At 68.5% G+C, this 54949-nt stretch carries 48 protein-coding genes and 14 pseudogenes (2 of these 62 running past the window's edge); 26 read left to right on the top strand and 36 right to left on the bottom strand.

Going from position 1 to position 54949, the window contains the following annotated elements:
* Window positions 1-284: the start of an alpha/beta hydrolase gene (locus ACZ7L0_RS29340; protein WP_471245519.1), read on the bottom strand. 691 nt of this gene lie to the left of the window's left edge; only the first 284 of its 975 coding nucleotides appear in the window; the start codon lies at window positions 282-284; the stop codon falls past the left edge of the window.
* A gap of 158 nt (window positions 285-442) precedes the next feature.
* Here ACZ7L0_RS29340 and ACZ7L0_RS29335 point away from each other — a divergent pair, with 158 nt between their 5' ends.
* The gene (locus tag ACZ7L0_RS29335) at window positions 443-862 is read left to right on the top strand and encodes a hypothetical protein (RefSeq protein ID WP_471245518.1); all 420 of its coding nucleotides are present in this window, start codon (window positions 443-445) and stop codon (window positions 860-862) included.
* A 351-nt stretch (window positions 863-1213) separates the two neighbouring features.
* Window positions 1214-1971 (top strand): annotated as a pseudogene (locus ACZ7L0_RS29330) (hypothetical protein).
* Between the two features lie 339 nt (window positions 1972-2310).
* Here the strand turns inward: ACZ7L0_RS29330 and ACZ7L0_RS29325 are convergent.
* Window positions 2311-3031 (bottom strand): annotated as a pseudogene (locus ACZ7L0_RS29325) (IS701 family transposase); the annotation flags it as partial.
* Between ACZ7L0_RS29325 and ACZ7L0_RS29320 the strand changes: the two are divergent.
* Window positions 2966-3361 (top strand): 1-acyl-sn-glycerol-3-phosphate acyltransferase, encoded by a 396-nt coding sequence (locus ACZ7L0_RS29320; RefSeq protein WP_471245567.1) that lies wholly within the window; start codon window positions 2966-2968, stop codon window positions 3359-3361. The pseudogene ACZ7L0_RS29325 and the gene ACZ7L0_RS29320 sit on opposite strands and share 66 nt — an antisense overlap.
* Here the strand turns inward: ACZ7L0_RS29320 and ACZ7L0_RS29315 are convergent.
* Complete coding sequence (locus ACZ7L0_RS29315) at window positions 3325-4224, bottom strand: NADP-dependent oxidoreductase (RefSeq protein ID WP_471245517.1); 900 nt, start codon at window positions 4222-4224, stop codon at window positions 3325-3327. The genes ACZ7L0_RS29320 and ACZ7L0_RS29315 overlap by 37 nt on opposite strands.
* Before the next feature lie 111 nt (window positions 4225-4335).
* A complete protein-coding gene (locus tag ACZ7L0_RS29310; protein WP_471245516.1) occupies window positions 4336-5214 on the bottom strand; it encodes an NmrA/HSCARG family protein in 879 nt (292 codons plus the stop codon).
* Window positions 5215-5353: 139 nt separating this feature from the next.
* Here ACZ7L0_RS29310 and ACZ7L0_RS29305 point away from each other — a divergent pair, with 139 nt between their 5' ends.
* Entirely contained in the window at window positions 5354-6139 is a 786-nt protein-coding gene (locus ACZ7L0_RS29305) for an AraC family transcriptional regulator (protein WP_123971228.1), read from the top strand.
* A 90-nt stretch (window positions 6140-6229) separates the two neighbouring features.
* Here ACZ7L0_RS29305 and ACZ7L0_RS29300 read toward each other — a convergent pair.
* From ACZ7L0_RS29300 to ACZ7L0_RS29290, 3 genes and pseudogenes are all read right to left on the bottom strand, one after another.
* Window positions 6230-7431, bottom strand: a pseudogene (locus tag ACZ7L0_RS29300) (IS110 family RNA-guided transposase).
* Window positions 7432-7750: 319 nt separating this feature from the next.
* The gene (locus ACZ7L0_RS29295) at window positions 7751-8701 is read right to left on the bottom strand and encodes a DNA-3-methyladenine glycosylase family protein (RefSeq protein WP_471245515.1); all 951 of its coding nucleotides are present in this window, start codon (window positions 8699-8701) and stop codon (window positions 7751-7753) included.
* A 2-nt stretch (window positions 8702-8703) separates the two neighbouring features.
* On the bottom strand, window positions 8704-9081 hold the full coding sequence (locus ACZ7L0_RS29290; protein WP_471245514.1) for a VOC family protein: 378 nt from the start codon (window positions 9079-9081) through the stop codon (window positions 8704-8706).
* Between the two features lie 84 nt (window positions 9082-9165).
* On the opposite strand from ACZ7L0_RS29290, the gene ACZ7L0_RS29285 reads away from it, so the two are divergent.
* From ACZ7L0_RS29285 to ACZ7L0_RS29275, 3 genes and pseudogenes are all read left to right on the top strand, one after another.
* The gene (locus ACZ7L0_RS29285; RefSeq protein ID WP_471245513.1) at window positions 9166-9636 is read left to right on the top strand and encodes a MarR family winged helix-turn-helix transcriptional regulator; all 471 of its coding nucleotides are present in this window, start codon (window positions 9166-9168) and stop codon (window positions 9634-9636) included.
* An 802-nt stretch (window positions 9637-10438) separates the two neighbouring features.
* On the top strand, window positions 10439-10582 hold the full coding sequence (locus ACZ7L0_RS29280; protein WP_471245574.1) for a hypothetical protein: 144 nt from the start codon (window positions 10439-10441) through the stop codon (window positions 10580-10582).
* Window positions 10558-11198, top strand: a pseudogene (locus ACZ7L0_RS29275) (IS5 family transposase); the annotation flags it as partial. The gene ACZ7L0_RS29280 and the pseudogene ACZ7L0_RS29275, both read left to right, overlap by 25 nt.
* On the opposite strand, the gene ACZ7L0_RS29270 reads toward ACZ7L0_RS29275, so the two are convergent.
* Both ACZ7L0_RS29270 and ACZ7L0_RS29265 read right to left on the bottom strand, forming a co-directional pair.
* Complete coding sequence (locus ACZ7L0_RS29270; RefSeq protein ID WP_471245512.1) at window positions 11195-12751, bottom strand: oxidoreductase; 1557 nt, start codon at window positions 12749-12751, stop codon at window positions 11195-11197. The pseudogene ACZ7L0_RS29275 and the gene ACZ7L0_RS29270 overlap by 4 nt on opposite strands.
* Before the next feature lie 125 nt (window positions 12752-12876).
* Window positions 12877-13353 (bottom strand): hypothetical protein, encoded by a 477-nt coding sequence (locus tag ACZ7L0_RS29265; RefSeq protein ID WP_471245511.1) that lies wholly within the window; start codon window positions 13351-13353, stop codon window positions 12877-12879.
* A gap of 35 nt (window positions 13354-13388) precedes the next feature.
* Between ACZ7L0_RS29265 and ACZ7L0_RS29260 the strand changes: the two are divergent.
* Window positions 13389-14164 (top strand): annotated as a pseudogene (locus tag ACZ7L0_RS29260) (transposase).
* On the opposite strand, the gene ACZ7L0_RS29255 reads toward ACZ7L0_RS29260, so the two are convergent.
* The 3 genes and pseudogenes from ACZ7L0_RS29255 to ACZ7L0_RS29245 all read right to left on the bottom strand — a co-directional run bounded on the left by ACZ7L0_RS29255 (window position 14135) and on the right by ACZ7L0_RS29245 (window position 15209).
* Window positions 14135-14476, bottom strand: a complete 342-nt coding sequence (locus tag ACZ7L0_RS29255) for a hypothetical protein (protein ID WP_471245510.1) — start codon at window positions 14474-14476, stop codon at window positions 14135-14137. The pseudogene ACZ7L0_RS29260 and the gene ACZ7L0_RS29255 sit on opposite strands and share 30 nt — an antisense overlap.
* A 131-nt stretch (window positions 14477-14607) precedes the next feature.
* Window positions 14608-14874, bottom strand: a pseudogene (locus ACZ7L0_RS29250) (DDE-type integrase/transposase/recombinase); the annotation flags it as partial.
* A complete protein-coding gene (locus ACZ7L0_RS29245) occupies window positions 14868-15209 on the bottom strand; it encodes a hypothetical protein (protein WP_471245509.1) in 342 nt (113 codons plus the stop codon). The gene ACZ7L0_RS29245 and the pseudogene ACZ7L0_RS29250, both read right to left, overlap by 7 nt.
* Window positions 15210-15432: 223 nt before the next feature.
* Here ACZ7L0_RS29245 and ACZ7L0_RS29240 point away from each other — a divergent pair, with 223 nt between their 5' ends.
* On the top strand, window positions 15433-15921 hold the full coding sequence (locus tag ACZ7L0_RS29240) for a DUF6262 family protein (protein ID WP_471245508.1): 489 nt from the start codon (window positions 15433-15435) through the stop codon (window positions 15919-15921).
* Between the two features lie 322 nt (window positions 15922-16243).
* On the opposite strand, the gene ACZ7L0_RS29235 is transcribed toward ACZ7L0_RS29240, so the two are convergent.
* From ACZ7L0_RS29235 to ACZ7L0_RS29220, 4 genes are all read right to left on the bottom strand, one after another.
* A complete protein-coding gene (locus ACZ7L0_RS29235) occupies window positions 16244-17122 on the bottom strand; it encodes a PLL family lectin (protein WP_471245507.1) in 879 nt (292 codons plus the stop codon).
* 263 nt (window positions 17123-17385) lie between these two features.
* Entirely contained in the window at window positions 17386-18336 is a 951-nt protein-coding gene (locus ACZ7L0_RS29230) for a hypothetical protein (RefSeq protein WP_471245506.1), read from the bottom strand.
* On the bottom strand, window positions 18333-19202 hold the full coding sequence (locus ACZ7L0_RS29225) for a hypothetical protein (RefSeq protein ID WP_471245505.1): 870 nt from the start codon (window positions 19200-19202) through the stop codon (window positions 18333-18335). Before ACZ7L0_RS29225 ends, ACZ7L0_RS29230 begins: the two co-directional genes overlap by 4 nt.
* Before the next feature lie 13 nt (window positions 19203-19215).
* Window positions 19216-19398 carry a hypothetical protein gene (locus ACZ7L0_RS29220; protein ID WP_471245504.1) on the bottom strand — a complete coding sequence of 61 codons (183 nt, stop codon included), beginning with the start codon at window positions 19396-19398 and terminating at the stop codon, window positions 19216-19218.
* Window positions 19399-19499: 101 nt separating this feature from the next.
* On the opposite strand from ACZ7L0_RS29220, the gene ACZ7L0_RS29215 reads away from it, so the two are divergent.
* A complete protein-coding gene (locus tag ACZ7L0_RS29215) occupies window positions 19500-22298 on the top strand; it encodes an ATP-binding protein (RefSeq protein ID WP_471245503.1) in 2799 nt (932 codons plus the stop codon).
* Window positions 22299-22422: 124 nt separating this feature from the next.
* Window positions 22423-22575, top strand: a complete 153-nt coding sequence (locus ACZ7L0_RS29210; RefSeq protein ID WP_471245502.1) for a hypothetical protein — start codon at window positions 22423-22425, stop codon at window positions 22573-22575.
* 288 nt (window positions 22576-22863) lie between these two features.
* Here the strand turns inward: ACZ7L0_RS29210 and ACZ7L0_RS29205 are convergent.
* Window positions 22864-23448, bottom strand: a pseudogene (locus tag ACZ7L0_RS29205) (transposase); the annotation flags it as partial.
* Window positions 23449-23474: 26 nt separating this feature from the next.
* Entirely contained in the window at window positions 23475-24527 is a 1053-nt protein-coding gene (locus ACZ7L0_RS29200; RefSeq protein ID WP_471245501.1) for a hypothetical protein, read from the bottom strand.
* Between the two features lie 1420 nt (window positions 24528-25947).
* On the opposite strand from ACZ7L0_RS29200, the gene ACZ7L0_RS29195 reads away from it, so the two are divergent.
* The 3 genes from ACZ7L0_RS29195 to ACZ7L0_RS29185 are packed head-to-tail and all read left to right on the top strand — an operon-like array spanning window position 25948 to window position 27739.
* On the top strand, window positions 25948-26199 hold the full coding sequence (locus ACZ7L0_RS29195; protein WP_471245500.1) for a hypothetical protein: 252 nt from the start codon (window positions 25948-25950) through the stop codon (window positions 26197-26199).
* Window positions 26163-27500, top strand: a complete 1338-nt coding sequence (gene mobF / locus ACZ7L0_RS29190; RefSeq protein ID WP_471245499.1) for a MobF family relaxase — start codon at window positions 26163-26165, stop codon at window positions 27498-27500. The genes ACZ7L0_RS29195 and mobF overlap by 37 nt, the downstream gene beginning before the upstream one ends.
* Window positions 27501-27535: 35 nt before the next feature.
* The gene (locus tag ACZ7L0_RS29185) at window positions 27536-27739 is read left to right on the top strand and encodes a hypothetical protein (protein WP_471245498.1); all 204 of its coding nucleotides are present in this window, start codon (window positions 27536-27538) and stop codon (window positions 27737-27739) included.
* Between the two features lie 68 nt (window positions 27740-27807).
* Here the strand turns inward: ACZ7L0_RS29185 and ACZ7L0_RS29180 are convergent, their stop codons facing one another.
* A complete protein-coding gene (locus ACZ7L0_RS29180) occupies window positions 27808-28314 on the bottom strand; it encodes an RICIN domain-containing protein (RefSeq protein WP_471245497.1) in 507 nt (168 codons plus the stop codon).
* Window positions 28315-28610: 296 nt separating this feature from the next.
* Between ACZ7L0_RS29180 and ACZ7L0_RS29175 the strand changes: the two are divergent.
* A pseudogene (locus tag ACZ7L0_RS29175) lies at window positions 28611-29259 on the top strand (L-threonylcarbamoyladenylate synthase).
* 27 nt (window positions 29260-29286) lie between these two features.
* Here ACZ7L0_RS29175 and ACZ7L0_RS29170 read toward each other — a convergent pair.
* Window positions 29287-29487, bottom strand: coding sequence for a hypothetical protein (locus ACZ7L0_RS29170; protein WP_471245496.1), 201 nt, complete (start codon window positions 29485-29487; stop codon window positions 29287-29289).
* Window positions 29488-29597: 110 nt separating this feature from the next.
* Window positions 29598-30239, bottom strand: a complete 642-nt coding sequence (locus tag ACZ7L0_RS29165; RefSeq protein ID WP_471245495.1) for a carbonic anhydrase — start codon at window positions 30237-30239, stop codon at window positions 29598-29600.
* A gap of 82 nt (window positions 30240-30321) precedes the next feature.
* Between ACZ7L0_RS29165 and ACZ7L0_RS29160 the strand changes: the two genes are divergently transcribed.
* The 5 genes and pseudogenes from ACZ7L0_RS29160 to ACZ7L0_RS29140 all read left to right on the top strand — a co-directional run bounded on the left by ACZ7L0_RS29160 (window position 30322) and on the right by ACZ7L0_RS29140 (window position 33109).
* Window positions 30322-30399, top strand: coding sequence for a hypothetical protein (locus ACZ7L0_RS29160; protein WP_471245566.1), 78 nt, complete (start codon window positions 30322-30324; stop codon window positions 30397-30399).
* A gap of 147 nt (window positions 30400-30546) precedes the next feature.
* Window positions 30547-31611 carry a YihY/virulence factor BrkB family protein gene (locus tag ACZ7L0_RS29155; protein ID WP_471245494.1) on the top strand — a complete coding sequence of 355 codons (1065 nt, stop codon included), beginning with the start codon at window positions 30547-30549 and terminating at the stop codon, window positions 31609-31611.
* 55 nt (window positions 31612-31666) lie between these two features.
* Window positions 31667-32218 carry a phosphatase PAP2 family protein gene (locus ACZ7L0_RS29150; RefSeq protein WP_471245493.1) on the top strand — a complete coding sequence of 184 codons (552 nt, stop codon included), beginning with the start codon at window positions 31667-31669 and terminating at the stop codon, window positions 32216-32218.
* Window positions 32217-32633, top strand: a pseudogene (locus ACZ7L0_RS29145) (NF041680 family putative transposase); the annotation flags it as partial. The gene ACZ7L0_RS29150 and the pseudogene ACZ7L0_RS29145, both read left to right, overlap by 2 nt.
* A gap of 188 nt (window positions 32634-32821) precedes the next feature.
* On the top strand, window positions 32822-33109 hold the full coding sequence (locus ACZ7L0_RS29140; RefSeq protein WP_362032382.1) for a hypothetical protein: 288 nt from the start codon (window positions 32822-32824) through the stop codon (window positions 33107-33109).
* A gap of 252 nt (window positions 33110-33361) precedes the next feature.
* Here ACZ7L0_RS29140 and ACZ7L0_RS29135 read toward each other — a convergent pair whose 3' ends face one another.
* Entirely contained in the window at window positions 33362-34357 is a 996-nt protein-coding gene (locus tag ACZ7L0_RS29135) for an IS481 family transposase (protein ID WP_471245492.1), read from the bottom strand.
* A complete protein-coding gene (locus ACZ7L0_RS29130; protein WP_471245491.1) occupies window positions 34354-34986 on the bottom strand; it encodes an NAD(P)-dependent oxidoreductase in 633 nt (210 codons plus the stop codon). Before ACZ7L0_RS29130 ends, ACZ7L0_RS29135 begins: the two co-directional genes overlap by 4 nt.
* Before the next feature lie 54 nt (window positions 34987-35040).
* Here ACZ7L0_RS29130 and ACZ7L0_RS29125 point away from each other — a divergent pair, with 54 nt between their 5' ends.
* The gene (locus tag ACZ7L0_RS29125; protein ID WP_471245490.1) at window positions 35041-35436 is read left to right on the top strand and encodes a winged helix-turn-helix transcriptional regulator; all 396 of its coding nucleotides are present in this window, start codon (window positions 35041-35043) and stop codon (window positions 35434-35436) included.
* Between the two features lie 200 nt (window positions 35437-35636).
* On the opposite strand, the gene ACZ7L0_RS29120 is transcribed toward ACZ7L0_RS29125, so the two are convergent.
* The gene (locus ACZ7L0_RS29120) at window positions 35637-36176 is read right to left on the bottom strand and encodes an SRPBCC family protein (protein WP_471245489.1); all 540 of its coding nucleotides are present in this window, start codon (window positions 36174-36176) and stop codon (window positions 35637-35639) included.
* A 137-nt stretch (window positions 36177-36313) separates the two neighbouring features.
* Between ACZ7L0_RS29120 and ACZ7L0_RS29115 the strand changes: the two are divergent.
* Window positions 36314-37122: pseudogene (locus ACZ7L0_RS29115) on the top strand (IS630 family transposase); the annotation flags it as partial.
* Window positions 37123-37695: 573 nt separating this feature from the next.
* Here ACZ7L0_RS29115 and ACZ7L0_RS29110 read toward each other — a convergent pair.
* From ACZ7L0_RS29110 to ACZ7L0_RS29085, 6 genes are all read right to left on the bottom strand, one after another.
* Complete coding sequence (locus ACZ7L0_RS29110; RefSeq protein WP_471245488.1) at window positions 37696-38811, bottom strand: IS5 family transposase; 1116 nt, start codon at window positions 38809-38811, stop codon at window positions 37696-37698.
* Between the two features lie 209 nt (window positions 38812-39020).
* Entirely contained in the window at window positions 39021-40469 is a 1449-nt protein-coding gene (locus tag ACZ7L0_RS29105) for a GH1 family beta-glucosidase (protein WP_471245487.1), read from the bottom strand.
* Window positions 40470-40633: 164 nt separating this feature from the next.
* Window positions 40634-42121 (bottom strand): ricin-type beta-trefoil lectin domain protein, encoded by a 1488-nt coding sequence (locus ACZ7L0_RS29100; RefSeq protein ID WP_471245486.1) that lies wholly within the window; start codon window positions 42119-42121, stop codon window positions 40634-40636.
* A 675-nt stretch (window positions 42122-42796) separates the two neighbouring features.
* The gene (locus tag ACZ7L0_RS29095) at window positions 42797-44140 is read right to left on the bottom strand and encodes an ABC transporter substrate-binding protein (RefSeq protein ID WP_471245485.1); all 1344 of its coding nucleotides are present in this window, start codon (window positions 44138-44140) and stop codon (window positions 42797-42799) included.
* A 56-nt stretch (window positions 44141-44196) separates the two neighbouring features.
* Window positions 44197-45144: a carbohydrate ABC transporter permease gene (locus ACZ7L0_RS29090; protein WP_471245484.1), complete on the bottom strand. Its 948-nt coding sequence runs from the start codon at window positions 45142-45144 to the stop codon at window positions 44197-44199.
* Window positions 45145-45146: 2 nt separating this feature from the next.
* Window positions 45147-46064: a carbohydrate ABC transporter permease gene (locus tag ACZ7L0_RS29085; protein ID WP_471245483.1), complete on the bottom strand. Its 918-nt coding sequence runs from the start codon at window positions 46062-46064 to the stop codon at window positions 45147-45149.
* Window positions 46065-46309: 245 nt separating this feature from the next.
* On the opposite strand from ACZ7L0_RS29085, the gene ACZ7L0_RS29080 reads away from it, so the two are divergent.
* Window positions 46310-47407: a LacI family DNA-binding transcriptional regulator gene (locus ACZ7L0_RS29080; RefSeq protein ID WP_471245565.1), complete on the top strand. Its 1098-nt coding sequence runs from the start codon at window positions 46310-46312 to the stop codon at window positions 47405-47407.
* Between the two features lie 592 nt (window positions 47408-47999).
* Here the strand turns inward: ACZ7L0_RS29080 and ACZ7L0_RS29075 are convergent.
* Window positions 48000-48146: a DUF2970 domain-containing protein gene (locus tag ACZ7L0_RS29075; protein ID WP_471245482.1), complete on the bottom strand. Its 147-nt coding sequence runs from the start codon at window positions 48144-48146 to the stop codon at window positions 48000-48002.
* Between ACZ7L0_RS29075 and istB the strand changes: the two are divergent.
* A pseudogene (istB, locus tag ACZ7L0_RS29070) lies at window positions 48079-48663 on the top strand (IS21-like element helper ATPase IstB); the annotation flags it as partial. The gene ACZ7L0_RS29075 and the pseudogene istB overlap by 68 nt on opposite strands.
* A gap of 33 nt (window positions 48664-48696) precedes the next feature.
* On the opposite strand, the gene ACZ7L0_RS29065 reads toward istB, so the two are convergent.
* The 4 genes and pseudogenes from ACZ7L0_RS29065 to ACZ7L0_RS29050 all read right to left on the bottom strand — a co-directional run.
* Complete coding sequence (locus ACZ7L0_RS29065; RefSeq protein ID WP_471245481.1) at window positions 48697-49473, bottom strand: class I SAM-dependent methyltransferase; 777 nt, start codon at window positions 49471-49473, stop codon at window positions 48697-48699.
* Between the two features lie 415 nt (window positions 49474-49888).
* Window positions 49889-50674 (bottom strand): IS5 family transposase, encoded by a 786-nt coding sequence (locus ACZ7L0_RS29060; protein ID WP_471245480.1) that lies wholly within the window; start codon window positions 50672-50674, stop codon window positions 49889-49891.
* 118 nt (window positions 50675-50792) lie between these two features.
* Window positions 50793-50948: a hypothetical protein gene (locus tag ACZ7L0_RS29055; RefSeq protein ID WP_471245479.1), complete on the bottom strand. Its 156-nt coding sequence runs from the start codon at window positions 50946-50948 to the stop codon at window positions 50793-50795.
* Between the two features lie 193 nt (window positions 50949-51141).
* Window positions 51142-51359 (bottom strand): annotated as a pseudogene (locus tag ACZ7L0_RS29050) (integrase core domain-containing protein); the annotation flags it as partial.
* Between the two features lie 208 nt (window positions 51360-51567).
* On the opposite strand from ACZ7L0_RS29050, the pseudogene ACZ7L0_RS29045 reads away from it, so the two are divergent.
* Window positions 51568-53123: pseudogene (locus ACZ7L0_RS29045) on the top strand (IS21/IS408/IS1162 family transposase).
* Window positions 53120-53522, top strand: a pseudogene (locus ACZ7L0_RS29040) (ATP-binding protein); the annotation flags it as partial. The pseudogenes ACZ7L0_RS29045 and ACZ7L0_RS29040, both read left to right, overlap by 4 nt.
* A gap of 290 nt (window positions 53523-53812) precedes the next feature.
* Here ACZ7L0_RS29040 and ACZ7L0_RS29035 read toward each other — a convergent pair.
* Window positions 53813-54949 carry the 3' portion of an MMPL family transporter gene (locus tag ACZ7L0_RS29035; RefSeq protein ID WP_471245478.1) on the bottom strand. The gene runs 1104 nt beyond the window's last position, so 1137 of the gene's 2241 nt are visible here — the last part of the coding sequence; its start codon lies beyond the right edge, outside the window — the gene reads right to left on this strand; its stop codon occupies window positions 53813-53815.

The following is a 54949-nucleotide window of genomic DNA, read 5'->3' as shown; positions in this document are numbered from 1 at the left end:
TTGCCCAGAATCCAGCCACCGCCATGCATGTACAGAATCACGGGGAGGGGCGGCGCGGCGCCTCGCGGCCGGACGATGCGGACACGTACATCGCCGACATCAGCAGGAACAGTGATCCACTCCGAGTCGACATCGAGCTTCTCGATCGGTTCCGCTTGAAGGTCGTCCAGCGCCCTGCGGGCCTTCTCGGGCCCCAGGTCGTACAAGAACGGCGGCTGGGAGGTGGCATCTGCGAACTGCTGTGCTGCGGGCTCCAGAACGATGGAGCCAGAGGGAGCGGTCATGACGAGCTCCGTGAGGTCTGGGGTTGCTGAGAGAGATGCTGAGGACTCCTGCACGGCCTGACTGCGGAGCGTCGATGCACGATGCGCCCCGCCACTGGGCAGGCAGCGCAGCATTGCCACAAGCAACAGCGTTGCCCCTCCGATTCATGATCGCATCTGTGCAGTCGTACACCCCGCCCCGTACCGCCGCTGCGCTGCTGCCGCCCGAGCTGAGGCCGAAGCAGGTGGAGGGCTGGCTGCGGCCCAGATCGGTCAGGTGCCTCGGTCGCGGTCTCGGGCGGATTATTGGATGTGAGTCTTCCGACCACCATTCGCCAGAGGGCCCCTTCCAGCGGATCTGCCTCCGTGCCCGCACCAGCGCATCCGCACCCGACACCCCAGCCAGCCACTACGACCTGCTCGTTGCCCGCAACGCCAAGCTGAAACGGCGGAACAAGGAGCTGACCGTTCACCTCACGCTGGCCGCTGCCCGCATCCAGCAGATCATCCTGGACAACGACCGTTTGAAGCAGCAACTTGAAGCTGCCTCTGGAGTCGCCCGCATCGGAGCGCAACGCCGCAGACCGCCGCCCCAGTAGTTCACGCTGTCGGCGGCTTCCAAGCAGGTACTCCTCCGCACTCACATGCGCGTCGTTCTGTCCAGCAGCGACTCGGAGTCAACAGGTCCGCCGCCGCGCCCTGGTCAGCCGGGCACGTCAAAGCCGCGTACGCAGTGAGGTTGTTCGTCGAAGCCGAAGGCTGCCCGAGCGCATTGCCGACTTCCCGGCATCGCCTGAATGCACTGCATCACGGCCGGTCGGGCGATAGGGGCGAAAGGTGCGTTGATCTTCCCGGGCGGCAGCTACGTGCAGCCGCAGACGGTGCAGGGTGCCTCATAACGGGGCGCCCCAGCAGGCATACCCGTCGAAACCCCACCGGAGATCCACACCATGGCTGCTCAGCAACCCCTCACCTACGACGCCTTTGTCGAACTCGCTTCCGCTGATCCAACCGTCGTCGGCCTCATCCTCAAAGGGTCCCAGGCCCACGACGGCATGGTGACCCCGTACTCCGACCACGACCTGTACGTGGTCGTCGCCGACGACGCCCGCACCGATCTCACCCGGTTCGCGGGCACCGTAGCGCTGATCTCGACCTCGTCATCGTCACTCTCACCGAGTTCCGCGGGACCGGGACGCCCGGTTGGGAACGCTACGCCCTCGCCCGTGCTCAGATCGTGCTCGACCGGCTCGACGGAGGCATCGCCCGGATCCTCGCCGACAAGGCCCGTCTGGGTGCCGATGAGGCATTACAGGACGCAAGTGGCTGGCTGGATGCCTATGCCAACTCGCTCTATCGCTCCGTCAAGAACCACCGGGACGGCCAGACTCTCGCTGCTCGACTCGACGCCGCCGACAGCATCCGGTTTCTGCTTGAGCTGCTCTTCGCTCTCGACCGACGCCCCCGCCCTTACAACAAGTACCTGGAGTGGGAACTCGCCCGGCACCCGTTGCCGGGCTGGGACACCGACGTACTGCTCCGTGCCGTGGATCACATCTCGGCCACGGGTGACGTATCCCAGCAACGACACGTCTTCGCTCAGGTCGAGGCGGCGGCCCGAGAAGCCGGACACGATGCGGTGCTGGACGCGTGGGGCGACGACCTTGACCTCATGCGACCGCAAGAGGCACACAGCGCCACTCCCTGAGATCTGCCCTGCTGTGACGGCATCGGACCGCCCTGGACGGCTCCGTCTCGCTGGGCTGAGCCCGAGGCAGTTCACCGAGTCGATCAGCGCGCTGCGGCGCGAGGGCGCCGATCTGGTTCCAACGACCCCTGGCCATCCCTGCCGCGAACGGGGCGACCAAACGACCTATGGAAAGGAAAGGCATGCTTGACCAATCCGACGATCGAGCAGTGAGCGACTAGTCGCCGTCGCAGAGCGCCACCGCTCGCCCTCGACCACCGCGAGCCAGCCGCGGTTTTCTCGCCACTCGTACCCCGATCAGTCGGGCACGGGGAGCGGCGTCGGTCAGGTTCAGGCTCGCCACGAGTACGTCGCACCGGCACCGACCGACAACCGCCGCCGCGACCGAGCCGGCAGGCCTGTGATCGACTCGTCCGCTCGGGCTTCGTGACCGCCGGGGGTGACCTGGGTGTCGTTGACCTAGGTGACCAGCACGTGTGCGGCGTCGTGCGCTTCCAACCACAACCGCAGGTACTTGACCTGCCTATATGCCTCATCGGCGGTGACCCGGCTGAACGGCACGTTCGCGGCGAACGCCCGCGCCAGCGTCGCCATGGGCTGCCGCGGCTTGGTCTTGAACTCGGTCCCCTGCGGAATCCCCGCCCGCCGGCACAGGGCGGGATCGGTGATCCAGGGCTCGGGCAAATACGGGTTCCCGGTCGATCAGCGCATGCCCACGAGTACTCGTATAGGCCAGGAACGGTCCCTGAGTACTGCAGCTGCACCCGGCCGACATCCAGCCCTTCTTCAGGAAGCCGGTGTCGTCCATGATCAGCACGCCACCCGGTTCACCGAGATGCTCGATCACGTAGTCCCGCACATCGTCGCGAACACCGTCGGTGTCTCAGTCCGTCCAGCGCAGCAGCCGCTGCATCCCATCTGGCGACACCTCGCCGGCCTGCTCGGCCAGCGTCTACCCGTTCTTCCGCTCCAACCCCGCAACCAGCCCGCTTACATAGTCGCGCGTCCGAGCCCGCTGCTCCAACCGCGCGGAACCCGGCGCAAGCCGCGGCTGAGCCACCGAGCGCGGCGGAACCGGGCGACCTGGTCCCGCAGGCGCGTCGGCAGTCCTGCCGGAGCCCATCGCGCCAACGGCGCCACGATGGCGTCGCTCGCGAACGCGCTCCGGACGGGCTCGCTGGTGAGCATGATCCCGGAGGGCACGACGTGGTGCGGCCTGGCATCCGGTCGTTTCACGACGGCGACGTTCCAGGCGGCCATCGACGGCGGCGTCCCGGTCCGCCCGATCGCGCTGAGGTACCGCCTGGCCGACGGCCGCGAGACGAGCCGTCCCGCGTTCAGCCGCGCTCCCGTTCAGCTGATGGCGAGCGTGAGCTTCCCGCCGGGGTGACCGTCCTCGCTCTCGATCTGCGCGGCGGCCGCGTCCTCGAGCGGGTAGCTCTTGCCTTGGGCGATCCGGACCCCGCGGTCGGTGACCCAGCCGACGATCGCGGTCAGCACCTCCCGCGACTGCTCGGGACCCGAGTACGGGATCCCCAGCTCGTAAGCGGCCTCATCGGCGATGGTGACGATCCGGTCCTTCGTGCCCCGCAGCTTGACCGACCCGGGCAGCACCCCGTGCCCGGCGGCGTCGAACACGGCGTCCACCGGTCCCGGCGTGGCCTCGCGAACCCGCTCCTCCCAGCCGTCGCCGTAGAGGACGGGCACGACCCCCAGCGACTTCAGGTCGTCGAGGTTCCGGCTGCCGACGGTGCCGATGACGGTAGCGCCCTGCGCGACGGCCACCTGCGCGGCGAAGCGCCCGACCGTGCCGCTGGCGCCGTGGACCAGCAGCGTCTCGCCTTCGCGGACCTCGAGCAGTCCGAGGACGCGAAGCGCGGTCTCGCCGGCGACCGGCAGCGCCGCCGCGTCTGCCCACGAAATGCCTGCGGGCTTGGGCGCGAGCGCCTTCGCCAGCGCGTACTCGGCGTAGCCGCCGGTCTCGGGCCAGCCGAACACCTCGTCGCCGACAGCGAACTCCGCGCCCTCGCCTGCGGCGTCGACGACGCCGGCCACTTCGAAACCGGGGGTGTGTGGGAAGGAAACCTGGAAGTTCTGCCGCTTGGAGCCGTTGCGGATCTTCCAGTCGAGCGGGTTGATCCCGGCGGCCCGGACGGCCAGCCGCACCTGCCCCGGGCCGGGTTCCGGCACCGGGACCTCGGACAGCTGCAGGACTTCCGGCCCGCCGTAGGCGGAGAAGGTGATCGCTCGCATGGGTTCTCTGCGTTCCTCGAGTTGTGACTTCGAATGTTGGCGGATGCGTTGCCGTGCCCAGAGCGCCGAGACCGTGGGCACGATCGCGGGGCGTTCATCGCGGCCGGAGGCTCAGGAACCAGCCACGTTGGTGGGCGCGGTCCAGCCGGTGGATCGGATCCACTCGGCCAGGTCCAGGGTGGCCGGCTCGATCGCCCGCACAACCGCAAGATCCGACGGGTGTTCCGCCGCCTTCGCGAACTGGCGGAACATCGCCCTGTCGAGGTCGCTGGGAAGCACGCTCAACGGGAGGGCCTCGTAACGTGCCGGGAGCCCGGCGCGCGCGCCGAACGCCGCGGCGATCTGAGGGCCCGTGAGCTCGTCGCCGACGAGCTCGACGGCTCCGCCGGGTGCCTCCGCGGCGTCGAGCAGGAGCGCGGCGGCGACCCGGCCGACGTCCCTGAGCGAGATCATCTTCAGGGCGACGTCCTCCGGCAGCGGCAGCCTCAGCACGATCTCTCCGTGCTCCAGGCTCGGTGCCATCTCCTCCATGAAGGGGGCCGGGCGAACCATCGTGGCCCTGAGGCCGGACTTCCTCAGGTGCTCCTCGATCGAGTGCTTCGAGTCGTGGTGCGGCACACCCCACTCCCGGTCCGCGCCGATGACCGAGTTGAACACGACGTGCGGGACGCGTGCCGCGACCGCCGCGTCGACGAGCGCGGTGCCGATGCGGATCTCCGTCTCGACCTCTTCGAGGCTGTTCGCCTCCGGGGTCATGAAGTAGAACCCCTCGACCGCCGTCAGCGCGGCGGCCAACGACGCCGGGTCGTCGGTCCGGATGGCCGCCAGCTCGACGCCGCGGGCGGCCAGCGCCTGAGCCCGGTCGGACTGCGGGTTGCGGACCAGGGCCCGCACCGGGGCCTTGTGATCCAGCAGCGCTTCGACCACGAGCCCGCCCTGTCGCCCCGTCGCGCCGAAGACTGCGATCGTGCCGGTCGTCTGTGTGCTCATCGCTGCCACCCTTCACTAGCGGCCTCGACCTTGATCTTTTGTGACATGTCTCTACGGTGCGGTCTGCGGCGCCAGGCGCACCACCGGTATCACGCCAGGTTCTTCCGATAACCCGCCAGTGGCGGGTAGCCTCGATGGCGTGTCCGACTCCAGCGGCGAGCCGAGCTTCTGCACCGACGATGCGCCGTTGTCGGTGCCGCTGGCCCATGGCGCCGAGGTGGCCGCGCACTTCCACGACTACGGCCAGCTCCGCTACGCCGCGCGTGGGGCCCTGGTCACAGCGACCCAGGTGGGCACCTGGGTGGCGCCGGCCAGTCGGATCATGTGGGTGCCGCCCTTCGCGGTGCACAGCAGCAAGGCGTACGGCGAGACGGACATCCGGGTGCTGTCGCTGCCCGTGACGCTGACCGGACAGCTGCCGGCCGAGCCGTCGGTCTTCGTGGCGAGCGCGTTGCTGCGCGAGGCCTATCTGGCGCTGATGAGCGAGGGCGAGCCGCTGGAGAGCCCCCGTGCGCGGCTGCTGATCGACGTCGTACTCGCCGAGCTCGCCCGCGCCGCGCAGGAGCCGCTGCGCCTCCCGGAGCCGAGCGACCGGCGTCTCAAGGCGGTCACCGACCTGCTCCACGTGGACCCAGCAAGCCCGGCGACCCTGGCCGAGCTGGGCCACCGCGCCGGCGCCAGCGAACGCACCCTGAGCCGACTGTTCGGCAGCGAGCTGTCGATGAGCTTCCACCAGTGGCGCACCCTGCTGCGCATCCAACGGGCGCTGATCGAGCTCAGCGACGGTGCCTCGGTCACCGCCACGGCGATCCGGCTGGGCTGGTCGAACCCCAGCAGCTTCATCGACGCCTTCACCGAGCTGGTCGGTCAGACACCCGGGGGCTATCGCTCGTCGGCTCGGTCCTCCGGCAGCTCCCATGGGTGAGAGGTTGGCGGGGTAGCCGTAGTTCCTGGCGGAACATCGGTAGCAGCCCAATGGTGCGGGAGCTCACGCTGGGGGGTGCCCCAGTGGTTGTCAAGCCGCTGCTGGGGCAGGAGCGGCTTCGGGGCGGTAGTGAGTCCCGTTGCGCAGCATCGCGTAGAGGACGTCGCAGCGTCGGCGGGCCAGGCAGATCAGCGCGGCGTTGTGCTTCTTGCCTTCGGCGCGTTTGCGGTCGTAGTAGGTCCTGCTGGTCGGGTCCGACAGGGCGGCGAACGCGGCGAGGAAGAACGCGCGTTTGAGCTTGCGGTCGCCGGTGCGGGCGGGGTGCTCGCCTTTGATGCTGGTGCCGGAGCTGCGGGTGACCGGGGCGATGCCGGCGTAGGCCGCGAGATGTCCGGAGCTGGCGAAGTTGGAGGCGTCGCCGATCTCGAGGAGGATGCGGGCTGCGGTCCTGACGCCGATGCCGGGCATCGAGGTCAGGACCCCGGCAAGAGGGTGTGCATCGAGTATCCCTCGACCTGGGCGGCGACCTGTTTTCGTTGCTGGAGAACGGTTTTGAGGCTGTCCGCGAGTCGGGGCAGGACCGTGTCTGCGGCCGCGGTGCCGGGGACGGTGACGGTCTGCTCGCCGAGCGCGGTCATGATCGCCTCGACCAGTTTGTCGCCCATGCGAGGCGCGTGGACCTTGGCGATCGCGGTGAGTTTGCGGCGGCCGGCCTTGGCGATGCCGGTCGGTCCGCCGCAGCGGGACAGTATTTCCAGCACGGCCGGGTGGCTGATCTTGGGGCCGATGGCGTGCTCGAGGGTGGGGTGGATGCCGGTGAGCAGGCCGCGGATCCGGTTGCTGATCCGGGTAGCTTCGCCGGCCAGGTCGTCGTCGAACCCGACCAGCACCTCCAACTCGGCCAGGGCCTCGTCGCCGACATCGACCGGGCGCAGGGTGTGGGGCAGCGAGCGGGCGGCGTCGGCGATGACGAACGCATCCCGGGCATCGGTCTTCGCGCGGCCGGGGTAGAGGTCGGCGATGCGGCGCATGGCCAGGCCAGGCAGGTAGGCGACCTGGTGACCGGCCGCGCGAGCGACCGCGACGGGCAGCGCCCCGATCGTGGCCGGCTGGTCGACCACGACCAGCAGCGTTCCGTGCCGGGCGAGTTTGTCGAACAGGGCTCTCAGTTTGGGTTCGGTGTTGGGCAACGGGGCGTCATGCAGCCGCTTGCCGTCCGGGTCGAGGCCGACCGCGTGGTGGGCATCTTTGCCGACGTCCAGGCCGAGGAACACGCTGAAACTGCTGCTCATCCACCATGCCGTTCGCTCGTCGCGAGTGGTCACCGGGAGGGCATCGATGGCCGGCACCCACGTTACGACGAGACCTACCAGTTGGTGGCCGTGTCCCTATCAGCGGTCCCTCGATGCCACCAGACCCGGTGACACCACCCCCCGGATCATGCCTTCGACTGGGGGCGTTAGTCATGCCGGGCCTGGCGACCACAGCTCCTTGAACAGGAACTACGAAAAAGGTAATGGGGCTTGCCGGGGCGCCATGGCTATCGGAACGGGGCGGCGCGCAGGTTGCGGAGGGGAGGCGGTAGGTCGGGCGGCTCCGGGCGACGTTCGGTTACGCCCCACTGCGCGTGCGCAACAGGAGGGCGACCCAGCTGCGGTAGGGCGCCCAGCGGTCGCTGATGCCGGCGAGGCGGTTCGCGTCGGAGGCATCCGGCTCGCTCAGGCCGTAGGCTCGCGCCATCGCGGCGTGCAGTCGGGGTTCTTGGCGTGGGAAGAGGTCGGGGTGGCCGGCGCCACGGATGAGGATCAGCTCGGCGGAAAAAGGGCCGATGCCGGGCAGGGTCCGCAGGTGAGCAAGGGCGTCCTGGGCCGGCATCGCCCGCAGATGGCTTGCGTCGAGGTCACCGGCGAGAGCGGCGTCCGCGAGGTGGCGCAACCTTTCGACCTTGATGTCGGGCAGCCCGGGGATGCGGTCGAGCTGGCGCAGGACCAGCGGAGTGGGGAAGGCGTGGAGGGTGCGCCCGGAGACGGTGACGTGTTGTCCGTGGTGTTCGGCGATGCGGGCTTTGATCGTGGCCGCCTGGACCATGCGGATGCGGTGGCCGATGACCGCCCAGGCCGCTGCTTCGTATGGGGAGTGGAAGCACACCGGCCGCAGGCCCGGGTATGCCGAGATGAGTTCGGCCACGACGGGATCACGCTGGGCGATCTTGGGGAGGCCGCTGCCGTCGACGTCGAGGGAGAGGATGCGGGCCAACTGCTGTCGCACCGCATCCACCCTGGGGGAAGGCCCAACGGGCTCGGTTTCTCTGGCCGTCCCGGCCCGCCCCTCGCGGGGCAGGCCAGTGTGCACGATGGCCTCCGCCTGCACGGCGCCCTGCGGGCCGTCTGCCTGCCTCACCTCGACGCCCACGGTCGAGTGACCGTCGTCGGTGGGGAACGCGAGGCGCAGCGCCTGGTCTTGTGCGGTGTCGTGATACCTGGCGGGGGTGAAGCTCTTCAGGAAGCTGAGACCAGCCGCGAGGGAGAACGGGCCTTCCGGGGTGATGGTGAAGGCGTACACGGTCAGTTCCCGTGGGCGGTGATGGCGTAGCCCTCGGGGCCGAGGAATGTGAACATTCTTCCGAACGGGCCGTCCTCCGGCTCCCTGACGATGGGGATCCCGGCTGCTTGGAGACGGTCGTGGAGGGTCTCGGCGTCGCTGGTCTTGAACCACAGCGAGACGCCGAGGCCGGGCCGCTGAACGCTGTCGAGGTCCACGCCCGGCAGGGGCTCGCGGACGGCGAACGCGATCGGCTCGGTGGTGAACACCACGGCGCCGGGGGGCGAGGCGGGCGCCCGGTGCAGCCCGAGCTGCGTTTCGAAGAAGGCAGCGGCCGCGTCGACGTCACGTACCTGCAGCGCGATGAAGTCCGGCCCGGCGACGGAAAGGTTGGTGGTCATGGGTGCTCCTCAGCTGCGCGTAATGTCAGGACTTTGACATAGGTGACGGTAGGCGCCTCCGCTCAGTTATGTCAAACTCCTGACATGACGGATGAGACAACCACCGACCCGACCCCGCCCGACGACGGAACCGCCGACGTGACCGAGCGACTGGGCTACCGCCTCAAGCGGGCGGCGGCCGCCCTGCGCGGCGCGATGGATGGGGCCCTGCGTGAGTACGGCTTGACCGTGCCGCAGTACGCCTGTCTCGAACTGCTCGACCAGCGACCCGGGCTGTCCAACGCCGAACTGGCCCGCGGCACCTTCGTCACCCGGCAGTCCATGAACGTCGTCCTGCGCGGACTGCAGGACGCCGGCCTCATCACCCGCGCGCCCACCGCCGACCACGGCCGCGCCCTGCCCGCCCACCTCACCGAAGACGGCCACCGCCGCCTCGCCGCGGCACGCACCGCCGTCTACGCCATCGACCAGCAGATGACCGACGCCGTCCCGCCGAAACGCCTCGCTGCTCTTCTCGCCGACCTGAACCGGATGGCAGAGACACTCGGCGGATGAACCGGCCCGCTCACTGGATGGCCTGTGGGTGGGGAGGCAAGGTGAGTAGGTCTGGGGAATCCCTGAGCAGGGGGTGGGGATTTTCAACGAGCCCCATCAGCCCGCCAAGAAGCCTGCTGGGAAGAAGACCGGCGCCCAGAAGGCGGCCGTGAAGAAGGCGACGGCGCGCAGGCCCCGGCGCAGCGCGTAGCAGCACCGGCGGGGTGAGGATGGAGGTGGGGGTCTCCGTCCCGGGATCCCCGAGCCGGGCGGGGGCCCGCGTTCCGCTCGCGGGTCCGATCCCGAGGACCTGCTCCAGCATCCACTGCTGCACGGCGGTGAGCGTGTCCCAGCCCAGGCGCTGAGCACGCACCCATCGTCCGAGGCCTTGCCTTGGCGCTCGATGTCGCCCGGGGAAGTGGGCCTCCTGCCGCCAGCAGCGTCCACAACCGTTGCACCTGCCGCCCCTGCGCCGTCGCGGCGTACCGCCACCGCGCGCCGTTCAGCTCCCGCCTACCACCGACCCGATCGCTCACCACCTGGGCTGGGCCGTCCGCTACCACCCCGAGCACGGGCGCACCGTCCTCCTGCTGCGCGATGAGGACACCGCCAGCCTGCACACCTACTGGTCCGGCTCTGCGGGACACCTTCCTGGCGGTCTCGGGCCAGCCGGACATCGACATCCAGCGCTTGACGCCATCGAGGCCGTCGGCCGGAACAAGGGAGAAGGCATGTGGGGCCGGTGCGACACCTCCCGCGAAGAGGGATGGCTGGCCTTCGGAACTGAAGGCACAGGACCCGACCCCGGGCGTTCGGATACGTCATGAGCACGGTCCGCGAGGAGTACGCGGCGATCATGGACGTGCTGGACCAGGCCGTCGATCACCTGACGCCCGCGCAGATCTCGGTGCAGCTCGCTGCAGGAGGGATCGACCTTCCCTCGAACTCGGCTTCGGCTCGGGCATGACCTGCTGGCGCCGTTTGGCCGAGTGGACCGAACCCGGTGTCTGGCCCCGACTACACGAGGCCCTCCTCGTCAAGCTCCGCAGCGCCAACGCCCTGGACTTCTCCAGGGCGGCCGTCGACGGCTCCCACATCCGCGCGTTAAAAGGGGGTCCAAGACCGGACGAAGCCCCGTCGACCGGGGCAGGACGGGCAGCAAACACCATCTGATCACCGACGCCACTGGCATCCCGCTCGCCGCCACCCTGACCGGCGGCAACCGCAACGACGTCACCCAGCTGATCCCACTACTGGAGGCAATCCCGCCGGTACGGGGCAGGCGCGGCCGGCCCCCGCGCCGCCCCAACGTGGTCCTGGCCGACCGCGGCTTTGACCACGACAAGTACCGCCGTCTGGTCCGGGATCTCGGCGTAAAGCCGTTGGTCGCCCGCCGGGGCACCGAGCACGGCTCCGGACTTGGCACCCAACGCTGGGTCGTCGAGCGCGCGTTCGCTCACCTGCACTGGTTCCGCCGCCTGCGGATCCGCTGGGAGATCCGCGACGACATCCACGAAGCATTCCTTACTTTCGGGTGCGCACTGCTCTGCCGGCGACGCCTGCAGTCAGCCGTCGACCGCTAGCTTTTCTGCAAGGTGCGGGTGACACCCGCGATGACGGCGGTCGTCAGCACCCAACCGAAGGCGATCAGCAGGTAGGCCAGCCACTGGAGGCTGTGATTCGACCAGTACCAGGCCGTGCGCTGACCCAGACCACCGATGGGGATCAAGAGGTCGAGTGTGTAGACGAGGGGCTGGAACGGGGCGCCTTCGCCTTGCTTGACCGGGCTGGGGGAGTGAGTGCCGAAGGACAGCGTGCCCAGCAAGGTCAGTGCGAGGAGCCAGACGCCGGCCAGCCAGGGACGGTAGCCATAGCCGACGGCCAGGTCGAGCAGGTACCCCCACATACGCGCGGCCGGAGGCAGAGTTTGACGCCGATGGCGCTGTTTGGCCAGGAGTACGCGGCGGGCGTCGTCGTCGTGGCCAGCCTTGCGGTACCAGCTTGCCAACTGCTCGTAGGGCTGGGGGGTGTAGCCCGGGCCGCGTCGTATCCATGCCACGCGGCGGGCCACGGAGTCCCGCCGCCCCACTGCCTCCCGTCGCTCGCCTGCCTCGTCCACCTTGATGGAGCCGTAGACGAAGCCGTCCAGCTCCACAACGTCCGGCCAGCTGTGGTCGCTGTCATGGAGGTAGGACACCTGCGCGCCCCGCAAGTCCACGGTGCCGGACGGTGGCCGGGCGAGGGTGAAGTCGAAGTCGACGGCCCGCATCAGCAGGGCGACCAAAGACGGGCCCTGGCCGTCGGGCGGCCCGTTCAGGACGGCTCCCTCAAAGGTCAGGTTGTCCGAGATCCGGGCACCTCGCAGCCGTACGGTCCCGTTCGCGATGAACCCGTCGGAGAAGTTGAGCGTCGAGGCCACGGCGTTGTCCAGGGCGAGCGCCACCCCGCGCTGGCCGGGGCGTTCCAGTAGTGCGCCCCGCATGTGCAGTCCGCCTGGCAGCTGTGCCCCCATGAGACGAACTTCGCCATGCGCGACGAATCCGTCAACGCAGTAGATGCCGCCCTCCGCGACCAGGCCGCCAGCGGACACCGCCCATTCCTCGGGTGCGGTGATCTCGGCACCGCTGAGGTTCACGGCGCCGCTCACGTGGGCGTTGATGAGCGACAAGGCGGTGACCCTGCGGTGGAAGGGCGAGGCAGAGCCGCTTTCCAGACGAGAGCGCCGCAGGTCGAGGCGTCCCTCGATACGAATCAAGCCGGCTTCCACATTCGGTACCCGGCTGCCCACGATTGCAATCGACTGGGTCGAGGCTCCGGAGAGGTTCACGCCCTCCTCGAACCAGCAGTCCTCGAGCCAGAAGGCGTGAGCGATCTGCGCGCCGGCCAGGTTGAGGTGCCCGGATATCCGCGCCCCGTCGAGCCTTAGGTACGGGACCACCCCAGACTGTGCGGTGTGCGCGCCTTGGAGGAGCCCCACGATCACGGCGGCCCGAACCGTCCGCTCGGGCCCCCACTGCCCACCCTCGTCGACACGGTCGTCCTCGGGCACACCCGTGCGCAGATCCACGCGGCGTCCGTCGGGAAACGCATCCCACAGCTCACGCTCCGGTGAAGTCAACTCGTCGTATGAGAGCACTCATGCAGAATAGTGATCTTCCTTCGTACTCGCCTCGCCCTGCCGCGCCAGAGCCGAAGGGCGGCCTATTCTGTTAGGAGTTCCAAGGGCTGTCCCGCAAAAGATCTTCGGGAGTCAGCGGTGCGCTACCCCATGACCTCGCGGGCCGCGTCGAGAAACGCCGACCGGTTGTCCTCCAGGTAGTCCCGTGCGCTCTCACCGTCGGGCAAGCCGTGCCACACGGTCCTGTTGAGGTCGAGGAAGTGCGCGTGTGCGGCGTCATGCACGCGCCGGGGGAATTGGATGCGGAGGAGCCGATCCGCGACCCACAACCTGTACATGACGTCCCGGGTCGTGAGGTACCAGTCATCGGTCTCCTCCCATTCGGACGGCCGGGTGTAGGCGCATCGTTCCGCCTCTGCCGACACCTCGATGAACCGCTCCAGCAGCGCGAGCCGTTCCGCGCGTCGGGTCTCCGACAACGCGATCCGCTGCCGTTGCTGTTCGGCACGTTCCGCTGATTGCTGAGTCCTGTGCTGGACGAGGTAGGACAACACGCCGCCGAGGACAACGCCGCCCAACGATATGAGTGACACCCAGACCTGACCTGCCATGCCGATCATCGTTCCACAGCGTCGGTCTTTAAGATGATCTCGCTGTGGCTGGTGTGATCACGGCGTCCGCGCCGTCCTGGATAGCCCCGTTCACCGGGCTGAGCCCACGTCAGTTCGGCAAGCTGCTCACCGCGCTACGGCGAGAGGGTGCGACCCCGATCCGCAAGGGCCGGCCATGGAGCTTGCTGCTGGAGGGCCGGGTGTTGTTGGTGACTGCGTACTGGCGGACGAATCTAACCTTGCGGCAGCTCGCTCCGCTGCTCGGCATCTCCAAGTCCGCAGCCGACCGCATCATCAACCACCTCGGCCCGTCGCTCGCGCTCCAGCCGCGCAGGCGGTTCCGCGAGGACACCGTACTGATCGTGGACGGAACCCTCGTGCCCACCCGCGACCACACGATCGCTGAGCAGTCGAAAAACCACCGGTACTCGACCAACCACCAAGTCATCATCGACGCCGACACCCGACTCGTGGTCGCTGTCGGCCGGCCACTGCCCGGCCACCGCAACGACTGCCAGGCCTCGGAGCTGTCCGGCGCGAAGGACGCCGTGGGCAGGACCACGGTCATCGCGGACTGCGGCTACCGGGGCACCAGCCTGGTCATCCCGCATCGCCGTGAGCGCGGCCAGGTCGAACTCCCGACATGGCAAGAGCAACACAACGCTTTCACCGCAAGGTCCGCGCCCGCGTCGAGCACGCCTTCGCACGCATGAAGGGATGGAAGATCCTCCGCGACTGCCGCCTGAAAGCCGACGCGTGGGCCTGCCCCCAGCCGTACCGCCGCGCGAAGTCAAAAACCAGGCTGCGGAGGAATGTCTGATCGCACGAGGCGGACTCGCGCGGCTGGTATGTGGCCGGGTAGGTAGACGAATCCGTTGCCGTTGTCGAGGAGCAACCTCTCATCAATGCCGTCCATGGACCAGAGATCAACCGGCCCGCCCGTGTTGTTGATTTGGAGGAAGAACTCTGCTACCTCCTCGCCCGGACAGACGAAGATCCCCTCCACCTCAGGGCGGCGGCTGCCGGCGATTCCCGGTGCGGCGCCCATCCGGGTCCAATCCAGGCCATGCTGTGCGATCGATCGCCGATTGAGCACGGACGAAACATGGAAGAAGTTCGGCGTATTAAACACGCCAGGAGTATAGGAGGCGGTGAGGCTTCCTCCTCAGGTTGAGGCGGCCAGCTGGCGCTGTCAACTTGGCTGGGCAGAAGGTGTATCGGGATAGGCCGGGCCCGGGTCGGGGCATGCGCCGGGACCCGTCCTCAGGCCGTGGCCGGTAGGCTGGCGATCTCGTTCCAGGTCGTGAAGCGGGTGGTCATCTGAGCGCGGTAGCTGGCAGCGGTGAGACGGTGACGGCGGGGCCGGAAGTGCGGTGAGATCGCACTGAAGACCGACAGGAAGCGTTGGGCTCCACCCGCGGAGCGGAACCCCTTCATGGCGCGTTCGCGTTGCCGCGTCGGTTGGTGTGAGTTCTCCACCCGGTTGTTCAGATACTTCGACTGCCGGTGCTCCACCGACCGCATCAGCTCACAGACGTTACTACCGGGTCGGGTAAGAGCGCCGTCGCGAAGCCATCGACCGCGTCACCACGATGCAGTTCGACCGGCACGGCAACCGCGTCTGGCGCACTGCCAAGGCCCTGCTCGACTCCGCGCACGCTCGCCGGGCCGTCGGCGAGGTGACCGTCCCATACGGCGTCTGCACCCAGCCCTCCAACGTCGCGGCCGACGGCCACGACTGCCCGGTCCGCTTCCGCTGCGTCGGCTGCAGCCACTTCCGCACGGACATCTCCTATCTGCCCGACCTGGAGGCATACCTCGGCGACCTGCTGCGGAACCGAGAACGGCTCGCTGCCTTCGTCCACGCGGACAGCTGGGCGAAGGACGAGGCGACGCCCTCCGACGAGGAGATCACCCGTGTCCGCCGCCTGGCCCGCAGGCTCAAGGAAGACCTCGACGACCTGACCGACGACGACCGCCGAAGATCCAGGAGGCTGCCACCCTCGTCCGCCGCAGCCGTCAGGTCGTCCCGCTCGGCATGCCCCGCATCCGCCAGCCTCTGCCCGACATCCGACCGGAGCGAACCGCATGATCACCATGATCGAAGGACGGCGAGCCGACTCGGCCCGGCGCCGCGAACGCGTCCTGAAGGCGCTGGATACAGCCCTGCGGACCGGCGAGGACATCACCGTCTCTTCGCTCGCTCGCACGGCCCGAGTGGACCGCACATTCCTCTATCGCCACCGTGACCTTCTCGAACGCGTCCATGCCGCCGCATCGGCCCCGCCGCCAGAAGGCCGCCAGGCCGCCGTCAGCAGGGCCTCGCTCCAGACGGACCTGGCCAACGCGCTGGAGCGGAACACCCGTCTTGCCGCGCGGGTGCGACAGTTGGAGAAGCGCCTTTCTGCGCAGCTCGGCGAGCAGGCATGGAGCGAGTCCGGGCTCGGAGCCCACCGGACATCGACCAACTCCAGCGTCCCATCGTCATGTTGGAACAGGAACTCGCCGAGAAACGTGCAGAGCTTAGGGAAAGGGCGGAGGAACTCGAAGCCGCTCGCGCTGCCAATAGGGAGCTGACCCGTGCGTTGAACCAGCCTCACCACAGCCAGCCTTGAGCTCACCTAATCCTGCGAAGGGCGGCGGTCCGGGCGGCGGCCAACTCTATCCGGTCGGCGGCCACGAGCAGAACGAGCACGCCCCAGCGCAGGTACGCTCCCATCAGGCGATCGGCCGCGGACGGGAGTTCAGCAAGAAGACGGTGGAGTCCCGCTTCCACAGCATCTTGGTGCGCCTGGACCTGCCGCCCCAGCCTGAAGGGCACCGGCGGGTGCTGGCCTGGTCGCCCACTTGGAGCCATGGAGCGAACAGTCCTGTCGCGATGCCGTGAGCGTCGTCGGGGTCACAAGTCGGCGAAATTGAGGGCGACGATCGCGGGAGTGTTGCTGCTGGTGTAGCCGTCGCGCACCGGCAACTGCGTGCGGAAGTTGTCTGGTGTCCACCACAGCCGCTCGTCGCCGTCCGCCCCCTTCCACACCATCACGATCCGGTTGTCCACTCGCCCCAGCGCGGGGCCGTGGCTCGACCGGCCGATCGCAAGCTGTTGGCCCGACCAGCTGCCACTGCCGTAGCTAGCCCGCCAGAGGTGGTCGTCACCGCCGGACCCCTTCCATGTCATTAGCAGCGCCGTGCCGTTCGACGCTAGCGCCGGACCGTGGGTCGAACCGCCGGGAAACGCCTTCGGCACTGTCCACGACTCGCCGTCGTACGTGCACCAGTAGAGGTTTTGGTTGTTGCCGGAACCCTTCCACGCCATGAAGAGGCGGCCGTCGTGCTGGGCCAGTGCCGGTCCGTGGGTCGAACTCGCTGTCCCGTCGCTGGTCAGCTGCTGCGGGGACCAGCCGCCGGGGCCGAGCACGGAGTACCAGATGTGCTCGTCCTGGCCGGCTCCGCGCCACGCCATGACCACCCGCTCGCCGAGCACGCCGAGCGCCGGCCGGTCCTCGGTGCGGGGCACCCCGGTCGGAAGGGACTGCTGACCCCAGGAATCGCCGGTGAAGTGCGCGGCAGCGGTCCAGATCCGGTTGTCGTTGTCCGCCCCCCGCCACGCGGCGCGGATCGCGTGTCCGACTGGCTCGACCACCGCGGCGATCCCGCGGCTGCTGGCGAACCAGCTCACCTGCCGGGCGTCGTTGAAGTCGGTGCCGTGGTCGTTACGTGCTGAGTAGATCCCCTGGTCCGAGCCGTGGCCTTTCCAGATCACGAAAGCGCGGTCGTTCACGATTCCTCCAGATGTTCAGACGCGGTGTAGGTGATGATCAGGGCGGACCGGGCGACAGGAGCCCGGAGCTCCTTGTGCGGAGGTGCTGACCTGGCAGAACGCTGATCAGGTGCGTGTGGGAGGGCGGCTATTGCCCGATTCGGCCGTCCGCGGAGCGGGGCTATCCGCACGTGGACGGCGCTGTGTCCTGGCTCGCACCATGAGGCGTGCCTGCCGCGCGGCGGCGGATTGCCTGGTGCTCGCATACAGACTCATGGCGTCACTCAGGACGGCACGAGTTCGAGATGAACGGTGTTGTCGTATGGCACGACCAGGGTGCGACCTCCAGGCGTTGTCCAATGGGAGGGCACCAGGAAGAGGCGGCCGTTCGCTTGGACGAGCAGCCGCAGCCCTCGATAGCGGTATCGGAGTTGGCTCCCTGCGCTTGGCACGAGTCGGGTGCTGCTGGCACCGGCCGGAAGGTCCCGCAGCGGCTCCTTGGTGTACAGGACAACCTCCGGGCGGCGCGGCAGGGAGTCGGCGTCGTCCAGTGCCCTGCCCAGCCCGTAAGCGGCGGCGAAACTGTTGGCCGTCCAAAACGCGCTGGCGACGACAAGGAGAGTGACCCACGCCATCGCGTATCTGCACAGCCGTACGCACGCGGGTGACTCGAGCCAGTCCGCGACGGGTGAGCGTGCGGGAGGATCCGTGTCCTCAGGCGCGTCGCGGAGCTGGCGCCGGTCCCGGCGGATGGCGATCCGGCGAAGCAGCCAGGCCCCGTAGGCCAGGCCTACGGCACCGGCGGCGAGGCACAGGGGTGTCGTGGCGATGGCCTCGGTGCGGGAAACGCGCGGCACCAGCATTCCCACGATGCCCCGGACCACAGCCAGGCAGCCGAGCAGCGTGGCGAAGATCCCGATCCAGCCGGTGACGTCATCCCTGGCCTCTGACACGAGTAGCAGGCGGACTCCGGTGTGGATGGCGAGGGCGAGTAGCCCAATGACGGAGACCGCGATGAGGGGCGGGTACACCGCCTCCACCCCGTACAGCATCATGTCCTGCAACGACTGGTTCATCAATGACAGATAGACCCCGAAGTACCGGAACCGCGCTGTCGTCGCCACGTAACCGAAGTAGAACAACAGCGAGGTCACGACCGAGGCCGGTCCCAGCACGTTGATAACGGCGCGCGTCCGTTCCAGGAACTGACCGCCGGGCGAGGCCGTGGCGGTCATGTTCCGCTGTCCGTGGGGCCGGTGTTCTCGGCAGCAGGCGACGTGCTGACGGGCGGTGATTCGTCAACAGGAGACGACGGATCGGACGTTGACGGAGCCGGGGTGGTGTCGTCGGGCGTGGCCACAGGGAAGGTAATGACCTGACTCGTAGTCACCTGGGCCACGATGGGGTGCTGCGGTGAAGGCGAGTACGGTGCGAGTTCAGGGCTGTTGCAGGGCCATCCCGAGCGAGAGGTGCAGGTGGCTTCGGCCTTGACATAAACCATGGCCCGGCCAGGCCCCGATGCCTTGACCTGGGCGGTCATGAGGCAACCGGTGCCGGGGGCAAGCATTTTGCCCACGCAACCCTGGGACAAGGGAGTACCAGCGACACCGCCGGCATCGCCCGCGTCGTCACAGCCACTGATCAGCGGTTGCACATTGTCCGCGTCGAGCAGCCCGACCTCCTGGATCTTCAACGGCACGCTGCGTGATGGATTGCCCGGTGCGAAGCAGCCCACGGGCCCTTTGAAATCCGGAAAGTTGTAGATGGGATAGTCGTTGGTGAACGTTGCGCCGCCGATCCGGATCGCGCCCGGTTGCTGCCCGCCTCCTCCGCCGGAGGTCGACGATCCGCCCGCGTTGCCCCCACCGCCAGCGTTGGCTCCGCCGGACGATCTCTGTCCTTCGCCGCCCGAGGCGTTGGCGCCACTCTGCCCCTCCGACGCCACGCCTGACCCAGCCGCGTCCGGCCGGTCCCCACCACCGTCGGAGGAATCGCCGCCACCAGCCGCCGCACGCGCGATGACGAACACCCCCAGCAGCAGAAGAACCCCCGCCAGAGCCGCCAGCGTTACGTGCATGCGGATCGAACGTGATCCCGTCATGCGACTTCCCCCTTTACCCCCGTGCCCCGTTGTGCCCCGATCCCGTCCGTATCTGATCGAGGAGCTGGATGAGTTCCATCCAGCCGCTGAACTCCTCCTCGCCGTCCTCGGTGATGACGCGGCCCGACGCCGGGTCCGCGTCGGACGCGAAGTCGACGATCGCGCGGCGTAGGCCGCCGACGATGGGGGAATCCATGGCAACAGGATGTGGCGCCTGTCGAGAGGACACATCGTGGTGGCTACCGAAGTCTTTTCCGGCAGTCCCCGGGTCGGCAGAGTGGGTGCCCGATGACTCTTATGGAGCGGGAGCGCGAACTGCGCCGCATCAACGAGCTATTGGCCCAGATCCGGGCAGGGGAAGGCGCAACCCTGCTCATCGAGGGACCGGCCGGCATCGGAAAGACGGCCCTGGTGGCCGCAGCCCGGTCCCAGGCCGCCCTGCAGGGCGTGGCCTCGCTGACCGCGCGCGGCGGCGAGCTGGAGCGGGACCTCGCCTTCGCGATTGTGCGCCAGTTGTTCGAACCTCGGCTGCGGGACGAGCCAGCCAGCGCACGCGAGGAACTGCTGTCCGGCGCCGCGGAGCTGGCCGCGCCCGTCTTCGGTGTAATGCCCGCCGGTCGCGACGCGGGACCCGTGGGGGCGGTGGTACATGGGCTGTACTGGTTGTGCTCAAATCTCGCAGACCGCAGCCCCCTGCTCCTGGTGATCGACGACGCACACTGGTGCGACGAAGCCTCGCTGCGGTTCGTGTCCCACCTGGCGCGCCGGGTCACGGAGCTACCGGTGTTGCTCGTTCTCGCTGCCCGGCCCACGCCGCCCGGCCGGACCGACCCTGTGGACCGCGCGCTCACTGGCATGCACCCCGAGATTGTGCGGCTAGGACCGCTCAGCGAGCAGGCCGTCGGAGCACTGGTCCGGCAGGCCCTGTCCGCCGACGCCGAAGACGAATTCTGCCGGGCCTGCGCCAGAGCCACCGCGGGCAACCCCTTCCTACTCAGCGAGGCACTCATTGGCCTGCGCACGGACGGCGTGCGGCCGGTCGCCGCCGAGGCCAGCCGGATCGACGCGCTGCGACCCGAGACGCTCACCCGCGCCGTGCTCACCCGACTCGCGCGCCTCGGCCCGGACGCCGTACGCCTGGCCCGCTGCGTGGCCGTCCTCGGCCCCGCCGCCGAACTTCGCCGGATCGCAGCACTGGCCGGCCTTCGCCTGGGACAGGCCGCCGACCTGGTCGACGCGCTGGTACACGATGGGCTCATCACTGCGGGACCGCCGATCGAGTTCGCGCACCCGCTCGTGCGTGGAGCCGTCTACGGAGACACCGCCGAATCCGTCCGAGCCGTGGCGCACAAGGAGGCCGCCCGCATGTTGACTGCGGACGCCGTGCCCTCCGAGCAGCTCGTATCGCACTTGCTTGCAGCGGCGCCAGACGGTGACCCCTGGGTGGTCGGCGAACTTTGCGCGGCTGCGGCCGACGCCCTGACGCGCGGGGCGCCGGAGCTCGCGGCTGCCTGTCTCAAACGGGCCCTGGCCGAGCCTCCGGCACCTGGTCTGCGCGCGGAATTGCTCACCCGGCTCGGCGGAGCTCTGGGCATGCTCAACCGCACCGCCGAGGCCGCCGATGCGCTCCGCGCCGCACTCGATCTCACCTCGGATCCGGACCGGCGCATCGAGATCACCATGGACCTGGGCAGGCTGATGGTGATGACCGGCCAGGGGCACCTGGCCATCGAACTTTTCGAAGGGGCCCAGCGGAGCAGCGCCGCCCGCTCCGGTGATGTTCCGCGGCGCATCCTCGTGAGCGTCGCCTGGGGCCGTCTCACCGCGATGGAACCGCCAGCGGACTGGATGCGGCAACTGGACCTTGTCGCTTCCCATCTGAACGGAGACAACGCTGATGACCGCATGGCCTTGGCGCTGCTCGCGTTCGGCGGCGCCGCGACAGGGGACCGGCCGAGCTCCGAGGTTGCCCGGCTCGCCATCGCGGCGGGCGCCGCACCGCTGCCGCCCGAGCCGTGGATCCTGATCAATCTGGTGAGCTCGGCCCTGGCTATTGCCGACCATCTGCCGCCCGCCCTCGACCTGCTCGACCGCGGCCTGGAGACCGCGCGGCGTCTCGGCGATATCACAGCCTTCGCTTACCTGTCCGTACTGCGCTCCCACACCGCCCTCTACGCCGGGCGCCTGCTGGAGGCGGAGGCCGACGCGTGGGCGGCGCTGCGCCTTGCGGAAGGAGGGTCTCAGGACACGCCCATCGCGGCGGCTGTGCTGGTGGACGCTCTCGTCGACCGCGGTGACCTGGCAGGCGCACAGCGGATCCTCACTGAGCAGGGCATTGACGGTGACCAGCCGCTCAGCATGCTCATCGCGCACTTCGTCCACACTGCGCGCGGCAGGCTACGCCTGCTTCAGAACCGGCCGCGTGACGCGCTCGCCGACCTGCTCCCGTGCGGTGCAGGTCTCGTGGCCGCAGGATGCGTCAACCCGGGCTTTGCCGTGTGGCGTTGTCCTGCCGCGCTGGCCCACCTCGCGGTAGGCGAGACTTCTGCGGCCCGGAAGCTGGTCGACGAAGAGCTGGCCCTTGCCCGCGCGTTCGGAGCGCCGCGTCCCATCTCTGCAGCCCTGCGCACGGCCGCGCAAATCGAGGGCGGGCAGGCAGGTATCAAGCTGCTCCGCGAGGCCGTCACCCTCTTCGATGGCTCGCCCGCCGAGCTGGAACACGCCCAGGCACTCGTCGACTACGGTGCGGCGGTACGCCGGACCGGCCGACGCGCCGACGCCCAGGAACCGCTGCGGCAAGGGCTGGACCTCGCGACACGATGCGGGGCCCGAGCCCTGGCAAAGCGGGCCAACGACGAGCTCGTGGCGGCCGGCGCCCGGCCCAGACGTGCGGCGCTGAGCGGCCCCGCGGCCCTCACCGCCAGTGAGCTCCGGGTCGCGCGCATGGCGGCCGCCGGCAACACCAACCGGGAGATCGCCCAGGCGCTGTTCGTCGCCCGCCGCACAGTCGAGATCCATCTCACCAGCACTTACCGAAAGCTCAGCATCACCTCCCGCCAGGCGCTCCGCGAGGCCATCGACCACGTGACGGAATAGCCCGCCGACACCCCGGGCTGAGCCGCGCCAGCGCATCTGTCGCTGCCGTTGGCCGCCGACTCCCTTGCTGTGGCGCCGTCCAGCTGTGTGCCGGGCGGCCCGGCACATGCGGGGGGATCAAGAAATGCGCTCAAGCGCATCGGCGCTGAGCTGCATCAACCCGAGCGTTCCGCCGACGCAACAGGCCGAACCCCCGGAGAAGCACCTGAAGGCCGACGGGATCACGGTCCTGGACGACTCCCGCCACCTCGGGCGGCTGTTCGCCCGTGGCCTGTGACGCTGTGGGACGAGCTGGAGTCCGTGGGGACCGTCCCGCAGCAGGCCGGCGTCCGCAAGTGCAGCCTGCGGGCGAAAGGCGAGGTCGGCGACCGGTGGATCACCCAGGTCTTCGGCGGCCGCCCTTTCAGGCAGATCATGGGCTTCAACGCCGACGAGGAAGGCCGCCGCTTCGGCGACCAAGCCGCCACGAAGGTCCCCGGACGCACGGGCGTGTTCCCGCTCATCGACTGGGGCTGGGACCGGGAGCAGTGCGAGGCCTACCTCCTAGATGATCAATTCCAAGGGGTCAGTGGTCGTACGTTGTCAGCGAGCGGAGGGTGTCCTGTCCGGTGGCATCGTTGTGCCAGACCACGGCGGTCAGGGCGAGGATGCGCTGCAGAACGCGGGTGATGACACTGCGGGGTGTGCGTCCTCGGTGTTGTTCGAGGTTGAGGTGTCCCTTGAACGTTTCGTTGACCGACTCGATGACTTGTCGCAGCGGTTTGAACAGCGATCCGCCGGGCCGCTGCTGTTCGCCCTTGCGGGTCGGCCGTAGCAACTGGATACGCTGCTGGGCGAGTTCGTGCTCGAAGGTGCGACCGAAGTAGTTCTTGTCGCCGATCACTGTCTGGGCAGGACGGGCGGCGAGGAGGTGTGGTTCGGCCGCGAGCAGGCCAAGCAGGGTCTCGCGCTCGTCGGCCTTGGCTCCCGTCAGGGCGAAGGCGGTGGGCAGCCCCTGGAGGGTGCATATCAGGTGCAGGCGCAGACCCCAGAAGAAGCGGCTGCGGCTGGCGCAGTAGCCGTACTCGGCCCATCCGGCCAGGTCAGAGCGTTGGACGGTCTCCCGTGAGCGGCCGCATTCCACGGGTGTGGAGTCAAAAGGCGAGACATCTGTTTCATCGAAGGTGACTTCGTGTGTCACTCCGGCTGGCGCTCGGGTCCTCCGAAGTCCGGGCTGGTGTAGTCCCGGCTCGTGAAGCTAGGGCGCGGGCCGGGGGCGCCGTCGTCCGGGCTGCTGAAGCCGGGCGGGTCGTAGCCGAGGTGCGGCATGCGGAAGGTCGGAGCCGGCGGTGCCGTACGAGGCAGTACGGCGGTGGCGGAGTCGGCCAGCGCCTCCTGCAGAAACGGCAGAATCCCGCGATCCAGCAGTGCCTCGCGCCAGGCGTCCCTGGCCCGGTTCACTTCCTCGTTCAGTTCTCCGTAGGGTCCGTCGTCGAGTGAGGGACTGTTGTGCAGGCCGGTGATGAGCAGCCCGACGGCGGCGATGAGGATCGCGGCTGCGGTCACGGCGCTGAACACCCATCCGGTGGTGAGCATGGTCTGGGCGGACGCCGGCTCGGGGTCGAGCATCGTGAGGATGTAGCCCACGAGCAGGAAGATCGCTGCGATGGTTCCGGAGAGGACGGTGGCAGGAGCGGCGAAGACCGAGAACGCGCTGGGCCGCGCGGCTCTGGCTGCAGCGGGTACATCTGGACGTACGTGCAGGCCGAGTACTGCTGCTAGCAGGCGACGGCCGTAGGACATTTTGGCCCACCGATGTGCAGCGATCCCGTCGCTGGTCCGACCGCCGTACGACGGCCCGGCGCCCAAGGCGCCCGCGCCGGTGGTCTCGGCGACCTCTCCCATGGGGGTGGCGAGCCCCATCGTGCTCGAGCCCAGCTCCGCGGAGCCGGTGTCACGGCTGGACGACGGGGTGGACGGCGCCGGGCGGCGCAGTTCCTCGCGGACCTTCACGTAGTGCTGGTACTCGGCCGCCGCGGCCGCCGTGATGAGTGCGGTGGCGTTGAGCGCCATGGTGCGCAACTGTTCCGGGTTGAGCCGCTGTCCGACAGCGGCCAGTTCGGGACGGTGTGGTGCGGAGCGCAGCGCCTCGTCGAGGATCCGTTCGTATTCCTGGCGGTCCTCGCTCAGCAGGTGCTGTGGAACGCTGTTCACAGCCCCTCCTCCCCGGTCGCAGGTCCCTGACGCCATCGTGGTGCGCCTCGACCATCGAGGCCAGGGCCCGTTCTGTCGGTCGGGTCGCCGGGCAAGGGAGTGTCCCCAGGAGGTGCGGGCTCTGCACGCTGGGTGCAGTCCGCAGAGAGCGCGCCGGGGATGGGCTCCTGCGTGGGAGCAAGCGCGGAACGTGGCGTGGACGAAGACAGCGGACGCGCAGGGGGAGGTGGGCTCTGAGCAGAGGCCGCCTGCTGGACCGGGCTGGCGAGGGACGGGGAGGGTGCTGGCCGGGGGTCCGTTTGGGGCAGGGGAACGGGCGGTGTGCTCGTTGCAGCATCTGAGGCGCTGGCGCCGACCGCACCGCCCACGGCACTAGTAGCCGGAGGCGCACCGATTGCCGTGGGTGCCTCCGCCCCCTCGGCAGGCCGCCGGTCGTCCGTCACCGCCTCGTTCACTGTCTGGACGCGGGTGAGTTGGGTGAGCAACATGGGGGCTGACATTCCGACGACGAGAGCGGCGTACTCACCGCTGATTTGCCCCGTGGTGCCGAACAGTACTGCGGCTCCGGCGCCCATCAGGGTGTGCAGGACGGGCGCGACGATGTCGGTGGAGGGGTCGAAGTACTCCTGGAACCGCGGTGCTTGCCTTGCCGATTGCCGACAGTCGAGGCGAACGGTCTGCCAGGATACGAACCGGCTGTACAGGTCTACGGCACCACGCAGCAAACCGCCGGCCGCCCCCAGGACGATCAACGTCGGGACGTCCACGGTCTCCCCCGGGTGATGACGCTGACGCCTGACTGCAAACTTCCGGACACCGCGTCAGCGTAGAGCCAGGAGCGAATACAAGGAAGGGCCCAAGACGGCTCGCTGGCGGGCTAACTACTAACACCGCACGCGTATTTGACGTCAACGGAGCCCGTCCGTGGGGTAGCCGTGTCGCGCAGTGTTCTCAGCCAACTCAAGCGCGAGGCACCTGGAGTGAGTACACACGCCCGCCTCCCGCCTGGGCAAGGCCTCTGGCGGCGGGCCCGGCCTGAACGGGCGCGCCGCAGACCCCAAGAGCGTGCTGGTGGCGCGCTTCATTACCACCCCCTTCCAGGATTAACCGGAGCTTCTGAGGAGGTCACCTCGCCGCTCAAAGCCAAGCCGGAGAGTGATGACATTCGCTTCTGGCACGGGGCCGCTCCCCGCCTGACGGGCACCTGAGAAGAAAGTTCGGCCGCTGCTCCCGCCTGGCGGGACGTACCGCTGATCGGCCTTTTCTTGCAGGTGAGAGCCGTGTGACGTGGTCTGCATGACAGTGGATATCAGGGTCATCCGAGCCGGTCAGATGTACCGCTACTACCTGCGCCAGACGGTCGTCGGCGAGGGCCGCCGCCCGGCCCGCACGCCGCTGCGAGGCCCAGGAGCAAGCCGGGGTTCTGGCAGGGCGATGGATGGGCCGGGGACTTGCCGTGCTCGGACTGACGCCGAGGGAGGAGGTCACCGAGCAGCATCTGCGGAACCTGTTGGGTGAGCGGGGCCGGCACCCGTACGCGGACCAGATCGAGGCCGACAGGGTCGCCAAGGGCGACTCCCCGAAGAAGGCGTTCAAGGCCGGCGTCCTCGGTCGCCGGGTGATTGTCACGGGTGTCGACTTCGTCTTCCGACCGCAGTCGACGATCTACTGTTGTGGGCGCTGGGGGATGACGAGACCCGGCGGGTGATCGAGGCCGCGCACGAGCGCACGATCGAGCGGGTGCTGGAGTGGATCGAGGACGAGGTCGCGGTGATCCGATACGGCAAGGACGGCATCTACCGGGTGCGACCGCCCGGCGGTCCGGTCGCCGCGCGCTTCCGCCATTCCGAGGCACGGTCGGGGATGCCCTTGCTCCATGACCATCTGCTTCTGTCCGTGAAGGGGCAGCGCCTGGACGGCAAGTGGGGCTCGATCCACACCCTGGCCCTGCACGAGAACACCGTGGCCGCCTCCGCGCTCTACAACGAGATCGTGGCCGCTGAGGTCTGCGAGGCGCTGGGGCTGGCGACCGAGCCGCGCACCCCGGGACGCCGGCCTGTGATGGAGATTGCCGGGGCGCCGCACGAGCTGATCCGCTGGACCTCCCGGCGCAGCGACCAGATCGCCGCCTGCCTCTCCGAGCTGGAGCACGAGTACGTCACCGCCGTCGACGACGACGGCGAGCCGAAGTTCCTGCCCGTGGTCTCCGAGCGGGCCCGCACCAAGCTGAACCAGATGGCCGCCCGCAAGACTCGCCCGCCGAAGCAGACGGCCCGGCCGCTCGCGCAGCTGCGCGCGTGGTGGAAGGCGAGCGCGATCCTCACCTCCGGGGTGGCCGTCGACATCATCAACTCCCTCCTTGAGTACGCCCGCGCCGCGGCTGCAGCGATCCGAGCCCGGGTCGCCGCCGTGGTCGACCTCGCCCTGGCGGCAGTCGACGTCACCGCGACGGTGTTCGTGATGAACGAGGGCGGCCGCTTCCACCGCCGGCACCTGCTCGCCGAAGCCCGCCGCCACCTCGCCCTCGTCCTGCGCGGCCGCCGCCGCGACCCCGGCATGGATGACCAGATCGTGGCCGCCGCTATCTCCACCCACTGCCCGGACGTCAGCGAGCCGAAGACCGTGCGCGGCCTGGAGCCCGGCTATCGCCTCTACACCGCACGGTGGGACCTGCCCGACCTCCCCGCCCGGCGCCGCCCACCAACTCCCGCGCCCGGCCCGGACCGGCAGCCCCCGGCCGATCCCGGCGGGCCGGCTGCGCCCGGGGCCCCGGGCCAGGACGCGGGGGAGTGGGAGATACCCCGCGTCCCGCTGCAGTACGAGCGGGCCGTCCTCGCCGGTGCGGTGGTGCGAGAGAAGCTGCGCGTCGCCGCCGTGCGGGGCCGGGCGTACGACGTCGTCGCGCACCAGCAGGCGGCGATGGCCGAGCAGTTGCTCGCGCCCCCGGCCGCCGACTCCGAGCACGACACCAGGAGCCGGAGGCCGGACGCCGGGAGGCGATCGACCTGACGGCGCTGCGGGCCTTGAGGGAGTCCCGCACGGACGTGGAAGCCCTCGATCTCACAGCCGAACGGCTGCGCCACCTCCAGGACGCGTTCACCAAGGCGGCCGACGACTCCCGCGCCCGCACGGACCGCTCCACCGAACAGGACGATGTCGATGGAGTGCACCCGGTGCGCGCGGACGACCAGCAGGCGCACCGCCCGCAGGAGCCCGGACCGCACCGCGGCCGGGGGGCCGGCCACTGAGTGCACCCGATGCCGCGCACCCGATGCGCACTACTCCCGTGCCGTCGGCCCCACCTGGGGAGTACGCCTCAGCCAAGCCGGAAGTGCTGGTTGGTGTACTCCACGCAGTCCCACTGGACAAGCGCGGCACCGTTGTCGGTACTCTGGCCGTTGACGGACAGACACTTGCCGCTGTGCCGGGCTTCGATGGAGAAGTAGCCACTGTCCTTCTGGACGAGTCTCCATTCCTGGTTGGACTGGTTCACGCAGTCCCACTGGACCACCGTGGCGCCGTTCTGGACGCCGGCGGCGGTGACCGACAGACATTTGCCGCTGTTCACGGCGATCACGTTGTAGTAGCCAGCGCTGGTAGCCACCAGCTTCCACTGCTGGTTGGACTGGCCCACGCAGTCCCACTGGACGGCAGCGACACCATTTTGGGTGCCCGCACCGTTGACAGACACGCACTTCTGACTGTTGCGGGCGACCAGTTCCGCGGTGAACGTGGCGGCGGAGGCGGTGGGGGCCTGCGCGCAGGCAAGCAGACCCGTGGACATCGCGGCGGTGACAGCAACGGCCAAGCGGGGGAACTTCACGGTGCCTCCAAGGAGGATGATGAACTCAGCGCCACCATTGATAGTCGGAACAACTTCGGCATGTAGGCGCTTGTCCCCTCAAGACACCCAAACAGTTGAAGTGGCAGCAAAGCACGGTTATTTGCCGCGCTCCCCCCGGCCGGGACCAGATCGCTGCCCATCCCTCGTATCCAGTCACGGATGCCAGCGCCCGGGACTTCACCCGGCCCACGGCAAGCACCTCGCACCGCCAGCGTTAGCGCCTGTCACTGGGTGGATGCGCACCGGATGGACGGTGGTGCGCATCCACCCGCGCGGTGGTGCGGTCACCGGTGCAGAGCCATCACGGTCTCCACCAGCGCACGGGCCCGCTCCACCTGTTCATCGCGCAGCGCCTGCAGGGCCTGGAGGACGTCAGTCGGTGCGTCGGCCCCACCACCGCGGACCACGTCCGTGCCGAGCTTGGTGAGGCCGTCGACTTCGTCCTGGACGGCGGCCCGTGCGAGGTCGGCGTCGAGTCGACCATCGTCGACGCCACGGGCGACATCCCGAGCATCCTGCGGCCCGGCGGAGTGACCCGCGAGGACATCGAAGCGGTGCTGGGGTGCCCGACCGCGGTCCCTTCGACGAGCCACGTGCGGGTGCCGGGCCAGCATCCGTCGCACTACGCCCCCCAGGCGCGGGTCGTCCTCGTCGCCCGAGAAGGTCGTCGCCGAAGCAGAAGTTGCACAGGAGCTGGGGCACCAGGTCGGCGTCTTCCTTCCCCCTTCCTTCGCCGACGCCCCGGTGAAGGCGCACGCCGTGGTGGCAGTCCCCGCTTCGACGGCTGCCTACGCGCGCGGGCTGTACGGGTTCCTGCGCGAGCTCGACCAGCGAGGCTGCGACCTCATCATCGCGTCCCTTCCGGTGGAGGAGGGGCTTGGACTGGCGATCGCCAACCGGCTCCGCCGCGCCGCCGGGCCCTGACCGACAGCGTGACCAGCACTCACGCCCTCACTGCTGCCGGACGCGGGTGCCGGAGGGATTCGTGACGCATTCGGCTGGGTGCTCATCGGCCTGGCAGGCCGGGCACAGCTCGTGCCGCCCGTCGGCGGTGATGATCGTGCCCCATCCCCGGCACAGCTCGCAGTCCGCGGCCCGCGCTGGGTCGGCGCGGGGGACAGCGCTGGGCGTGTGGTCGGCTCCGTGAGCCATCGAGGCCCCTCCGTGGAGGATCAGAATGGGGAGACCGGTCGGGCCTTCATCCACGTATACGGGTCCCTTCCGGCCGCGGCAAGCACGCCGGGGCAGCCGCGGCCGGGCGGTCAGGACGGCGTGGGGACCGCCGCATCAAGGCCGCGAGCGGCGACGAGCTGGGCGCGGCCGTCGGCCAGTCGGTAGGACAGCCCCACCACGCCGAGACGGCCGGCGGCCACCCGCTCGGCCAGGACGCGGGAGCGTTCGAGCAGCAGGTCCACGGTGTGCTCGATGTGCTCGGCCAGGATCTCCTCGGCCGTCTCCCGTCCGGCGGCGCGGGCTGCCAGCACGCTCGGGGTCACCCGTTCGACCACGTCACGGACGAAGCCGCCCGGCGTCTGCCCGTTCTCCAGGGCGGAGCAGGCCGCGGCGACGGCGCCGCACGAGTCGTGGCCGAGAACGACGACCAGGGGCGCGTTGAGAACGCTCACGCCGAACTCGATGGACCCGAGCACTTCCGTACCGGCGACATGCCCGGCGGTGCGCACCACGAACAGGTCGCCCAGGCCGCGGTCGAAGATGATCTCGGCGGCCAGCCGGGAGTCGGAGCACCCGAACAGCACGGCGAAGGGCTGCTGGGACGGGGCGATCTCGGCGCGGCGGGTGGCGTCCTGATTCGGATGCTCGGTGGCACCTGAGACGAAGCGCTCGTTGCCGGCCATGAGCAGCTCGAAGGCGTCGCGGGGCGTCAGGGTGTGGATTTCGGTCATGGCCCGAAGCCTACGAGGCGACACCGACCGTCGCACCGCCTGACCCCCCAGCCTCGCCGAGGGCGCGGCCGCATCGCGGATCGTGGTCGACCTCAGCGGCGTGACGTTCATGGACTCCAGCGGCATCAACGTCCTCTGGCCGGCCCGACCGAGCCTGTGATGCGCACTATGCAGCTCGTCGGCCTCGACCAGATCATCGACTGCTACCCCACCCTCCGCCACGCCCTTGACGCCTGACGCCCCCTCTGCGCACGCCGCGCCCGCTCTTGCTGGCGTAGGCGGGGCCCGAGATGGTTACCCGGGGGGCATGGCGAAGCTGCATCTCCCAGGGCGGAAAGCGGATCACGGGAGCGACGAGGCGCAGGGACGCGCGATGCCCACGCCCGAGGAGGCCGGGCCCGGGCCCGAGGTGGAGCGCCGGGCGCCGGACGCGCCGACGAAGCTGCCCAAACGGGCCTGGGGCGCCGTGCTCAAGGGCGCGCTGCGCGAGTTCAAGGACGACGAGCTGACCGACCGCGCGGCGGCTCTCACGTACTACGGAGTGCTGTCGCTGTTCCCGGCCCTGCTGGTGCTGGTGTCGCTGCTGGGCATCACCGGCAAGTCGGCCACCGACTCGGTGCTGGTCAACATCAAGAAGTTCGCCCCCGGCTCGGCCCGGGACATCATCACCCGGGCGGTGGAGCAGCTGCAGAGCAACGCCGGTGTCGGCTCGATCATGGCGATCGTCGGCATCGCGCTGGCGGTGTGGTCCGCCTCCGGCTATGTGGCTGCGTTCATCCGCGCGGCGAACGCCGTCTACGACATGCCGGAGGGCCGCCCGGTGTGGAAGATCCTTCCGGTGCGAATCGGCGTGACGGTCGTGCTGATGGTGCTGGCCGTGGTCAGTGCGCTGATCGTGGTGTTCACCGGCGGCCTGGCCCGCCAGGCCGGCACTGCTCTGGGCATCGGGGACACGGCGCTCATGGTGTGGTCGATCGCCAAATGGCCCGTTCTCGTGGTCCTGGTCACCGTCATGATCGCGATCCTGTACTGGGCGAGCCCGAACGCGAAGGTGAAGGGCTTCAGGTGGATCACCCCGGGCAGCTTCCTCGCCCTGGTCATGTGGATGATCGCCTCCGCCGCCTTCGCGTTCTACGTCGCGAACTTCGCCTCCTACAACAAGACCTACGGCACCATGGCCGGCGTCATCGTCTTTCTTCTGTGGCTGTGGATCACCAACCTGGCCATCCTGCTGGGGCTGGAGTTCGACGCCGAGACCGTACGCCAGCGGGCCATCGCGGGCGGCCATCCGGCCGAGGCGGAGCCGTACACCCAGCCCCGCGACACCCGGAAGTGGGACGAGGAGGACCGGCGCCGCCTGGACCAGATGTGACCCGCCACCTGATGATCTTGGGTGTGGGTCGGTGACCTCGGGATACTTGCCTCCCATGAGGCTTCTGGCGGGGTTGCGTGACGCTGATCGGTCGTTGACCCAACACGCGGCTTCCCGCATCCCGCCCGGCGTCGGCAAGGTGCTCTCAGCGGTGGAGGAGATGGCCGAGAGCACGAAGCTGTGGTGTGGCGCCGCTGCCGCGATGGCGTGGGTGGGAGGGTGGCGCGGCCGTAAGGCGGCGGTGGCCGGGCTGGGTGCCCTGGTGATGGCACAGCTGATCTCGAACGGCTTGTGCAAGCAGCTGGTCGACCGGCCCCGGCCACCGAAGGAGTGGTTCCCCCACGACGAGGTCGAGGACCGCCCCGACTCCTCCTCCTTCCCCTCCGGACACACCGCCGCCGCAGTGGCATTCACCGCCGCTGTCGCACCCGCATGGCCGGCCGCCGGAGCGGCGTGCGCGGTACCGGCCGCCATGGTGGCGCTCGAGCGCGTGCAAAGCGGCGCCCACTACCCAAGTGACGTAGTCACCGGCGCCGCCATCGGCTTGGCCAGCTCCTGGCTCACCCGCCACGCCCCACGCCTGATCCGGCGTTACTGGCTCCTCTAAGAGGTTCGACATCGAGCACACCTTCCGCCTGTTCAAGCAGAACCTCGGCTGGACCTGCCCGAAGATCCGCACCCCCGAGGCGGCCGACCGATGGACCTGGCTGGTCCTCGCCGCCTACACCCAACTCCGTCTCGCCCGTCCACTGGTGGCCGACCGGCGTCGGCCCTGGGAGAAACCCGCACCTGTCGAACGCCTCACGCCCGCCCGCGTCCGCCGCGACTTTCGGCACATCCGCCCGACAACCACCTGCCCGGCCGGTGCACCGAAACCCTCCCGCCCCGGCCCCGGCAGACCATCAGGCCGCAAGAACACCCGGCCCGCCCCACGACACGACGTCCACACAGTCCGCAAAACCGACACCGCCACGTCCCGGCACAAGAAGACGACGACCCCACGGCCTCGCCGCACGGGTTAAAGATCAAGCTAGTGCCGCATCAGGCAACGTTCGCCCTTTCGAGGGCGTGACTCCGTGTGGAGCAGCACGTCATGCGCGATGATGCGACGCGGCCCAGGATCGCTATGTGAACTGGCGGACGTCGCCGTCGCCTGGTTCCGGCCCGGACGTGGCAGCCTGCCGCGTCTCCGCGATCTGGAAGGACCCAAATGCCGATCGTCCTCATCTCCCCCGAGTTCACACAGGAGCAGTACGAGGAGACGAACCGCAAGTTGACGGGGGGCAAGCACCGGATGGAATCTCCAGCCGACTGGCCCGTAGAGGGTTTGCTCGCACACATCGCGGGACAGGGCGAGAGCACCTTCCGCGTCGTCGACGTCTGGGAGTCCGAGGAGGCCCTCAACCGCTTTGCTGAGATCCTCGTTCCGATCCTCCGTGAGGCCGGTGTCGAGGGCGACCCGGAGGTGTATCCGGCACTCACGTACGTGTCCGCCTAGGTGATCAGCCGCCTCGGGGCAGTGCTGTGCCCGCCCCGTCGGCGCTGATGCCGCCAGCGGGGAGCCTTTTCACGCGATCGAACAACGTCAGGTCAGCCGGTACCACAGCAGGAAGGCACTCGCGGCGGAGTACCGCCTGGTCGTCCGGGAACCGCAGTGCCGGGAGCCTGTCTGCGGGCTCGAGCCACCGGGTGCTGCGCTGGCTCAGGCCACGTTCGCGCGGGTGACGACCGCGCCGGTACGGCACTAGTTTTATGAGGCCAGGACGTTGGGGGCGCCCTGGCGTAGTCGAGTGGCCGGCGGCTGGCTGGCTGCTCCGCTGTGGGGTCGGTGGTAGTTGTAGTGGATGTTCCAGACAGCGAGGCCCTTGCGCCGCTGCTCTTCGGAAGTCCAGGTGCGGGCGTAGAGAAACTCTTCAGCGAGGATCCGGTTGTAGCGTTCCACCTTGCCGTTGTGGCGAGGCGTGTAGGGCGTGATCCGTTGATGGCGTGACCCGAGGAGTGATCGCGTGAACGTGTCCGCGCGGTAGCAGCTGCCGTTGTCGGTCACGATGCGTTCGATGTGGGTGATGCCGTGGGCAGCGAACCAGGCTCGTGCTCTGTGGAGGAACGCGACAGCTGTGACGGCCTTCTCGTCTGGCAGAGCTTCTGTGTACGCAAGGCGGCTGAAACCGTCGATGGCGGAGTGGAGATAGACGTAGCCGCCGCGTTCGGTTCGCTTCTTGCGACGCTCGACGGCCTTGGCCTGTTCGCTTCCTCGTCCGTGCGAGCGCCAACCGCCACCGTCGGGGATGCGGCCGACCTTCTTCACGTCGACGTGGACCATGTGCCCTGGCCGACGTGCGGTGATCTGGCGCGGCTGCCGGTTGGTGTCGCCGCTGGGATCGATGAACCTGCGTCGGTTCAACCCCAGGGCGTTCAAGTGCCGTGACACCGTCCGACGGCTGATGGCTATGCCCTCCGCCTGAAGCTCGAACGCGATCCTTGCCGCCGACCACTTCTGGGTGCGTCGGAGGTGCTCGATGCGGACGATCACGTCGGCGGCCGTCGCTGTGGGCTGTTGGCGGGGCGTTGAGGGACGGTCCAGCAGGCCCAGCTCGCCATGGCGGCGATATCGGTTCACCCACTTGGATGCGCATGCGCGTGAGATTCCCATCTCCGCGGCCACGTGGGCGATCGGCCGACTCGCGCAGCGTTCGATCAGACGACGGCGGCCCTCGGGCGACAGGGGCGCGTTGCGGTGGGTCACTGTTGACCATCCCCGATGGCAGCGGATGCCTTCTGGTCGGGTGACAGCGGGGCCACTCCCAAATGCTCGCCACGCAGACCCGACTGCTCAGCCATGTCGACCAGCGCGCGAGCATGGTCAGCGTGGGTGATACGACTGGTCAGGTCCCCGACCTCGGTGAGTGCGTATCCGCCGGTGGGTTTTGTGTCCGGGGCGAAGTCTCCCGCAGGGCTCACGGCTGTCCACCGCAGGTCGGAGGCTTTGATTGCCTCCAGCGCAATGCGGTGTCCCAAGGAGAACGGCCGGTACTCCACAGGAAAGCCGTCGGTGTCGACGGCCGGGACTCCGGAGGGACCGGGCAGCAACGAGGCGATGCTCACCCAGACCAGCCGGGTAACCCCCGCGTCCTGCAGACCGGTCACCAAGCCGTTTGCCGCGGCCTGGAAGAAGTCTCTCGGGTCGGTGTCAGCGGGCGCCACGGCCGCGATCGCAACATCGTGGCCCGATGCTGCCCGTGCCACTGCTTCCGGGGCCGTGATGTCCGCGTCCGCGCTTCTCAATGACGTTACGCGGTGCCCACGTGCGGTCGCCTCGGCCACCGCGGCGCTGCCCGTCCTGCCACCTGCTCCGAAGATCACGATCCTCATCATGCGCTCGACGCTAGGCGAGCCCCCGGTTACCGATTGGGTACCTACACTTGGGCTATGCGCCGGCTCTCGCCCGAGACGTTTGACGAACTGTGTCCCTCCTCGATGCTGCCTATCCGGATGCAGAACAAGTGGGCGCCATTGGTCATGCGCCTGCTCAGCGAGGGAGCTCAGCCGTTCAGCGAGCTGCGCAGGGCACTGCCGAGGACGAGCCCCAAAGAGCTCACCCGGGCACTGCGGTCACTCGTCCGTGACGGATTCATCACCCATGACGCCGGCGCCGACTCCCCCGGCTACAGCCTCACTCCACTCGGGCAAAGCCTCCTCACCGTCCTCCTGGACGTCTACGCCTGGACCGCCGAGCACTGGGACGAACTCGTCGACGCCCGCGAGCGCGCAGACTGTGCAGGGACCGGTTCGCCTGTCACCAACGTCCTGACCCGCAACAACTAGTGCCCCGACAGGCAACGTTCGCCGTCGCCCCCACTACGTCCAGTGCGACGACCGGCGACCGACGGCGGCCGCTCGCGTTGCGGGCCCGAGGGTGCGGGCCCGCGGAGTGGCGTGGCAGGTCCGCGCTCCTCACCCACCGGCGGCGGCGACTCCGCTCGCCCAGGCGCCGAAGCCCAGCCGCGAGGCGGCGATGAAAGCAGTTAGTGCACCGGGTCGGCCTCCTCGGCGAGTGCCTTGAGGCCACGCAGGGTGGATTCCATGTTGGTGCGGAGCTCGGCGATCCGGAAGGCCACGAACTCCTCCTCGCGCTCCGGTGCCCGGTCGATCGCCAGGCTGACCCCGGAGCGTCCCGGCCCGATCCGGGCGAGTTGCCGCAGTCTGGTGCCGGTCCCCTCGGGATCGAGCTCGAAGCGCCACGTGGCCATGGGCTTCGCGGGGTCCGGGACCGGGTCGCCGTACCGGCCGTCCGGGTCCACGACCACCCAGCCGAACACCCGCCGCTCCTCCAGTTCGACGACGTGCGAGACGGTCCGCCACTCGCCGATCATCCGGTGGCGGTTGTACCCCGCAAAACGGGCCCCCACGGCGGGCCCCCGAGCGCTGTCGAGCCATTCGGCACGCTGCAGTTCGGGGCTCAGACGGGCCGGCAGTCCGATGTCCGTCACCAGGCCCCACACTCGCGAGGGATCCGCCTCGATGTAGACGTCGCAACAGACTCTGGGCCCCTCGGCGTACCGCATGGTTTCCCTCCCTGGTGGTCCGGCCGGACGGTCCGTTGGCCGGGCCCGATCCTAGGGCCGCATCAGGAACATTCGCCCGGCGATGAGGCGTCACTCTGTTGCTGTCCTGGGCGGCGCCGGACGGCCAGAATGATCGCGTGGCTGAACGTGTGCAGGTCCGAGAGATCTATGACGACGAGGGCAGGCGGTTGCTACGGATCGTCCGTAGAGGCACCGGTTCGGTGGTGACCTGGCGGCGGGCTCAGATGGTGCTGTTATCCGCGCCGGGCATGCACGTGGCGAAGATCGCCGAGGTGACGTTCACCAGCCCGGACCGGGTCCGAGATGTGATCCACAACTTCAGCGCGGACGGGTTCGACTCGCTCTACCCGAAGTACAAGGGCGGCCGGCCCAAGACCTCAGCCTCCCCGAACGCCGCGAGATCAAGAAGATCGCCAAGTCCAAGCCGGCCGAGCACGGCCTGCCGTTCTCGACCTGGAGCCTGGCCAAGCTGGCCGACTTCCTGGTCGCCGAGGGGGTGGTCGACGACATCAGCCACGAGGGCCTGCGGGCACTGCTCCGCGAGGAGGGCGTCTCGTTTCAACGCGTGAAGACCTGGAAGAGCTCACGCGATCCCGACTACGCGGCCAAGAAGGTCCGCGTCGAGCACCTCTACGCGATCGCCGACGGGGAGGTCGTCCCCGAGGACGGTGAGCCCGAAGTCGTCTTATGCCTCGACGAGTTCGGGCCGCTCAACCTCCAGCCCCACCCCGGTCGGCAATGGGCCGAGCGCGGTGGGAAGCACAAGGATCCCAGCCGCGGCCCCCGGCCCCGACGCCGGGCGACCTATACACGACCGCACGGGGTCCGCCACCTGTTCGCCGCCTACGACCTGGGCAGGGACAAGCTCTACGGCCACATCAAGCCGAAGAAGAACCGGACCAGACTCTTGGAGTTCTGCCGCTACCCACCACCACAACCGCGACAAGCCACTATGGCTGCCGCTGCCACTCACTCACCTGGATGGCCGAGGACACCAACGGACCGCGAGCTGGTCGAAGAACAGGCGCGTCAGCTGCCGGGCGTCCTTGGGCGTCACCTGGGAGGGGTCGGCGATATCCGGCAGACCGGCTACGTTCGTGTCCGTCTTCGCCGCAGTCACTGTCGTCATGATGCTTCCCTCCCCTGATTCCTGCACCCTGCCGGCCCGCCACGAGCCGACGACCGCGCGCCTACCCCGGCATCCGCAGGTCATACACACGACCGGAGGAGAGCAGCGGAAGCGGAGCCCGGGAGCCGACTCAGCCAGGAGCGGCCTCGGGTTCTACGAACGGGATGACGAAACGCCAGCAATCCCTTTTCGAACAGGGCGAATTGAAGTCACCTATCTGAGTGGCGCCTTCCGGGTCGGCGTGTGAGTGGCGCGCGGTTGGCAAGACCAAGGCACTGGAAGCCCCTGGGGTTCCCTTACGTCCCGTCTGCGTGAGTGCAGGCAAGGGACAGGGCGCTCCGGGGGGAGGGCGGTAAGTACGAGAGGAAGTTACCCGTCATGAAGAAGCTGCTTGTCCCCGCCGCTGTGTTCATGGGCCTGATCCCGGCCGTTCTGCTGGGTGGTGCCTCCACTGCGTCCGCCACGGGCCACTACAGCTGCAGCAACGGCCTCGCCAACGTGGTCACCTGCAACGCCACGGACGTCGGCCCGGTGATCGTGAAGATCACGGGGAGCCGGACGCTGACCAACAACGAGCTCAGCGTGCTGGAGAACAACCTCAACAACGCCTCCGTCAACGCGACAGCTCTGAAGAACGTGACGGTCAACACCTACAAGTCCTTCAACCCCACCGTCACGATCAAGAAAATCAATGTCTGCATCGCCTCGGTCTGCAGCTGAACCCACAACCTGCAGCACCACGAAGCCGCGCATGTCGTCGCTGCGCTTGACGATCGCCAGGACCAGCGCGAACGCGGCCAGGCAGTGCTCGACGAGGCTGCCGGTGTAGCCGCCGTCGGCCCAGACGAGGGCGAGGCGGTGGTGGGCATCGCCTACCTGTTTCAGCAGCACGCGGGAGGCGGTGCGGTCGCCGGTGTCCGCGGCGGTGACCATCACCCCCAGCAGCAGACCGAGCGTGTCGACCACGACGTGCCGTTTACTGCCGTTGACCAGCTTGCCGCCGTCGAAGCCCCGACTGTCCGCCCCGACCACCGCGTCCGCCTTGACCGACTGCGAATCGATCACGCCTGCGCTCGGCTCCGCGTCGCGGCCCACCATCAGGAGGGCTCTGGCGCGCAGCCGGTCGTGGAACTCCCTGACCAGACCGTGGTCGTGCCAGCGGCGGAAGAATGCGTACACCCGGTCCCACGGCGGGAAGTCAGCAGGCATCGCCCGCCACTTGATGCCGTTGTCCACCAGGTAGCGGATCGCATCAAGTACGGCCCGGTGGCAGTACGCCTCCGGCCGGCCGCCGCGATCGCGCAGCCAGCCCGGCACCGGCAGCAACGGCCGGACAGCCGTCCACTCCCGGTCCGTCATGTCCGTCGGATAACGCGGCTGCCGGGACCCGTTGTCGGCGGCGTTTCCGAACCGGTGAGCCAGACAGTCACACTCCCAGGTGACCGAGCTGGACCGCCCGGCCATCGGCACGGAAGACTGCTGCATCAGGGCCTCCTGCTGCTCGGTGATTCGACACCAACGAGCTGTTCAGGAGGCCCCACCCGTATGCGCCAAGCATCCCGCGACCACCCAATCGGGACTCCCGCCCGACGGGCTTCTCTCAAGATCGAAAAGCGACTGTTACCAAGAGCGTCGGCCTCGGCGGCATCCATGCACCGCTTCGCCGCGTCCTGTCGGCCCGGGACATGTGAGCGTCAGACAGTCCCCTGGTGACGAGGGTCTTCAGTTACTGCGCCGCTCCTCCGAATAGAGGTTCTCTTCTCGGGGGTGGGAATCGCGACGGAAGCTGCGTGTTGTGTGGTGCGCCGGTGGGCGCGGATGATCTCGGCGTAGCGGTGGCCGCTGTCCTTGATGGTGCGTGTCTGGGTCTCGTAGTCGACGTGGACGATGCCGAACCGCTGGGAGTAGCCGTAGGCCCACTCGAAGTTGTCCAGCAGGGACCATGCGAAGTAGCCGTCGAGCGGGACGCCGCGGCGGGCAGCCCGCGCGCAGGCTGCCAGGTGGGACTCCAGGAAGGCGGTGCGGTCAGTGTCGTGGACGCTGCCGTCGGGCGCTGCACGGTCGGGGTAGGCGGAGCCGTTCTCGGTGACGAGGACCGATTGCGGCGCGTAGTCCTCGGTGATCCGGACGAGGATTTGTTCCAGCCGGTCCGGGTGGACCTCCCAGTCCATTCCGGTGCGGGGTGTGCCCGGCGGTGTGACGGGACGGGCGAACGGTGCGGGCCCATGCGGATCGTCGACGGTGACTGACCGCTTGTAGTAGTTGACGCCGAGCCAGTCCAGCGGCGCGGCGATCGTCTCCAGGTCACCGGGTTCGGCGGGTGGTTCGGTCCCGTACACCTCGACCATGTCGGCCGGGTAACCGCGGCCGTGGATAGGATCGAGCCACCAGCGGTTGTTGTGCCCGTCGTCGCGGCGGGCGGCGGCGGTGTCCTCGGGCCGGTCGCTCGCGGGCTCGGACTGCGTGAGGATGTTGACGATGCCGACCCGCGCTTGTGAGGCGGTGGACCGGAGGGCCTCGACGCCGAGCCCGTGGGCGAGCAGCAGGTGGTGTGAGGCGCGCACGGCGGCGGTCAGGTCGGTGCGGCCCGGCGCCATGACCCCCTGGAGGTGGCCGAGCCATGCGGAGCAGTACGGCTCGTTCAGCGTCGCCCAGTTGGTGACCCGGTCACCGAGCCTGTCGGCGACAGCGGTGGCGTAGTCGGCGAATCGCAGGGCGGTGTCGCGGGCGGGCCAGCCGCCGCGGTCCTCGAGGGCCTGCGGCAGGTCCCAGTGGTAGAGGGTGGCATGAGGAGCAAGGCCCGCTTCCAGTAGTGCGTCGACCAGTTGGTCGTAGAAGGCCAGCCCTGCCGGGTTCACGCGGCTGTCCCCGTCCGGCATGACGCGGGGCCAGGCGATGGAGAATCGGTAGGCGTTGAGGCCGAGGGCCTTCATCAACGCCACGTCGTCGGGCCACCGGCGGTAGTGGTCGCAGGCGATGTCGCCGGTGTCCCCGCCGGCGATGGTGCCGGGCTGCTTGCAGAAGGTGTCCCAGATGGATGGTGCTCGGCCGTCCTCGGCGACCGCGCCTTCGATCTGGTAGGCGGAGGTAGCCGCTCCCCAGGCAAAGCCGGAGTGGAATGCGGTCAGGTCGTCAAGGGGCACAGCTTTCCTCGCTTCGTGGTGGGGAGACGTTCGGAGTGCCGATGGGACCGTGGATGGACCGGTCCGCTGCTCGGGCCCGGAGGGGAGCGCCCCGGGGATGAGGCCGGTCGCGGCTCTTGACGTCCGCGACCGGCCTGTGGGTGTGTCAGGCGGGGGGTGGCCTCTCAGCTGGTCTGCCACTTCTGGTTGTTGCCGCCCCAGCAGGACCAGAGCTGGACCTTGGAGGTGGCCCCGTCCCTGTCCAGGCAAAGACCGGACTGCACTCCCCGGATCGTGCCGTCGGAGTAGAACATCCACTTCTGGTTGGCCCCGCCGTTGCAGTCATAGGTGCCGACCACGGTCGCGTCGTTGGTGCCTGCTCCGTAGGCGTGCAGGCACTTCGTTCCGCCGTAGACGGTGATCTGCCCGGAGGGCGTCAGGGTCCACTGCTGGTTGTCGCCGCCCCAGCACTGGGCCCAGACCTGGACCGGGACGTTGTTGTGGCTGAGGTCGGGGACGTCGAGGCAGCCGTTGCTGCCGACGTTGCGCAGGATGCTCGTGTGCGAGCCGGGGTCGCTGCCCCAGGCGTACTTCAGGCGGTCGATGCCGCTGATGTTGCGAACGCCCAGCGCCAGGTTGGTGCCGCTGCCCTTGAGGTCGAACAGGGAGTACCAGTCGTAGGTGGGCCGGTCGATGCGCTTACCGCCGAGGGCCGGCCAGTAGACCGCGCCCATGCCGAGGGAACGGGCGGTGTCGGTGTCGGCACGCAGGTAGCGCACGAAGTTGTCGGTGCTCGTCGCGTCGTTGTAGTTGAGACCTGTGTCCATCGGCGCGCCGAACTCGTCCAGGATGGTACGCGTGCCGCAGGTGCCGACCTTGCTCTTGAAGTCGGTGACCCATTCGCTGTAGGTCTTCGCCGGCTTACCGAAGGCGTAGTGGTGGAGCGAGAGGTAGGTCCCGTCGAGGCGGGAGTCGGCGCACACGGTCGTGACGTAGTCGTTCGAGCCGGGTCCGCTCACGATGATCCGGTTCTTGGGGACCGAGGGGCGGTCGGTGATCCACTTGGCGGCGAGGTTCGCCCAGTCGGTGGCGCTGTAGCCGTTGGGCTCGTTCATCGGCTCGAAGTAGACCAGGCTGTTGGAGGCGTACTTACCGATGACCGCGTCCCACATCGAGTTGAAGGCGGCCATATCGGTGATCCTGCCGCTCTGGGCCGCATCGTCCTCCCAGTAGGAGAGGATGACCTTGAAGCCCTTGGCGATTGCGGCGTCGATGGCGCCGGTGTACTTGTCGCCCCACGTCGTGCCGGGGACGGAGTGGGTGTTGATCGGCAGCCGGACGGTGTTGGCGCCGAGCGTGCTCTGGAATCCGCCGAGGATGGCGTTGGCCTTGGCTTTGACGGTGTCGTAGCTGTCGGAGCTGTCCAACCCCTCGGGGACGACGGCGCCGTGGACATAGTTGTCCCCCGGCACGGCCCAGTTCACGCCCTTGAACTTGCTGGCGTCCGTCGGGTTGGTTTCCGCAGCCGCCGGCGACGCGGTGGACAGTATGGTGATCGGCGCGGCGATCAGTGCGGCCGCGAGGCAGGCCAGCGCGCGGCGGAGGAAGCGGGTACGGGCGGGAGGCAGTACGGCGGAGTGAGGACCTGGCCGGGTGCGTTGGGAGTTGGGCATGTCGTGTTCCTTTTCTGCATGCGGCTCTGTGCAGGCGGTCGTTGCCGCCTTGGGCGCCACGAAGCGATCTGCCGCGGTGGGCGTTTGTGATGCGGTGGTGGCGCCTGGGTGTGTTCCGGAGAAGGCACGGCGCGAGGTGGTGATGGGCGCCGGGCGGCCGGGGAACGTGGGGTCGGCTGAGTTGACGTGCTCGCTTTGGGCTGCGGGCACGGCCTTTGTTGTGGAGAAGGGGCCACTGCGGGTGGGGCCCGCTACGGCGTTGTCACCGCCCGCTGAGTGTCCATGCTCGGGGCGGCGGGCACGGGATGCTGTTGGCGGCTGCGCGGCCGACCGCGGTGATCGCGACCACCGGTGCCCGAATCCGCGCGGGCGGTGGCCTGGGCAGGATGCTGGGCGAGCGTCCGTGCATCCGGGTTGCTCCTTCGGGTACGGGCGGCTCAGGGCATGGGGGAGGGAGGCCGCGTGTGGCTCGGTGAGCCCGGGGTGGGACCCCGCCGGCCTGTCAGGTGGCCGGCGGGGCGATGGTGGGGGGCGGGTCGCTGAGGTCGTCGTCAGCGGCGGCCGTTGGCGGCCGGTCGTGCGACCTCGTGCCCTCAGGGTGGAGGTGCGAAGAAGGGCCGTTGGACGGTCCTGCTGTCCCGCCAACAGGCGGGCGGGACACGGGCCGGGGGCGTGTTACTTGACGGTGAAGCCTTGTTCCTGGCCATACTTGCGGGAGGCGTCCTGCCAGGCTTTGAGGCCGTCCTGCAGGGTGGTGTCGCTGACGTACGCCTTGCCGACGGTGTCGTTGAAGATGCTGTTGGCGTAGACCTGGAAGGGCAGGTACGACCACCCGATGAGGACATCGTTGGCCGACTCGGCGAGCACCTCGTTGATCTTCTGGCCGCCGAAGTACGGGTCTTGCTTGTTGAGGAACTCCACGGACTTCAGCTGCTTGGTGGTCGAGGGGAACGTCCCGGCGTCGACGCGGGTCTGCGCGCCCTCGTCGACGGTGGCGTACTTGAGGAAGGCGTAGGCGAGCTTCTTCTTGGTGCTGGCCTGCATGACGGCCAGCGAGCTGCCGCCGTTCTCGGCGGTGACAGCTTCCCCGCTCTTCCACTGCGGCATGGGCGCCACACGCCACTTGCCGGCGCCGGCCTTGACGCCCGACTCGAGGGGCGCGGGCATCCACGCGCCGGTGACGAGGGAGGCGATGGTGCCGTCGGCGAGGCCCTTGTACCAGGCGTCGCTCCAGGCGGGGACCGGGGCGAGCAGCTTGTCGCTGATGAGCTGCTGCCAGGCGGTGGTGAACTTCTTGCTGCCGGCGTCGTCGAAGTTCACGCCGACGTCGGTGCCGTCGACGGTGTACGGCTTGCCGCCGGCTTGCCAGATCATGCTGGTGGTGAAGCCGGCGTCGCCGGTGTCGGCGGTGAGGTACGCCTTGGGGTCCGCCTTGTGCAGCTTCTTGGCCGCGGCGATGTACTCCTCCCAGGTGGCCGGCACCTTGATCTTGTGCTTGTCGAAGACCTCCTTGTTGTAGAACAAGGCCATCGGGCCGGAGTCCATCGGCAGGGCGTAAATACCCTCGGTGCCGGCGTGGACGGCGCTCCACGGGCCGGCGGAGAAGGTGCCCTTGAGCTTGTCCGCACCCAGGGCGTTCAGGTCGGTGAGGGACTTGGCGAGCGAGAACTGCGACAGGGCGTAGTACTCGATCATGGCGACGTCGGGGACACCCGATCCGGCCTTGACCGCGTTCTGCAGCGCGGTGTACTGGTCGTTGTTGGTACCGGCGTTGACCAGCTTGACCTTGACCTTGGGGTACTTGGCCTCGAAATCGCTGACGACCTTCTTCAGCGTCGGGTCCCAGGCCCAGACCGTGATCTCGCCCCCGGCGTTCAGGGCGGCCTGGATGTCGGCGTTGGACGCAGGCTTGGCGCTGCCCGAGTCCTCGGTGCCGGAGGAGCTGCAGGCAGTGGCGGTGAGTGCCACCGACAGGGCTGCGGCGCCCAGCAGCAGGGTGTGACGACGGGTTCTCGTCATGGGGTGTTCCCTTTCGTGCGGTGTACCTGGGAGGGCTGGCAGTCGGCGGGCGCAGATCAGCCCTTGACGCTTCCGGCGGACAGGCCGGACTGCCAGTACCGCTGGAGCAGCAGGAACGCCACGATCAGCGGGACGATGGTGAGCAGTGATCCAGTGATCACGAGATTGAAGACCGCTTCGCCACCCACGGTGGAAGCCTGGGCGTTCCAGCTGTTCAGGCCGAGGGTCAGCGGGTACCAGTCGGGATCCTTCAGCATGATCAGCGGCAGGAAGTAGTTGTTCCAGGTCGCGACCACGTTGAAGAGAAGAACGGTGACGATTCCCGGCGCCAGCATCGGCATGCTGATCTGGAAGAACGTGCGGAACTCGCCGGCGCCATCGACGCGCGCCGACTCCAGGATCTCTTTCGGGACGGCGTCGGTGGCGAAGGTCCACATCAGGTAGAGGCCGAACGGTGAGACCAGCGACGGGATGATGATCGCCCACGGGGTGTTGGTCAGCCCCATCTCGGAGAACATCAGGAAGGTGGGAACCGCCAGTGCGGTACCAGGCACCGCGACCGCTCCGATGACGGTCGCGAACACGGCCTTCTTGCCAGGGAAGTCGAACTTGGCCAGCCCGTACCCCGCGAGCGTCGCGAGGAAGGTAGCGCCGCCCGCCCCGACCACCACATACAGCACGGTGTTGAGCAGCCAGCGGGTGAAGATCCCGTCGTTGTAGCTGAAGGTGTCGGCGATGTTGCCGAACAGGGCGAAGTCGCCGTCCAGCCACAGGCCGAAGGAGTCGAACAGCCCCTTCTGCGTCTTGGTCGCGTTGATCGCCAGCCACGCCAGCGGCAGCAGCGTGTACACCAGCATGATCACCGTCAGGGCGGTCAGCGTGGCGCTGCGCCGCTTCCGGCGGGAGGCGCGCCGGGCGGGGCGGACCACCAGCGGGCCCGAAGAGGCACCCGCGTGCCGTGCCGTGCGCGGCTTGTGCCCGACGCGGGGAGTCGTGGTCGCCATGATCAGGATTCCTTCCGCATGCCGCGCAACTGGACGGCGTAGGCGATGATCATCGTGATCACGCCCATGACGATGGCGACCGTGGCCGAGTAGTTGTACTTCTGTCCGGCAAACGACAGCGAGTAGGCGTAGAGGTTCGGCGTGAAGTAGGACGTGATCGCATTCGGCGCCAGGCTCTTGAGGACGCTCGGCTCGTTGAACAGCTGGAAACTCCCGATGATCGAGAAGATCGTCGCGATCGACAGAGCCCCACGCAGCGCCGGGAGCTTGATCGCCCAGATGATCCGCAGCTGCCCGGCCCCGTCCATCTCCGTGGCCTCGTACAGCGCCGGATCGACCACCCTCAGCGCCGAGTAGAGGATCAGCATGTTGTAGCCCACAAACTGCCAGGTCACGATGTTGCCGATCGACGCGAGGACCAGATCGGGCGACAGCGGGTCGGGAAGCGAGATCCCGAACGCCTCATTGATGTTGCCGACCAGGCCGAACCGGGTTCCGTACATGAAGCCCCACATCAGCGTCGCGACGACGCTCGGCACCGCGTAAGGCAGGAACACCGAGATCCGGAAGAAACCCGCCCCGTACAGGCGGCCACTGTCGATCGCCAGGGCCAGCAGAAGCGCGAGGAACAACATGATCGGGACCTGCACGGCCAGGAAGACCGCCACCCGCCCGAAGGCCGACCAGAACTGCGCGTCCCCCAGTACCTCGGTGTAGTTGTCGGCACCGACGAAGGCCGTTCCGCCGATCAGCCGGGTACGGAACAGGCTCAGGTAGATCGAGTAGCCGATCGGTGCGAGGAAGACCAGCGCAAACACCGCCACGAACGGCCCGACGAACCGCCAGCCGACCCACGACCGCCGTCTCGAGGCCGATGGCCTCCTGGCACCTAGAACCCCTGCCTGTGGTGCTGCGACCACCGCTTCACTCCTTGCTGCGCAAACACTGACCACACTGCGTGGTCACGTGAACATCCAGTCCGGCCCAGCGCACCGACCCGAACCTTGTTCACGTGACCATTCAGCCCGCAGACGGTTGGTCACGTGAACATGATGCGGTAGCGTGGCACCCGTCACAGTGGGAGGTCAAGGTTTCTCGCACGTTAAAACTTCCGCCCGAGCCTTCAGCGGACGGCGACGAGTGGACAGACAGGAGCGAAGGCTCGATGGACCTGAGTGAGCTGGGACAGCAGGATCCTGGTCCTGCGGTGGGCGCACAGCAAGTCGGCTCAGCCGTACCGGGCGGGCGCCACAGGCAGCACGTCACGAGGGCCGACGTCGCCGCGCTTGCCGGCGTTTCACGTCAGACCGTGTCCAGGGTGGCCAACGGCCATCCCAGCGTGATCGGTTCGACCCGGGAGCGGGTGCAGGCTGCGATGCGGGAACTGGGCTACCGGCCCAACAGTGCCGCGCGCGCCCTCAGGTACGGGCAGTTCAAGACCATCGGCGTGATCCTCCACAGCCTCTCCGCCACCGGCCACAGCGACACCGTGCAAGCGATCGCGGCCCAGGCCGCGGCCGAGGGATACGCGATCACGGTGATCCCCGTCGACATTCCGACCCAGGACAGCGTGCTGGGCGCCTTCACCCGGATGGGCGAACTGGCCGTCGACGCAGTCATCGTCTTCATCGAGGTCCACCTGCTTGACGCGGGAACCGTGAAGCTGCCGCCCGGCGTGCGCGTGGTCGTCGTGGACTCCGACGCCGGAGACCGCTATCGCGTGGTCGATACCGACCAGGCCGGCGGCACCCGAGAGGCCATCAGCCACCTGCTGGAACTCGGACATGAGACCGTCTGGCACGTGACCGGTCCGGAGACGTCGTACGCAAGCCAGCGCCGAGCCCAAACATGGCAGACCGTGCTCGAGGAAGCCGGACGGCCTGTGCCACCGCCCCTGCACGGCGACTGGACCGCCGCATCGGGCTACGCGGCCGGCCTCGAACTCGCACAAGAGCCGGACTGCACCGCGGTGTTTGCCTCCAACGACCAGATGGCACTCGGTCTCCTGCACGCCTTCCAAGAACGAGGCAAGGCCGTCCCCGGCGACATCAGCGTGGTCGGCTTCGACGACCTCCCCGATGCCGCCCACTTCGCCCCGCCCCTGACCACCGTCCACCAGGACTTCGCCGAGGTGGGCCGGAAAAGTGCCCAGGAGGTCTTGCGGCAGATCCACGAACACGACGTCCCCCGATCCGGCACGGACATCGTTCCCACCCGCCTGGTGGTCAGAAGCAGCACGGCGCCGCCGCCCCTGAAGCGGTAAGGGTGGGTGGCTGTTGGCTTGCCGAACTTGAGGACGGCGTTTCAGCTGTTCAAGCTTAGGGTCGGTGATTCCGTGGGAGCTGTGGCCTGTCGTGTTGTCGCTCGCCGGGAGGCCTCGAATGCCGTCGGGGTCGGGCTACTGGAAACAGTACGAGTCCGCCGCTCGCCGTCGAGTCGACGGGCTGCGTGAGGAGGCTGCCGTATCCAGGCCGAGCTGGCCGCGGCCGAGCTGGAATGGCAGGAGTGGGCGATCGCCCGCAGGCGGGTCAACACGGTGCTGGCTCCGGACGGCGGCAACACCGTCGGCACGGCGGTCACCCCGGATCCGCGGGATGCGAACGCGCCCCCAAGCACCCAGGACCACCTAATCGGGACTCCCGTTCGACGCGCATCTCTCAAGATCGGAAAGACAACAGCTACTTAGCTCGTGGAAGAAGTCGGACATCACTACCGGCTCGGGGGACTTGGCAATCAGCGTCAGCAGTGCGCGTTCATCGGTGCTCAAGGCCATGCGCCTCAGGCTAGAGCGGTCGCCGGACGTACCCAGCTCATCTGAGGTTGCGCCGATGGCGTGTCGGTGGCCATGTCGACGTTCACCGCTGCGATGTCCGCGGCGGTGGCTGGGCTGTCCGTGTGGTGTGCGCGAACCGGCGGTGTTCTGGCGGAGTTACGATCAAGGCGGCTGGCTTCCCGCGGGAGAAGTCGCTTCGGGCGTTCGACTTCGACGCCAACCCGAACATCGACGCCGCTACCATTCACACCCTCGCCAGCTGCGAGTGGATCAAGAAGAGCCAGCCGCATTGCCTGATCGGGGACTCCGGCACTGGCAAGTCCCACATGCTCATCGCCCTGGGAACGGAGGCGGCGATGAAGGGCTACCGCGTCCGTTACACCCTCGCCACCAAGCTGGTGAACGAACTGGTCAAGGCCGCCGACGAGAAGCAGCTGAACAAGACCATCGCCCGCTACGGCCGCGTCGACCTGCTCTGCATCGACGAACTCGGCTACATGGAACTCGACCGCCGCGGCGCCGAACTCCTCTTCCAGGTCCTGACCGAACGCGAGGAGAAGAACAGCGTCGCCATCGCCTCTAACGAGTCTTTCGGCGGTTGGACCAAGACCTTCACCGACCCCCGACTCTGCGCGGCCATCGTCGACCGCCTCACCTTCAACGGCACCATCATCGAGACCGGCACCGACTCATACCGCCTCGCCACCACCCGAGCACGCGCTGAGGAACCCGCCAAGACTGGCTGACACCTGCCCTCCCACGCCGAGAGATGGAGTCACCTACTCACCGGCGCGAGCCACGAGCAGCGGCTGGAAAAAACCCGTCTCCTGCGGCATCCGCCACTCGGGGCCGACAAACCCGGCCTCGGCCGCGAGGCCAGCCAGCCGGTCCCCGCCGAGTGCCCAATAAGTAGTACGGCGGACCTGGACGCGCCATTCTCCGCCTGCCGGAAGGAGCTGGAAGTGCTCCAGGTCGTAGTGCTCGCCGTCGTCATGCCAGTGCCAGAGCTGGAAGCTGACGGTTCGTTCTTCGTCATCGGCGCAGTCGACGTTCCTGTGGACTTGTGGAGGCGTCGAAGCCGGGCGGTCGCGAAGCAGGTCGTCGTAGTGGCGTGTGCTGACCAGCAGCAGGCCCTCGGGACGCAGCACGCGGCGCATCTCGGCCAGGGCGGCGTGCACATCCTGCTCTGTCAGCAGGTGAGGCAGCGAGTTGTCGGCGCAGACGACCGTGTCGAACCGGCCGTCAGGAAACGGGAGGCGTCGCATATCGGCAGCGGCCGTGCGCAGGCTCAGGTTCCGGCTGGCGGCCTCACGGGCAGCGCGGGCGGCGGCGCGGGGGCTGAGGTCGGTCCCGGTGACCTGGTGCCCGCGCAGCGCCAGGCCGATGGCCTGCGTACCGATGCCGCAGGAACAGTCGAGGACCACCGCGCGCTCTTGGCCGATCAGAGCGTCCAGGGCGCCCCCCTGCCGACGGATGCTCGCGTCCCAGTCTGAATAGATCAGGTGGTAGTCATCCGCTAGTTCGTCGTAGAAGTGCGCCACCGATGTCTCGGGCATGGCCCGAGATTACCGTGTCTGCTTCCCCGGAGATGCCGGTCATCACCGTGATCGGCACGAACGCCCCAACTGACGGCAGCACCGTCATTTCCCGTGAACATCTGCGAGCGCGTTGATCGCCAACTGCCGTTGAAACTCATCGACAAACGCTGCTGCTGAACGTGAACGAAGCCAGTCCTACTCCTACGTGTCGGCGGTCGGCGCACTCTGACCAGTCCGACACCAATGACTACGCTGCTGGCCGCAGGTCCCGCCGGCACCACGGCCTCAACTTTCAGGCTCCGCCGCGACGGCGGGCCCGGGCGGCCTAGAGCGGGGCTGCACCCGGCGGGGCAGAAGCAGGGGGTTGACGCCGGAGCGGCGACCAGCGTCGTCCCCTTGTGGGCGGGCGATCAGGCCCGGCTAACTGATCGTTTCAGAATGAGCTTCGGAGGCGTCTCAAGCAGATGATGCTGCAGGCGAGTTGAAGCAGTGCGAGGTGAAGGTCTGCACGTATCTCGTAGCGGATCCGAAGCCTCTTGAACTGGTGGAGCCAGGCGAAGGTCCGCTCGACGACCCAGCGGGTTCTTCCCAGACCAGAGCCGTGGGCTGTGCCCTTGCGGGCGATCTTCGCGGTGATGCCGCGGGCCCGGAGGAGTCGGCGGTATTTGTCGTAGTCGTAGCCGCGGTCGGTGAACAGCCGCCGTGGCCGATTGCGAGGCCGGCCTCGAACGCCGCGGACGCGAGGTATCGCATCCAGCAAAGGCATCAGCTGTGTCACGTCGTGACGGTTCCGCGGGTCAGCGAGACGGCTAAGGGGGTGCCGTGCCGGTCGACGATCAAGTGGTGCTTGCTGCCGCGCCGGGCCCGGTCGACCGGCGAAGGTCCGGTGTGAGCCCCCCTTGAGCGCCCGGACGTGCGAGCCGTCGATCGCGGCATCGTCCATGTCCAGCAAGTCCGCGGCCCGCAGCTCGGCCAGCAGCACCTCGTGCAGCTGCGGCCACACGCCCGCTTCGGTCCAGTCCCGCAGGCGCCGCCAGGCCGTCACGCCACTGCACCCGACCTGCTCAGCCGGAACGTCCCGCCAGCTCACGCTCTTACAGAGCACGTAAACGATGCCCCTCAGCGCAGCCCGGTCATCCGCCGGCAACCGCCCCGGGATACCGATACCGCCTGGGCGGACGAGGTGGCAACAACGGAGCCACGCGTTCCCACAGGTCATCGAGCACAAGATCAGCAGGCACCCAACAGATCCTGCCGACGCAACGCCCAACTGCCAAGCCCCACAACACACTTCATTCTGAAGCGATCAGTAAGGGACAGCGGTCCGCGGGTGCGGATCAGGCGAGGTCGCAGCTGGGCGGTGCCGGACTGCCAGTGGACCCACTCCGTCGCCCGCCCTTGGCCGTGATCCTTCCGCTCTTGTCCGCCGGGTCCAGGTCCTCGACGTTCAGGCACAGCACCTCATCGGCCCGGGCGGCGGACTCGTAGAGCATCTTCCAGAACGTCCTCACCTGCAGGGAGACGTCTGGCTGCGAACGTGACAGCCAACGGCCCGTCAGGTCGCATCCCACGTCTTGTCAGCTGTGACATCACGCTGTGTGAGACATACCTGAGGCGTAGCAAGTGCTCACCCAATAGACGGAGGGAGCTCGTTGGGTCTGATGCAGGTTCGGGTGACAGGTTCGGTCACGCGGCTTGGAGGGCCGGTGTGGTCCTGACGGCCTCGAATTCGACGGGTGTGAGCCGGCCGAGTGCGGCTTGTCTGCGGCGCCGCTGGTAGGTCCTCTCGATCCAGGACACGATCGCGATCCGCATTCTTCACGGGTGGCCCAGGTCCGGCGATCGAGGACGTTCTTCTGCAGCAGGCTGAAGAAGGACTCCATGGCCGCGTTGTCCCCGGCCGCCCTGGCTTTATCGGTGAGTCCTGACATCGGTTGTCGATCGGCGGCGACACCGCCCGGTGTTGACGGAGAGTAATATCGCTGAGTTTTGACACCACTTGGGTGCTTGCGGTGGGAGGCTGGGTGTGCTCTGCGTGGTGAGGGGGCGCCGGTGCCACCGAAGTCCAAGGTCGATCTGCACGGGGCGATCCGCCGTGATGTCCGGGCGGGCATGTCGAACCGGGCCGTGCAGCGCAAGTACAGGGTGGGCTTCCGGACGGTGAAGGCGGCAATGGGGTCCCGTCTGGCCGGAGCCACGCAAGCAACTGACACCCCGCAAGACGCGGCTGGATGCGTTCAAGCCGGTGATCGACCAGATGCTGCGGGCGGATCTGGACGCGCCGCGCGAGCAGCGGCATACCGTCAAGCGGATCTTCGACCGGCTGCTGGACGAGCACGGTGCAGTGGAGGTGACCCATCCGATGGTGCGCGCCTATGTCGCAGTCCGTCGGCCGCAGATACGGATCGAGGCGGGACGCGGGCTGCTGAACGCTTTCAGACCCACCTGCGGGGGGTGGAGGCCGAGGTCGACTTCGGGGACGTGACGATCCGTCTGGCCGGTGAGCAGGTGAAGGTGTTCCTGTTCGCGATACGCCTGTCGTATTCCGGCAAGGCGGTGCACCGCATCTTCGCCTCCTGCGGCCAGGAGGCGTTCTTTGAAGGCCACGTCCACGCTCTCAGCGTGCTGGGCGGCGTCCCCTGCGGCAAGGTGCGCTATGACAACCTGCGGCCCCGGTCGCCTCGGGTGCTGGGCCTGTCGAGAACGCGGGTGGAGAACGGGCGGTGGACTGCGTTCCGTTGCATCGAAAGTATGTACTGCCGCCCGGGGCTTGAAGGTGCCCATGAGAAGGGCGGGGTGGAAGGCCAGATCGGCTGGTTCCGGCGAAACCACCTGCTCCCCGTCCCGGAAGTCGACTCCTCGCTGAACTCGACGCAATGGTGAAGCGGTGGGATGCCGAGGACGACGACCGCCGCATCCGGTCATGGCCCCGAACGATCGGTGAGTACTTCGCCGTCGAACGCCCGCTGCTGCGGCCGCTGCCGGACGAGCCGTTCGAGACCGGTCGACTGTTCAGCCTGCGGGTTGACCGATACGCGCAGGTCAGCGTCCGCACGAACCGCTACTCAGTGCCTGTGAGGCTGATCGGCCGCACCGGCCGGGTGATGCTGCACGCCTCCGAGGTCGTCGTCTACGACGGACGCGAGGAAGTCGCCCGGCACGAACGGTTGATCGCCAAGGGGCAGGCCCGCTTGGAGCTGGACCATTACCTGGAGGCCCTGGTCCGTAAGCCCGGCGCCTTCCCTGGCGCGACTGCGCTGGAACAGGCCCGCTCGGCGGGCAAGTTCACCCCTGTCCATGACGCGTGGTGGGCGGCGGAATGCAAGGCCCACGGCGACCGGGACGGGACCCGGGCACTGATCGAGGTCCTGCTATTGGGCCGGCATCTTCACCACGAGTACTTGGTGACCGGGCTTGCCGCCGCCCTGCGGGCCGGCGCCCTGACCGCGGACGCGGTCGCCCTGGAAGCCCGCAAAGCGGCCGAGGCCGACGAAGCACCGCCCGTCGCCGATCAGGAGCCGGACCGGGCGAGTGTGACGTTCCTGACCGAACGGCGGCTGGCCCACTTGCCGCCCGACAACCGGCCGCTGCCGTCGGTCGCGGCCTACGACCAGCTGCTGCGACCGCGGCGGCCGGACCGTTCCGCCGTCGAGGGAGAGAGGCCATGACGACGTTCAAGCGACACCGCGGACTGACAGAACAAGGGTCGCCGGCCGGCTCGGCGACCGCGTGCCGACGCTGCCGTCGACCAGGCATGCCGCATGCTGCGGCTGCCCACCATCCGAGCCCAGTTCCCTGAGCTGGCCGAAGCAGCTGCCCGTGATCAGATGTCGTATCGCGGGTTCCTCGCCGAGCTGCTGATGGCCGAGTGCGACGACCGGGCCAGCCGTCGCTCGGAACGACGGATCAAGGCCGCCGCCTTCCCCCGCGAGAAATCACTGCGGGCCTTCGACTTCGAGGCGAACCCCAGCGTGGACCGGGCGGTCATCCATATGCTGACGACCTGCGAGTGGGTCAAGAAGGGCCTGCCGCTCTGCCCGATCGGCGACCCCGGCACCTGCAAGTCGCTGTTCATGGGGGAACCTTCCTGACTTGGCGCCCGACACCGCTGGGGCCCGTACCGGGCCTCGGCGGTGTCGAAACGTGCCGCCGTTTTTGCCAGTGGCCCTGCATGATCCGGCCCTCATCGTCTGTCGGTGACCGCAAGCGCTTCATTGGCAGGTTCTCGGCTTCAGCCCGGCCGTGCAGTCACCCAAAGGCGACGAGGCCGACCGGGCAGGCACTCGCCGCCTTGTGCCTCCTTGCGGTGGCGCGCGGACAGACGGGAACCGGACTCGCGCCGGGCGGCGCTTGCTGGTCAGGCCCTGGTCGAGTTCGCCGTGGGTGCCGGGGCCACCGCCGCGCGTCCGGATGCGGAGGTCGGCTCGGGTCCGCCCTCACTCAGGCCGTAGCGGCCGTGGAGTCTGCGCAGGAAGCCGGGCGCGTACCAGGCCGAGCGGCCGAGCACCCGCATCGCGGCGGGGACCAGGACGCCGCGTACGGCGATGGCGTCGATGAGGATGGCCAGTCCGCTGCCGAGGCCGAACATCTGCATGAAGCTGAGCTTGGCGGTGCCGAAGGCGAAGAAGCTCACCGCGAGCAGGCAGGCCGCCGCGCTGACGATGCTTCCGGTGTGGCCGAGTCCGTTGCCCACGGCGGTCTCGTTGTCCGCTCCCTGATCGTGGAGTTCCTTGATCCTGCTGGTGACGAAGACCTCGTAGTCCATCGAGAGGCCGAAGGCGATGCAGAACATCAGCACGGTCATCGTCATCTCCATCGGCTGTGCGGTGAAGCCGAGCGGTGAGGAGAGGTTGCCGTCCTGGAAGATCCAGGTCATCACGCCGAGGGTGGCTCCCAGGCTGATCAGGTTCAGGACCAGTGCGCGCAGCGGCTGCACGATGCTGCCGGTGAACAGGAAGAGCAGCAGGAAGGTGGTGACGACGATCAGGGCCACGGCCAGGGGGAGCCGGTCGCCGATGGATTCCTTGGAGTCGACGAGTTCGGCGTCCGTTCCGCCGACCAGGGGGTGCGCCCCTGGGGGAGGGGTGGCCGAGCGCACCTGCTCGACCAGGCTCTGGGCCGCGTCCGACTTCGGTGTCAGGCTGCTCATCACGCTGATCCGCTGTGCGTCGGGTCGGCCCAGGGCCGGGTCGCCCGGTCCGGTCGCTGTGGACTGGCCCGCGGTGTAGGTTCCCGTGCTGGTCTCGACACGCTCGACGCCCTCGAGCGCGGCCAGTCGGGCCGCGTACGACGCCAGCGGGGCCTTGTCCACGGGCTGGTTGATGGCGATGTGGAGGGCCGAGTCCTCACTGCCGCCGAACTTCTCGCGCAGTGCCTGCGAGACCTGGCGGCTTTCGGCGTCCTTGGGCAGCACGCGTTCGTCCGGCGTGCCGAAGGTGATGTGCAGCAGCGGGCTCGCCGCAAAGAACAGCACCGCGAGGACGGGCAGTGCGGT

The organism is Streptomyces sp. NPDC039424 (genome assembly GCF_055639495.1).
Note: the sequence above shows the minus strand (reverse complement) of the source record. Positions and strands in the feature narration are given on the sequence as shown.

Excerpts from the sequence above, each read along its gene's own strand:
- ACZ7L0_RS29315 (WP_471245517.1), bottom strand. The coding sequence starts at position 4,224 with ATGCGAGCGATCACCTTCTCCGCCTACGGCGGGCCGGAAGTCCTGCAG.
- ACZ7L0_RS29310 (WP_471245516.1), bottom strand. The coding sequence starts at position 5,214 with ATGAGCACACAGACGACCGGCACGATCGCAGTCTTCGGCGCGACGGGG.
- ACZ7L0_RS29290 (WP_471245514.1), bottom strand. The coding sequence starts at position 9,081 with ATGACCACCAACCTTTCCGTCGCCGGGCCGGACTTCATCGCGCTGCAG.
- ACZ7L0_RS29285 (WP_471245513.1), top strand. The coding sequence starts at position 9,166 with ATGACGGATGAGACAACCACCGACCCGACCCCGCCCGACGACGGAACC.
- ACZ7L0_RS29280 (WP_471245574.1), top strand. The coding sequence starts at position 10,439 with ATGAGCACGGTCCGCGAGGAGTACGCGGCGATCATGGACGTGCTGGAC.
- ACZ7L0_RS29265 (WP_471245511.1), bottom strand. The coding sequence starts at position 13,353 with ATGATCGGCATGGCAGGTCAGGTCTGGGTGTCACTCATATCGTTGGGC.
- ACZ7L0_RS29240 (WP_471245508.1), top strand. The coding sequence starts at position 15,433 with ATGATCACCATGATCGAAGGACGGCGAGCCGACTCGGCCCGGCGCCGC.
- ACZ7L0_RS29230 (WP_471245506.1), bottom strand. The coding sequence starts at position 18,336 with ATGACCGCCACGGCCTCGCCCGGCGGTCAGTTCCTGGAACGGACGCGC.
- ACZ7L0_RS29225 (WP_471245505.1), bottom strand. The coding sequence starts at position 19,202 with ATGACGGGATCACGTTCGATCCGCATGCACGTAACGCTGGCGGCTCTG.
- ACZ7L0_RS29220 (WP_471245504.1), bottom strand. The coding sequence starts at position 19,398 with ATGGATTCCCCCATCGTCGGCGGCCTACGCCGCGCGATCGTCGACTTC.
- ACZ7L0_RS29215 (WP_471245503.1), top strand. The coding sequence starts at position 19,500 with ATGGAGCGGGAGCGCGAACTGCGCCGCATCAACGAGCTATTGGCCCAG.
- ACZ7L0_RS29210 (WP_471245502.1), top strand. The coding sequence starts at position 22,423 with ATGCGCTCAAGCGCATCGGCGCTGAGCTGCATCAACCCGAGCGTTCCG.
- ACZ7L0_RS29200 (WP_471245501.1), bottom strand. The coding sequence starts at position 24,527 with ATGGCGTCAGGGACCTGCGACCGGGGAGGAGGGGCTGTGAACAGCGTT.
- ACZ7L0_RS29170 (WP_471245496.1), bottom strand. The coding sequence starts at position 29,487 with ATGGCTCACGGAGCCGACCACACGCCCAGCGCTGTCCCCCGCGCCGAC.
- ACZ7L0_RS29165 (WP_471245495.1), bottom strand. The coding sequence starts at position 30,239 with ATGACCGAAATCCACACCCTGACGCCCCGCGACGCCTTCGAGCTGCTC.
- ACZ7L0_RS29155 (WP_471245494.1), top strand. The coding sequence starts at position 30,547 with ATGGCGAAGCTGCATCTCCCAGGGCGGAAAGCGGATCACGGGAGCGAC.
- ACZ7L0_RS29150 (WP_471245493.1), top strand. The coding sequence starts at position 31,667 with ATGAGGCTTCTGGCGGGGTTGCGTGACGCTGATCGGTCGTTGACCCAA.
- ACZ7L0_RS29140 (WP_362032382.1), top strand. The coding sequence starts at position 32,822 with ATGCCGATCGTCCTCATCTCCCCCGAGTTCACACAGGAGCAGTACGAG.
- ACZ7L0_RS29130 (WP_471245491.1), bottom strand. The coding sequence starts at position 34,986 with ATGATGAGGATCGTGATCTTCGGAGCAGGTGGCAGGACGGGCAGCGCC.
- ACZ7L0_RS29125 (WP_471245490.1), top strand. The coding sequence starts at position 35,041 with ATGCGCCGGCTCTCGCCCGAGACGTTTGACGAACTGTGTCCCTCCTCG.
- ACZ7L0_RS29120 (WP_471245489.1), bottom strand. The coding sequence starts at position 36,176 with ATGCGGTACGCCGAGGGGCCCAGAGTCTGTTGCGACGTCTACATCGAG.
- ACZ7L0_RS29110 (WP_471245488.1), bottom strand. The coding sequence starts at position 38,811 with ATGCAGCAGTCTTCCGTGCCGATGGCCGGGCGGTCCAGCTCGGTCACC.
- ACZ7L0_RS29100 (WP_471245486.1), bottom strand. The coding sequence starts at position 42,121 with ATGCCCAACTCCCAACGCACCCGGCCAGGTCCTCACTCCGCCGTACTG.
- ACZ7L0_RS29095 (WP_471245485.1), bottom strand. The coding sequence starts at position 44,140 with ATGACGAGAACCCGTCGTCACACCCTGCTGCTGGGCGCCGCAGCCCTG.
- ACZ7L0_RS29090 (WP_471245484.1), bottom strand. The coding sequence starts at position 45,144 with ATGGCGACCACGACTCCCCGCGTCGGGCACAAGCCGCGCACGGCACGG.
- ACZ7L0_RS29080 (WP_471245565.1), top strand. The coding sequence starts at position 46,310 with ATGGACCTGAGTGAGCTGGGACAGCAGGATCCTGGTCCTGCGGTGGGC.
- ACZ7L0_RS29075 (WP_471245482.1), bottom strand. The coding sequence starts at position 48,146 with ATGTTCGGGTTGGCGTCGAAGTCGAACGCCCGAAGCGACTTCTCCCGC.
- ACZ7L0_RS29065 (WP_471245481.1), bottom strand. The coding sequence starts at position 49,473 with ATGCCCGAGACATCGGTGGCGCACTTCTACGACGAACTAGCGGATGAC.
- ACZ7L0_RS29060 (WP_471245480.1), bottom strand. The coding sequence starts at position 50,674 with ATGACCTGTGGGAACGCGTGGCTCCGTTGTTGCCACCTCGTCCGCCCA.
- ACZ7L0_RS29055 (WP_471245479.1), bottom strand. The coding sequence starts at position 50,948 with ATGCTCTACGAGTCCGCCGCCCGGGCCGATGAGGTGCTGTGCCTGAAC.